Below are 54,267 nucleotides of genomic sequence, written 5' to 3'. Positions count from 1 at the left end.
CGCAAGAGCCCCCAGCGAGGTTACGACCAACTCGCCCGAGACATCGTCGCCCCGCCCTTTCATGCGCCCGACAAGCTGGTTGAACTGATCTTCGGTCGCCTGCGCCACCCGCAACAGGTCCTCGCCCGCGTCGGTCGGCGTATAACCCCGTGCATGCCGCTGGAACAGTTTGACACCAAGCCGGGCCTCGATTGCATCAATATGGCGAATAACCGTTGCATGGTGAACACCCAAAACGTCAGCCGCACCGCTGACCGTCCCCATACGTGCAACCTGATAGGCTGTTCTGACTTCGTCCCAATTGTCCATTGCATCCGTTCCAATGTGCAAATTCTAACAATACTTGTTGATCTATCAGAGTTTTGTTCGCACACGCAACTTTCATATTGGGTGACAAGCATATTCTTCATCCAAAAGGACACCCAGACATGACCCATACCATCCTGCATATCGACGCCTCAGCCCGGCGTGACGGTTCAGCCACGCGCGAGCTGTCGGCCCAGATCGTCAAGCATCTGAACGCCAGCCGCATCATTCGCCGTGATCTGGCATCTCCGCTGCCACTTCTGACTGAAGACTGGATCAACGCAAACTTCACCCCCGCCGATCAACGCGACGCGGTTCAGCGCGATCACCTCTCGCTGTCGGACGAACTGGTACAGGAACTGCAGCAGGCGGACACAATCGTCATCGGCCTGCCGATCTACAACTTCTCAGTCCCCGCCGCTTTCAAAGCCTGGATTGATCTCATCGCCCGGGCGGGCCTGACATTTGCCTATACCGAAAACGGTCCCAAGGGCCTGCTTGAAGGCAAGCGCGCCGTGCTGGCAATTGCCTCAGGCGGCGTACCTGTCGGGTCCGAGGTCGACTTTGCCACCAACTACGCCCGCCACGTTCTGGGCTTTGTCGGTATCACCGACATAGATGTGGTCGCAGCCGACCAGATGGCCATAAACGCCGACGCCGCTCTGGCTTCGGCCCGCAAGGCTGTTACTGAATTGGCGGCTTGATCCGCCTTGGTCATTTAAAACGGAAACGCCCAATATGAGCCCGTTTGGGAAGGCTCAGGTTGGGCGTTTCGCAAGAAAAAATCATCATTCTGGATGGTGTAAGCAGGGATGCCGCCCTTCGGGACGTCATACCCCCGATCTGAATCGCCCACATCTTCTTCTGTTCAAAAATACCTCCGCCGGAGGCACGCGCCGCCAGGCGCGTCTGATCAAGGCAGCCAGGCCACCTCACACCCGATCCGGTCGAAGAATTCCAACAGGTCCCCACGTGCCATGCTCACCGTGCGATCATTCACCAGCGGATGCATATAGATCACATCGGCCTTCTGGGCCGCCGCGTCCATAAAGAACGTCACATCGTTCTGCACTCCATTGATCATCGCCAGCGGGCTGACCGCACCCGGACGAATTCCAAGATTCTGCATCAATCGATCCGCTGAGCCAAAAGACAAACTTCCCACACCCAGCTCTGCGCCCAAGGCCTTGAGGTCAATCTCGCGACTCTGCTCTAACGTCACCAGATAGTTCCGCTTCTTCTTGTCGCGCAGGTACAGGTTTTTCAGCCGCAACGCGTTCTCGCCCGGCACCATGAACTGATCCTCGACCGCCTTGGACTCTTCAACCGTGCGCAACGGGACGTGGCTGTACAGACGATAAGCCAGCCCCCAATCATCCAGCTGCGCCAACAGCGCGTCTGAACTGAGCGGCAATGTGTCCTGAAAGGCGGATGATGCGTCCATGGGAACCTCCTCGTGTCAGGCGCTCATCGCGCAACCGGCTGGCAAATTCAAGTCACGACAGGCACGGTATTCAATGCTAGCATGCCGCCATGAAAGTCACGCGCAATACCCCGAACCAGCTGATCCTGTCAGACACTCCATGGTTCATCGGCATCATGCTGGTTTTCTTCATTCTGGCTTTTGTCGGTCCGGGTATATTACTGATGACCGAAGGCGGTGAGGCCATTCTGTTCGGCCTGATCTTCGCCCTTGGCGGCGGCGGGTTGGGGTTCGGAGCCTTTTGTGCCTTTGTCCGGCGTGTCCAGGTGATACTGGACCGCAACAAAGACAGCATCGTCATCCGCAGGCAATCGGTCTTTGGTTATGAGGCGGTTGAGCATAAGCTTTCAAACCTGTCCCATGCGGAAATTGAACGCACGACCTCGCGCAGCGACAAGGGGACGTCGACGCTCTATCGTCCTGTCCTTGTTCTCGACAAAGGCATGAGCGCGGGACGGCATCCCATCGTCGAGGCATTCTCGAACGGTCGCGGTGCGCACCGGCTGGTCGAAGCGGTCAACGACTGGCTTCCGGCACACAAGGTTGACTCTGTCAGCCAATCCGCCTAAATCGCCGCAAACATCCGGAAGCCTCTCGATCTTCCGGTCCCTTGAGTCGTTCAGGGATCGCCCCCCACCAGCGAGTTTCGCCCGTGGGGGCAATTGTGCATTTAACCGGTGCCTCCTAATTAGGTGGTACCACCAGATAACCGGCTAAGGAGGCCGAAGGCATGTTTGAAAATCTATCCGAACGCCTTTCCGGCGTCTTTGATCGGCTGACAAAACAAGGCGCTCTGTCCGAAGAAGACGTCAAAACCGCCCTGCGCGAAGTCCGCGTTGCCCTGCTTGAGGCCGACGTCTCGCTGCTGGTGGCCCGCGAATTCGTCAAAAAGGTACAAGATCAGGCCACCGGCCAGGCCGTCACTAAATCGATCACGCCCGGTCAACAGGTTGTCAAGATCGTGCATGACGCTCTGGTCGATACCCTGCGTGGCGAGGAAGACCCCGGCACGCTGAAAATCGACAACCCGCCCGCGCCGATCCTGATGGTTGGCCTGCAGGGTTCGGGTAAGACGACCACCACCGGTAAGCTGGCCAAGCGTCTGAAAGAGAAAGAGGGCAAAAAGGTCCTGATGGCCTCGCTCGACGTCTATCGTCCGGCGGCGATGGATCAGCTGGCGGTTTTGGGTACGCAGGTTGGTGTGGACACGCTGCCGATCGTGCCCGGTCAGAAACCGGTCGATATCGCCAAGCGCGCCAAACAGCAGGCGACGCTGGGTGGCTATGACGTCTACATGCTCGACACCGCGGGCCGTTTGCATATCGACGAAGTCCTGATGGACGAGGTCGAGCAAGTCCGCAACGCGGTTGACCCGCGCGAGACCCTGTTGGTGGTCGACGGCCTGACCGGTCAGGTCGCCGTTGAGGTGGCCGAGGAATTCGACGCCAAGGTCGGCATCTCGGGCGTGGTTTTGACCCGGATGGACGGTGACGGGCGCGGCGGTGCGGCGCTGTCGATGCGCGCGGTCACCGGTAAGCCGATCCGTTTTGTCGGTCTGGGCGAAAAGATGGACGCGCTCGAAACCTTCGAGCCGGACCGGATCGCCGGTCGTATTCTGGGCATGGGCGACATCGTGGCCTTGGTCGAAAAGGCCCAGGAAACGATGGAGATGGAACAGACCGAGCGCATGATGAAGCGCATGGTCAAGGGTCAGTTCAACATGAACGACCTGAAAATGCAGCTGGAACAGATGATCCAGATGGGCGGTATGCAGGGCATGATGGGCATGATGCCGGGCATGAACAAGATGGCCAAGCAGATGGATCAGGCCGGTCTGGACGATAAAATCCTGCGCCAGCAAATTGCGCTGATCCAGTCGATGACCAAACGCGAACGCGCCAATCCGCAGCTGTTGCAGGCCAGCCGTAAGAAACGGATTGCCGCAGGTTCGGGGATGGAGGTCAGCGACCTCAATAAGCTGCTCAAAATGCACCGGCAAATGTCGGACATGATGAAAAAGATGGGCAAGATGGGCAAAGGCAAGATGCTGAAACAAGCCATGAAAGGCATGTTCGGCAAAGGTGGCCCCTCGCCCGAGGAAATGGCAGCCGGCATGGACCCCAAGGCGCTGGAACAGGCGGCCAAGGCGATGGGCGGCAAGATGCCCGGCATGCCCGGTATGGGCGGCGGCATGGCTTTGCCTCCGGGTCTCAGCGGGTTTGGGAAGAAAAAATAACGTGGCTTTCACTCCCCGCATATATTTGCGTGCGCGCACCACACCGGAGGTCCACCAATGACCTTCCGGTTCGAAGCCGCGCCGAATTCTCAGGGGGCTGACCTGGCGGCTCGGGTGGCGGGTGCCATCCCGACGCTCGAAACTGAGCTTCTTGTTCTGCGCGCGCCGCAGCTTTCGGATTTCGACGCCTATGCCCAGATCGTGGCCAGCCCGCGCGCCCGGTATCTGGAAGTCATGTCGCGCGAGGATGCGTGGTATGATTTCGCTCAGATGGTCGCCATCTGGTCACTGCGCGGCCACGGCCTTTGGTCGGTCGTTGCGAAGGCGGACGGTCAACTGCTGGGCTTTGTCGTTCTAGGCTTCGAACCGGAAGACCCAGAGCCAGAGCTTGGCTTTATCTTCACCGAAAATGGCGAAGGCCACGGCTATGCGTTCGAAGCGGCCAGTGCTGCGCGCGAGTTTGCGTTCAACCAGCTTGGCTGGCACACACTCGCGAGTTTCGTCGCGAAAGGTAACACTCGGTCGCAACGGCTGGCTGAACGCCTCGGAGCAACCATCGAACGTGAGATTTCCGAGACTGACGGCACCACTCTGGTGTACCGCCACACACCGGCTGGCGCGGAGGTGTCCACATGATCAACCTCAACTTCCCCACCCTCGAAACCGAGCGCCTGATCCTGCGCGCTCCGTCCGAAGCTGATCTGGACGCGGATAGCGCGTTCTTCGCCAGCGATGCGGCGAAATACGTCGGCGGCCCCCTGCGACGGGATGAGGTATGGCGGATGGTTGCGTCGCTGCTGGGTCACTGGGTGATGCGCGGCTATGGGTATTGGAGTGTCGATGAAAAGGACACCGGCACCTATGTCGGTCGGATCGGGCTTTGGTGCCCCGAAGGCTGGCCCGAGCCCGAGGTCGGCTGGACGCTGCTGAACCATGCCACCGGCAAGGGTTATGCGACCGAGGCCGCTCTGGCCGCGCGGTCATATGCTTATGACGTACTGGGGTGGGAAACGGCGATATCTCTGATCGATCTGGACAATCATGCAAGCAAGGCCGTGGCCAAGCGCTTGGGTGCACAGTTCGAATATCACTATGAGCACCCCAAGTTCGGTAAATCCGAAATCTGGCGTCATCCAGCGCCTGCGGATCTGGTGAATGGCGGAGTGGAGGCCTACGCATGACCACGTTCACCATCCCCTCCGTCGAGACGGACCGCCTGATCCTGCGCGCGCCGCAACTGGATGACTTGCCCGCGATGACCGAGTTCTTCGCGACTGAGCGCAGCCATATGGTGGGTGGTCCCAAAGACCCGCTCGAGTGCTGGAGTTCATTGTCGAACCGCCTGGGCCACTGGGCACTGCGCGGCTACGGCTTGTGGCATCTGACCGAGAAAACCAGCGGCGCATTCGTCGGCTGGGCCGGCATGATCTACGTCCCCGGCTGGGCCGAACCCGAGCTGGGCTGGACACTGATGGCCGAGGCCGAGGGCAAAGGGCTGGGCTTTGAGGCCGCAGCGGCAGCGCGCGACTATGCCGCCCGCCATCAGGGCCTGAACGGTGTGATTTCATACATCGCTCATGCGAATGACCGCTCGCGCGCTTTGGCCGAACGCCTCGGCGCAACGCTTGAGATTGAGAGAGCCGAGCTTTTGGGCAAACACGCGCAGATCTGGCGCCATCCGCAAATTGACTTGACCACCGAAAGGACCGGCCAATGACCAACCCCGTGACACAGGCTGCCACGCTGTTGAAAGAGCATCGCGAAAGCATCGACCGGCTGGATGCGATCCTTGTCTATACGCTGGGCGAGCGGTTCAAGCACACGCAGGCCGTTGGCAAGCTCAAGGCCGCACACGACCTTCCCCCGTCCGATCCCTCGCGCGAGGCTGCGCAGATCGCACGGTTAGAAGACCTGGCGAAAGAGGCCGATCTGGACCCCGATTTCGCCAAGGCTTTTCTGAATTTCATCATTCAGGAAGTCATCCGACACCACAAGAAACACCAGAACTAAGCCGGTCTAGCACCGGATACGCCATTCAAAGGAGATACCACCATGGCAATGAAAATTCGTCTCGCCCGCGGCGGCTCGAAAAAGCGTCCCTTCTATCGCATCGTAGCGGCTGACAGCCGCATGCCGCGCGATGGCCGTTTCATCGAAAAGCTGGGCACCTACAACCCGCTGCTGCCGAAAGACAGCGAAGAGCGCGTGAAAATGAACCTGGAGCGCATCCAGTACTGGCTGGATCAGGGCGCACAGCCCACCGACCGTATCGCACGCATGCTAGAAGCTGCTGGCGCACGCGACAAGGCCGAGCGCAACAACCCCAACAAGGGTACTCCGGGCAAGAAAGCTCAGGAGCGCGCAGAAGAAAAAGCGGCCAAAGCTGCTGAGGCGGCTGAAGCCGCTGCTGCACCGGCTGAAGAAGCTGCGGCAGAAGAATAAGCAGGCGGACGCGTGCGGGATCAGGCTTTTACCGACGATTTTCGCACGCAGTTCGATCTGTTGATGCGGCTCCGGCGCGATGTGCGCCGGTTCCGCACCGACGCGATAGACGAGGCAGTGCTCGCGCGCTGCCTCGACGCGTTTCGACTGGCCCCTTCGGTGGGGCTGAGCGAACCCTGGCGTGTGATCCGCGTTGAAAGTCAAACCGCGCGGGCGGCGGCGCTGCGGAATTTTCAAGCCGCCAATGATACCGCGTTGGCTGGCTATTCCGGAGAAAAGGCGCAGCTGTACAGCCGTCTGAAACTGTCAGGCATGCAAGACGCCCCGGTGCAACTGGCGGTGTTCTGCGACGACAACACTGACAAAGGTTTGGGTCTGGGCGCAGGAACCATGCCCGAGATGCGGCGTTATTCCGTGGTCTCGGCCATTACTCTGTTCTGGCTTGCTTTACGGACCGAAGGTCTGGGATTGGGTTGGGTATCAATTCTGAACCCAGATCAAATGGCGCGTGATCTGGACGTGCCCGAGGGTTGGCGCCTGATCGGTTATTTTTGCGTCGGCTGGCCGGAAAAAACCTCGGAGACGCCCGAGCTTGAGCAGGTCGGCTGGGAAAACCGGGGCCCGGACCTGAATATCGAAACACGGTAGGGGTCTATGTTCGGATTGATACGACTTCCCATCTTGCTGGCAATCGCATTTATTGTGGGCGTGTTCTTTGAACGCAGCAACCAGCGCGAAGCCTGCGAGGGGCTTGGAGAATGGCGAAACGGAATTTGTTTGACGGCGGGGCAACCCGATGAATGATCTGATCTGCGTTGGCAGCGTTGCGGGCTCGTACGGTGTGCGGGGTGAGGTACGGATAAAAAGCTTCTGCGCCGTGCCGGAGGACATCGAGAACTACTCTCCGCTTACCAATGAAGATGGCACGGATCGGTTCCCGCTGGTGCTGACCCGTGCAATCAAAAACGGGTTCGCCGCCCGGTTGGGCGGAATCGAGACGAAGGAACAGGCAGACGCCATAAACGGTCTGCGCCTCTATGCGCGGCGCGATCAATTACCGTCGCTGCCCGACGACGAATTCTATCATACCGATCTGATCGGGCTTGAGGTCTATGACACCGGCGGCGCGCTGCTGGGAAGCGTGAAAGCTGTGCAAAATCACGGGGCTACCGACCTGTTGGAACTGCACGGGCCGGAGCTCAAATCAACTGTCTTGCTGCCATTTACGCTTGAAGTCGTGCCCACGGTCGATCTGGACAAAGGTCGCATCATCGCTGACCCGCCCGAGGGCCTGCTGTAATGCGCAAGGTTCTGCTGCATCTGGGTCTGCACAAGACCGGCACGACGGCAGCACAATCTTTCCTGTTCGAAAATCGCGAACTGATCTGGCCACGCCATGCGCTGGTCCTGCCCTACCGCACCCGAAAGTCCGGCCTTTCAGAAGCCGCCACCCGGTATTCGGTGTATGGCACCCCCGGCGCGCTGGGGGATTTCCGCACTGCGATGCAGGACTTTCTGTCCACGCTGGATTTTGGTCTGCGTCGCGGGCTGATCCTGAGCGAAGAAAACTTTTCGGGCCTGCGCCCCAGCCGTAACCTGGCCGTAGGGTATGAGGCCGCCCCCGAGCTGGCCGCGTGTCTGGTCGATCTGGTCCGGCAACGCTTTGCCGGCCAGGCGGTGGATATCATCGTTTACCTGTCGTTGCGGCAGCGCGGGGGCTGGTTGCGCAGCCTGTGGGCCCATGACCTGTATCGCACGCGGTTGGTGCAGGATTTCGACGCCTATCAGACCCGGCTTGAATCGGTGCCATCTCCGCATTCCACCGCCGAACAGATGCGCGACAGATTACCCGATGTCACGGTCCAGACCGAATGGCTGGAGGATTTGCAGACACGGACCTTCGGCCTTGGATCACCCTTTGCCGACTTTCTGGATCTGCCATCTGATCTGTCCGCAAAACTGGTTGGCCCAACCCGCGCCAACCCACGTCTGCCCGAACCGGTTCTGGCCGAATTGTTGACACTGAACCGTTCGGCACTGGACGAAACCGCGTTGATCCGACAAAAGGCGGATTTGGTTGAACGCGCGCAAAATAATCTGATCGGCACCTGATGACAGAAAACACAGGCAAGTCCCACGGCCGCAAAGCCATCCGCTCGACGCTGAAGCCGCGCGAACTGATGACGCCCACACCGGACCTGCACGGGGTCTGGAAGGCCAAGGTCATCACGCTGTTCCCTTCGGCCTTTCCAGGCGTTCTGGGCGAAAGCCTGACCGGCAAGGCATTGCAGGACGGTCTGTGGCAACTGGAAACTGTCGATTTGCGCCAGTTTGGTATCGGCAAGCACCGCAACGTCGACGACACGCCAGCCGGAGGGGGCGCCGGCATGGTCCTGCGTGCCGATGTGTTGGGCGACGCGATCGAACATACGATGGAGGGTGTGCAAGGCAACTGGCCGCTGATTTATCTCAGCCCGCGAGGCCGCCGGATGGACCAGCGTATGATGCAGAATCTGGCGCGGTGCGACGGGATGACCCTTCTGTGCGGGCGGTTTGAGGGTGTCGACGAAAGAGTGTTGGAGCATTACGGCATACAGGAAATCTCTTTAGGTGATTTCGTCATGACCGGTGGGGAGATTGCCGCGCAGGCGCTAATCGACGCAACGGTCCGCCTGATCCCCGGCGTGCTGGGCAATCAGGCATCGGCAGAAGAAGAAAGCTTTTCCTCAGGCCTATTGGAGCATCCGCAGTACACCCGCCCGGCCGAATGGAAGGGCCGCGCAATTCCCGATATCCTGATGTCGGGGCACCACGGGCATATCGCTGAATGGCGTCACCAGATGTCTGAGCAAATGACCCGCGAACGCAGACCCGATCTGTGGGCCAACTACAAGAAATCAGGCGACGAAAGCACGGACTAAGCCATCTGCTCTGTTGCCTGAACACCCCATACATTATTTTTGGAAAAATCTGTTTGAAGTTGTTTCATCTTCCCGATACTCGCCTTTTGGTGTCATCGATCAAACATCGAAAATCGTAATCAGGCGGTCTACATTGAAAAAACTTACATTGATTGCTTTGCTAGCCGTTTCGGCCTGCACAACGCAACCCATCGCATCCTCTGTGCCAACGAAGGCCGGTCATGATCTGAACTCGGCACGTTCGACGCTTCAGGGCTGTATTGCCGGGAAAAGTGAAGGTGAAAACGCAGCCGTAGCAGGCGCTTATATGACTAACGTTCTGTTGTTCGGCATCGTCATCGGGCCTCTCCTGACCGTTCCATTCGAAGATGACCTGCGCAATCAGGGCGCCATCGATCAGGTGAACCGCTGTATGGAGGAACATGGGTTTAAACGGCGCGCGCTATCGGATGGTGAGACCTTCTGGCTGAACAACTCGGCTGGCGAGGAGCGTAAACGTCGGCTCAGCCATCTGGTCGGTGGCGGCACTGTGGAAACATACGTGGCCAAAGCGCCAAAGTCCTGACGGTTTGGCCGTCAGGGCGTACCCTGTTTCCATTGCGCCCAAATGTCCGGCGATCCGTTGAACGTGTTGATATCGACTTTACCCTGCACACCGGGCACCAACCCGGTGCCTGTGTATTGCCAGAACCGCCAGATCGCCCGCGGATAGACATTGCGCGGATGCCCCGCGACCGAGCGCAACCAGAATTCGGTTTTCGGCAGCCGCCCAATATCGGTGTCTTCGTAGAAATCCACGGTCGTATACACGATGGGGCGTCGGCCATAGTGACGCTCCAGTATGTCCAGGAACTTTTTGGCTTCTGACCGCACTTTCTGTCCATCCGGGCGAAGGGTGCAGGTTTTGGAATGAGGCGTCCATTCCATGTCCAGCACATGCGGCAGGTCCGCACCCTTGGGCACGTTGCGGATGAACCACCGCGCCTGTTCGGCGGCAGGACGACAGAAGTAGTAATAGTGATACGCCCCCCAAGGCACTCCTGCTGCACGTGCGCCACGCCGGTGGTCTTCGAACATGGGGTCCGCGACATCGCCACCTTCAGTCGCTTTGATGAAAACAAAGCTAATGCCCGAAGCCTGCGCCGTGCGCCAATCGATCGGCCCCTGCCAGCGTGATACATCCAGCCCGTGCACAGGGTAGTGATCGGGGTGCCGCCCCTCCCAGTCATGAGGATCGGCATCGCCAAAATTCGGGAAAATCACCGCCGGAGGGGTATTGTCTGCAAAGGCCAGTGACTCGACCGCCTGCGGCGCCGGCCCGCGCCGACCGCACGACACCAGCGCAACGGCCACAATAGCCATCATCAAAGCCTTACGCATCACGCCATACCTGTTTCAAAATCTGCTCGTTTAATTGGGCCCAGAATGCCTGATCGGCTCGCCAAGGCAATGGAACATTTTCCAGACGGCGGAAACCCACCATTTCACCTGCATATTATAGCGATTTAGGCTTGATCCCTGCCCGCAAAGCCCTTAAACGATCGCAATCCGGTGCCGCGAACAGCGACTCCGGTGTTTTGGTTTGCATCCTGACGTGACGCCCGGCTTTCTTCGGCCACGGCGCGACAGGACGGACCAGACACAAGGAACATTCGATCTGAACTCTGGCGGGCTGTACGCAGGACCCGGTGAAGACCAAGAGCTCTCAGGCCGTGCCCAAACTTCGTGGACCAACCACGAGCAGATAGGAGTAACTGCGATGGACCTGATCGCACAGCTTGAGGCGGAACAGATTGCCGCCCTGGGGAAAGACATCCCCGATTTCAAAGCCGGTGACACCATCCGTGTCGGCTATAAGGTGACCGAAGGGTCGCGCACCCGTGTGCAGAACTACGAAGGTGTCTGCATCGCGCGCAAAGGCGGCGAAGGCATCGCCGGTTCGTTCACCGTCCGCAAAATTTCGTTCGGCGAAGGCGTGGAGCGTGTGTTCCCGCTGTATTCGACCAACATCGACAGCATCACCGTTGTCCGCCGTGGCCGCGTTCGTCGCGCCAAACTGTACTATCTGCGCACCCGTCGCGGTAAGTCCGCACGTATCGCAGAGGTCACCAACTACAAGCCCAAGGCTGGCGCCGAGGCGTAAGGAGCGGAAAGATGAAAAAAGACATCCATCCCGATTATCACGTCATCAACGTCAAAATGACCGATGGCACTGTGGTTCAGATGAAATCCACCTGGGGCGCCGAAGGCGACCAGCTGGCCCTGGAAATCGACCCCTCCTCGCACCCCGCGTGGACCGGTGGCGGCACCCGTCTGATGGACGCCGGTGGCCGTGTATCGAAGTTCAAAAAGAAATACGAAGGTCTGGGCTTCTAAGCCAGACCGGGTTGACATGCGAAAGGCCGCTCCACCGGGGCGGCCTTTTTTGTTGGTGTCGTTGTTCCGACAATAGGCAGCTTTGGGCTCAATATCGTTTGCGCTTCGTTTGATCGCGACTGTTCGCTTGCACCGATCAAACACAAGTGTACGCTGCGCCCATCAGCATTTTTATCTGTAATTTAGGGGATTCTGTTTTGAGGCAGTTACTTCACGCACTATCGCTTGCGGCGCTGGTTTCTTCCATTTCGGCAACATCACATGCGGATACCGGCTGCACACTGGTTCGTAAAATAGGCAAACAAGAACCCACCTATCATGCGGGCGAGCTGTGCGAGAGTGAATTCGCGCCGGCTTCGACCTTCAAGCTTCCTTTGGCATTGATGGGGTTTGAAATGGAAGTGCTGCAGTCCCCTGACGAGCCCAAAGTCGAATACGACCCAGCGGTAAAGGCTCCTTACAAGAATTGGCAACAAGCGACGACACCGCAAACTTGGTTGCGATACTCTGTAATCTGGTACTCTCAATGGCTGACGCAGCAATTGGGGGAGAACGAATTTCAGAGGCATGTGGACAAGTTGAACTACGGAAATCGCGACCTGATGGGAACGCCCGGCAAGAATGATGGCCTAACTCAAGCTTGGTTGAGTACATCTCTCAAAATCACCCCCAGACAGCAGTCTGAATTCCTGATGCGTTTGGTGTCTCGTGAACTTCCCTACTCGGCGAACTCAATGGATCAGACTGTTGCAACCACGCAAGAATTTGAGGCTGCCGGAGATCTTTTGATCAAAGGAAAGACGGGGAATGCCTGGGCGACTGATGCATCCTCGAACCGCTTGAAGGAACAACATGGCTGGTTTGTTGGTTGGCTCAGCCACAACGGCGCACAATATGTCTTCGTTCATCTGATCGTTGAAGACGGCAACGACCCGGGGTTTTCCAGCACCCGCGCTCGTAAGCAAGTGTTGGCCAATATTTCCAAGTGGATAGATGGGGATTGAACTCTGCCCACTGATTTTCTGACACCTGATTATTTAATCCTGGGCGCCGTTCTGACGGTGGCAACCGGGCAATTCACCGCCGCCCTTTTACCAAATCCACCGCGCTGTGAACCGGAGGCACCGGACCCCGCAACAGCAGGATCGCCAGCACCATCGCAACCAGCGCGGCCATCGCTGTCACGAACATGGCGCTGTCAAAGGCGTTATCCTGTAGATCACGTAAGGCAGAGGCCAAAGCGGTTCCGGTGGTGGGGTCCAATCCGGCAATCAACTCTTGTATCTGGCTGGGCGAACCGTGGGTCAGCGCATGTGCCAGGTCAGTGCGTTGAGCAGACCCTTGGGGCAACGCATTAATGACTTCGTTCAATCCCCAGCGCGTGGTCACGGCCTCGGCCAGCCCGCCCAAAACCGATCCCATGGTAGCACCGAAATGCAGAAAGGCGTTTACAACGCCAGAGCCCTGCCCCGCATGCTCGTCTGGCAGCAGGCGCAGTCCAAGACGAGGCAGCAGAGAAAACCCGACCCCCAAACCAATGCCAATGATCGCAAGCTTCCACCAGATATCACTGACATTGGATGTGCTCGTGGTCGCCGTCAAAAGCAGGAAACCGGCGGTTGTGAACCCCATGCCCAGAATAACGGGCCACTGGAAGCTATAGGGCGCAAGAAAACGCGGGGCGACTACGGACACCACAAACATGCAAAGGCTCAACGGCAGGATCGCAACGCCCGCCGCGATTGAGGAATAGCTGAACGTATCTGGAGATTGCACAAACACATTGAAATAGACAAAGAAGCCGAACAGCGTGAACCCCATGACGAACATTCCGGTCGCCGCCATGAAAAACCTGGGATGGCGGAAATAGCGTAGTTCGATCAGGGGATCATCGCTGCGCCGCGACGTGACAACCAGCATCACCACCGCGATGGCAGACAAGGCAAGCGCACCAAGGGTGCTTGCGCTGGTCCAGCCGCTGCTTTCCCCGTTACTCAGCGCGAACGACAACGGCCCCAGCAGCAATAACATCGCCAGCGCGCCAGGGTAGTCGAACTTTGCTCCGGCCAATCGCGTGTCGGGCACGTATTTCCGCCGGTGAACACGCAGCCCGATCAACAAAACAATTGCCAGTAGGACCAGATCGAGCGCAAAGACCACGCGCCAGTTGAGGTAATGGGCAAAGGCCCCCCCGACAATCGGACCGACGCCAATGGCAAGTCCGACGACGGCCCCCCAGGTACCGGTCACGCTGGCACGTTGTTCCTCAGGCGTGGCGGCGGTCAGAATGGAGAGCGATGTTCCGAACAACGCCGCAGCACCCGCGCCTTGTGCAGCACGGCCAGACAACAGCATGATGCCATCTTGTGAAAACAGAACCAACGATGAGCCGAGGGCAAAAACAATCATCCCTGCAAAGAACACGCCCATTTTGCCGGTAATATCCCCCAGGCGACTGACAATTGTGACAAGGCTGGCGCCAACGACCGTATAAATCGCCATTACCCATTGCAGGCTGGACGGGGTCAAATCGAACTCGGATTTCAGGTTCGGCAAAATAGTCGCCACGGCGGTCGTATTGAACCCAACGACCATCATACAAATCGCCGTCATGACCATGACCGTGCGAGGGCCCTGCATATCTGGTGTGCTACCTGTCTGTGCTGTCGTCATCGGTTTGCCTCCGATTTCCAAGCGGATCTTTCAATACAGCTTATGTGTCAACACGGCCGCATTCCAAGATAACCTGTTCGGAATTAAACAGTTTTTTCCGCCCACGTATAGGGGCTTGCCATTTGCCACGCAAATAGGAGCAAAGCGCGGGTCAAATCCAGTAGGTCAAGGCCACTGGCAGAACCAGTATGGTCGCGAGCGTCGAGACCAAGATAAAACCCGCCACGTCCGAGCCATATTCCGGGACATGCTGGTCAATAAACAAATATGTGGCCACCGACGATGGCATCAGGCAGCACAGAATCAGCGCACCGCGCTCGGTTCCGGTGAAGCCGAACACCCAGATCAAAGCGCTTGCGATTACAATCGCCATGCCCAGATGGAGTACGGTCAACAATATCGCCCGCGCCACGCTTTGAGCCTTTAGCGTCGCCAGAGTATGGCCCAGGGTCAGCAACATCAAAGGAATCGACAACCCGCCCAATATGTCAAACGACTTGGCCAAAGGCTGCGGCAAGGCCGTTCCTGTCGCCATCAGGATCAGCGAGGCAATCACGGCGTAGACGATAGGCGACGTGGCAATCTTTTTGGGCGAGAACTCTCCGGCCGGAATCCACATACCGACAGTGAAGATGCTGACCAGAACGACGACTACAAATGCCATCGTATAGGCCATTCCGGCGTCACCCAGCGCCAGAAACGTGATTGGCAGCCCGATATTGCCGACATTTCCATGCATCAGGGGCGTCAGAAACGCGCGTACCGGCAACCGCAACAATTTGAGGGCCACAAACCCCAACAGCCCAAACCCAGCTACCGCCAGTGCGGCGGCGGCCATCATATCCAGAAAGGCTCCGACAGCCAGATTTGTCGCTGACAGATGGGAAATGATCAGGGTCGGGTAGCCGACATTGGAAACGATACCCCCGATGACCTTGTTGTCGAACGGGGCCTTGAAAACGGCCAGACAATACCCGATTCCCGCACAAACCAGGACCGGCAAAACCACGTTCAAAACGTTCAGAAACAGATGATCCAACCGATGTCCTCATGGCCCGCGCGTTGATTGGGACATTGAAACAGGCAGCCGAATTTGGCAATGGCTGTCCCTAACCTGCCCGGGATGCGGGTTTTTCCCGATTAGAGCCTGTATTTCCCCTGCGCAGCGTCCGAGGTTCTTCCCTTCCCGGCTTACACAACATATAGTGGGCAACAACAACCTGTGGGTAAACACGGCGGGACTTGGGAATACAGGCATGGCACATATCATAGTGGTCGGGAACGAGAAGGGCGGCGCCGGCAAATCAACCGTCTCCATGCATGTGGCCACGGCATTGGCCCGATTGGGGCATGGTGTCAGCACGCTGGACCTAGACCTGCGGCAGCGCAGTCTGGGACGGTATTTCGAAAACCGGCGGAATTTCCTGAACGGATCAGGCCTGTCCCTGCCCACTCCGCGCCACCACGATCTGCCCGAGATCGATGCATCCCAACTGAAGCCGGGCGAAAATATCTACGATCACCGCCTTTCAGCAGCGGTGGCCGAGCTGGAAAGCGATAGCGAGTTTATCCTGATCGATTGCCCCGGTTCGCATACCCGCCTTAGCCAAGTGGCGCATTCGCTAGCTGATACGCTGATTACTCCGCTGAACGACAGTTTCATCGATTTCGACCTTTTGGCGCGGATCGACTCGAAAGGTGAAAAAATCCTCGGGCCGTCGGTTTATTCGGAAATGGTTTGGAACGCTCGGCAGCTGCGGGCACAGGCTGGGCTTAAGCCGATTGATTGGGTCGTGGTGCGCAACCGGGTTGGTACCCAGCGCATGGTCAACAAGGAAAAGATGCAGCGGGCGATCGAGATGCTGTCGCAACGCATCGGTTTCCGTGTAGCTGCGGGCTTTTCCGAGCGGGTGATCTTCCGCGAGCTGTTCCCCCGTGGCCTGACCTTGTTGGACCTCAAAGATATAGGCGTCAAACAGTTGAACATCTCGAACATCGCCGCACGGCAGGAACTGCGCGACATGATGAAAGAGTTGAATCTGCCGGGCGTCGAGATCGATTTTTAACCGGCAACAGATCGTTTAGCTGGATTCCGTTTAAATTTCCGATGATGCTGGCTCGAAGACAACCCCGGAGGAAGCCGCATGACTTGGGAAACCTGGACCCTTTACATCGTTACCGTCCTTGCGTTGATGAGCACACCCGGGCCCAGCCAGCTTTTGATGTTGTCAAACAGTGGCGCGCATGGGTTTCGCCGCGCGGTTTTTACGGCGGCGGGAGATTTAACCGCAAATGCCCTGCAAATGCTGGCCGCCGGGCTGGGGTTGGCTGCCCTGATCGCGGCGTCGGGCGCAGCGTTGGCAGTTATCAAATGGGCAGGTGTGGCCTATCTGATTTGGCTTGGCGTCCGCATGATACGGCGTGCCAAGCCAAATGACCCCGAACTGGACGTTGCAAGGGGTCAAGTTGCCCTGCCTGTCTTATGGATGCAGGGGTTCCTGACCTCAGCCGCCAATCCAAAGGCTGTTGTCTTCTTTGCCGCCCTTTTTCCCCAGTTCATTTCAGGGGACGCAGCGTTCTGGCCGCAATTCTTCATCCTGTCCGCCACCTACATCGTAGTGGACGGCCTTTTTCTGGCCGCCTACGGCGTCAGCGCAAGCTGGATCGCAGCCCGTTTCAAAGGAACCGCGAAGGCCTGGATCGAACGGATCGGCGGGGGCTTTATGATCGGGGCGGCTATCCTTCTGGGCCTGAAATCGATCACAGAGAAATAGGGGCGGAAGAGACTATGGTCCGGGATTATAGACCGTAAACAGCTCTTTCGGTTCCGCTACCCCACGCAACATGTAGCGGCCGACCGAAATCAGTTCATGCGCGCAGGGTTGCGCCGCGCGGGCCACGTCGTCCGAGATCAGGATACGCTGCCCCAGTGAACGGTGCATGCCCGCTATTCGCGCGGCCTGGTTCACGGCTGGCCCGATCACCGTGAAATCCAACCGGCTTTCGGCCCCGATATTTCCGTACAGGATCTCGCCGGAATGCAGGGCCAGCGTGTATTTGGCCACCGGCAGACCCTCGCTCTGACGATGTGCGTTCAGGTCGGCCATTCGATCCTGCAATACAGCCACGGCCCCCAAGGCCGCGCGGGCGTCCGCATCGATTTCACCGACATCGAACATGGCCATCAGCCCATCGCCCATGAATTTCAGAATACTGCCATCGCATTCGTGAACAACGTCCACCGCAACGGCCAGATACTCGTTCAGCATTTCAATGATCTCATCACCCGGCAGTTCTTCGGACAGGCTGGTGAACCCTTCCAGATCAAAGTTCCAGATCACCGCGTCGATCTGCTGCAAAGACCCGCGACGGATTTCGCCGGACAACACGCGCTGGCCGGCGTCACGCCCCAGATAGACCCGCATCAAATCATGCGCAACGCGAGCGCTTGAAGCCGCCTTCAGAGCCAGACCCAGATGCGGCAGCGCTGTGTTGATCAGGTTCAGATCGCGTTCCTGAAAACCGTCCGGCGCATTACTGGTCCAGGACATCAGCACACCATCCACCGGTTTTTTGGCCCCTCCCGGCGTGCCTTGCGTCGGAATATCAAAGGAAACGCCTGTCGCGTAATACTCGGTCGCTCCATTCTCACGCAGATCGTTCAACAGGGGAAAACGACTGGGCTCATTCCGGTCGATCAGACGTTCATGGACGATATCGATATCTTCATTCAGCAGCGCATATAGGGGGCTCTGCTGCCACATCTCGCTGGCTTCCTCGGAATATGCGAAGGTCTCGAACTCTCCGCCACGTTCCTGATACCAGCTATAGCCGGTGCCGCCATAAACCGGATGCAGTGCCGATTGTGCTGCGTGAAAACGCATCAACGGGACGCCAAGCTCGATAAGCCGCGCGCAATACCCCTCAAGCAGTTCCTGCTTGTCCGCCCCTTCCAGACCGCGATTTACCAGCCAGCCGATAAGATCTGCCGTTGTTGCCGAGTTTACGTCCGAGGCGGTCATGTCGAGTCCCTGTTTTTGTTGTGATACCCATCTGGGAACGCCAAAGACAGATTACCAGTGTTTATTCCATCCCGGCCAGCCTGCGCAGCATCATCCGCAGCAACACCACCTCACCCGTAGTGAAATGTGCCGCCAGCTTGGCGTCGTATTCCTGCGCAATACCGCGCAGCTCACGATAGACCGCTTCGCCGGAATGTGTCAGCGACAGCCGCTCGGACCGGCGGTCGTTTTCGTCGCGCACCCGCCTGAGAAACCGCCGCTGTTCAAGCTTGCACACCGCCCGGCTGATCTTGGTTTTATGGATCATAGCCTGCAGTCCGATTTCCTTGGCCGTCATCTCTCCGGTATTGCCCAGATGAAACAGAACGCGCCACTCTGTCCGCAGCATGCCATAGCGGTTCTTGTAAACCCTTTGAAACTCAAGCGAACTTTCCTCGGCGGCCTGGTTCAACAGGAACGGTAGGAAATCACGCAAATTAAAATCGTCATTTTTGTCAGATTCTGTACGTGTCATGCTTGTTAGTTACAAAATCAACTATTATTCGACAAGTACAACGGGGCGTTTTAACCAGAAACTGCTCGCGACATGTGACCCGGGCCGAATTTGATCCAGATCGTTTTGGCCCGAACCAAACGGTGAAAGGATGGTTCCGTCCCTCTGACACGGCTGTGGCAGAGCACAGACGAGGTGCGCCCGACGCGCAAAACCTGGGAGAGAGATTGTGAACAAGATTTTCGAAACACCGCTCTACGCCTTTGAATCCAGCCCGGACCAGTCCGCGCCCACGCCGGTGCGTCATAAGGTGATTGTTGTCGGCGCCGGTCCGATCGGTCTGGCAGCAGCAATCGATCTGGCACAACAGGGGGTCGAGGTTGTTGTTCTGGACGAAAACGACAAGGTCAGCTTTGGCAGCCGTGCCATATGCTTTGCCAAGCGCCCGCTGGAAATTCTGGACCGGTTGGGATGTGGCCAACCCATGGTCGACAAAGGGGTAGTTTGGAACCAGGGCAAGGTCTTTTTCGATGACCGCAAGATCTATGAGTTCAACCTGCTGCCGGAGGACGGGCACAAACGCCCAGCTTTCATAAACCTGCAGCAATACTACTTTGAACAGTTTCTGGTCGAACGCGTCCGTGAGTTACAAGCGCAAGGCGCGCCCATCGAGATTCGTGGCCGCAACAAGGTTGAAGCTGTTGGCACGCATCCCGACCATGTGAAGCTTGAGGTGGAAACGCCCGAAGGCTCGTACACGGTCGAAGCCGATTGGGTCATCGCCTGCGACGGGGCTGGGTCGCCAATGCGGGCGATGCTGGGCAAGGATTTCGTCGGCCGCGTGTTCGAAGACAACTTCCTGATTGCCGACGTGGTAATGGACGCCGATTTCCCGACCGAGCGCTGGTTCTGGTTTGACCCGCCGTTCAACAAAGGCCAGTCGGCATTGCTGCACAAACAGCCGGACGGCGTCTGGCGCATCGACCTGCAACTGGGTTGGGACATTGACAAGGAACGCGAAAAACGTCCGGAAAACGTCATCCCGCGCCTAAAGGCCATGCTGGGCGACGATGTTGAGTTCGAGCTGGAATGGGTCAGCATCTATACTTTCCAATGCCGCCGGATGGAGCAATTTCGCTACGGTCGGGTGATCTTTGCCGGGGACAGCGCCCATCAGGTCAGCCCGTTCGGAGCACGAGGGGCCAATTCGGGTCTTCAGGATACAGACAACCTGTGCTGGAAGCTGAAAATGGTCATGGACGGTACCGCACCGGAATCCTTGCTGGACAGCTATGATGTGGAACGCATTCAGGGGGCGGATGAAAACATTCTGAACTCCAGCCGGTCGACCGATTTCATCACACCAAAATCGCAGATGTCCCGTCTGCTACGAGACGCGGTTCTGGATCTGAGTGAGCACTATGAATTCGCGCGCCCGCTGGTCAATTCGGGTCGGCTGAGCCTGCCTTGCACTTATGACGGCTCACCTCTGAACTCGGCGGACGCGCTGAACGGTCCGGCCCGAACGCGACCTGGTTCACCCTGCCCGGACGCGCCTTTGGGGGATGAGTTCCTGCTGTCGAAACTCGGCGATGGCTTTGTCCTGCTGACCATAGATGCCGATGCGCCTGACGAGATTGAGCTTGATGGTGTCACCGTCAAACGGCTGGCAGTTTCGGTCAAAGACGATCCAACGATGGAATTGAAACGCCGATATCTGGGTGACGCGACCAGTGCCGTCTATCTGATCCGCCCAGATCAGCACGTGGCCGCCCGCCGCGACAGTTACGAAGAAAACGCAATCCGGCACGCGGTTCTGCGCGCCACAGGTAAGGAGTAATCGATATGGCCGACCTGATCCTTTCTCCGAATCTCGATCACGCCGACGACTTCTATGCCGATTTACTGACCGCACATGAGGGCTTGGAACAAGCTGACAGCGAAGCGCTGAACGCCCGCCTGATACTGGTTCTGGCCAATCACATCGGAGACAACGGCGTGCTGAAACAAGCACTGGACGCCGCTGCCCTAAAACAGGAGTAACCGCTATGAAAATCGAACAGATTCATCACGTTGCCTATCGCTGCAAGGACGCGAAAGAGACGGTGGAATGGTATGGTAAAATGCTGAACATGGATTTTGTTCTTGCCATCGCCGAAGATCACGTACCTTCGACCCACGAACCCGACCCGTACATGCATCTGTTTCTGGATGCCGGGAACGGCAATGTGCTGGCATTCTTCGAATTGCCAACCAAACCGGAAATGGGCCGTGACCCGAACACGCCGGAATGGGTTCAGCATATCGCCTTCAAAGTGAAAGACCGTGACGAGCTGATTGAGTTCAAGAACCACCTTGAAGCCAATGGGGTCGAAGTTCTGGGCGTGACCGACCACTCGATCTTCCACTCGATCTATTTCTTTGACCCGAACGGTCACCGCATCGAGCTGGCCTGCCCCGACCCAAAGGAAGAGGCGATGCTGGACCGGCTCAACGATGTCAAATGGGACATGCTCGAGGAATGGTCGCGCACAAAGAAAGCGCCGCAACACGCCGACTGGCTGCATGCGAAGGAATTGAGCAAGGCCTGATAACGCACAGAATCTGTGTGGGGATGCGACTGTTTAGCCGGGCCTCATCTGCTTAGACTGATCTAAACAGATAAAAGGGAACTATGATGCCCGAGATCACCGGCTATCACGCACATGTATATTTCAACGCGGAAACGCAGGACACCGCCCGGCAAATCTGCGAAGAGGCCGCGCACCTGTTCCCTGTTCAGATGGGCCGCATGCACGCACGCAATGTCGGGCCGCATCCCAGATGGAGTTGTCAGCTGGGTTTTGACCCTAAGGCGTTTGATCAGGTCATTCCCTGGCTGATGCTGAACCGGCAGGGGCTGACCATCTTCACCCATCCCGAAACCGGTGACCACCTGGCAGATCATCGGGATCGCGCCATCTGGATGGGCGAGATGCTGGAGCTTGATCTATCGATCTTCGACTAACCCAGGGCGCGCGCCTGATCGCGCAATAAGAACTTCTGGATTTTGCCAGTCGAGGTTTTTGGCAACGCCCCAAAAACAACCGTTTTCGGCGCTTTGAAATGGGCCATGTTATCGCGGCAAAACGCGATAATATCGGCCTCGCTCGCTTCGGCCCCGGGTTTCAGTTCAACAAAAGCACAGGGCGTTTCGCCCCATTTCTCATGCGGGCGGGCCACGACCGCAGCCTCCATCACAGCCGGATGCTTGTACAGAATATCCTCAACCTCAACGGAAGAAATATTCTCACCCCCTGAAATAATAATATCCTTGGACCGGTCTTTCAGGGCGATATAGCCATCGGGGTGCATGACACCCAAATCGCCTGATGCAAACCAGCCGCCCATGAAGGCCTTGTCGGTCGCATCGGGGTTTTTCAAATACCCCTTCATCACGATATTGCCCTGCATGAAAATCTCACCCATGGTTTCGCCGTCAGAGGGCACCGGCTCCATCGTCTCGGGGTCCGCCACCATGAGCCCGGACAAGGCCACGTATTTTACCCCCTGCCGGACCTTCAGCACAGCACGGTCGTCTGCCGGTTTGTCGTTCCATTCGTCCTTCCACGCGCAAACGACGGCCGGACCATAGGTTTCGGTCAAGCCATAGACGTGGGTAACCTCAACACCCATACCCTCCATTGCCTCAATCACTTTGGCCGGAGGTGGTGCACCTGCGGTCATCACCTTGATCTGCTGGCTGAAATCCTTGAGGTGATCCGGTGCGTTGGCCAGCATGTTCAGAACGATGGGCGCCCCACAGAAATGGGTCACGCCTTGATCACGAAAGGCATCGTAAATCGGCTCATCCCGGACAGCCCGCAGACATACTGACGTGCCCGCATTGGCAGCCATGGTCCAGGGGAAACACCAACCGTTGCAATGAAACATGGGCAGCGTCCAAAGATACACCGAATGCTGCGGCATCCCCCATGTCAGGATGTTCGACGTCGCATTCAGCGCCGCGCCGCGATGATGATAGACGACACCTTTGGGGTTTCCCGTTGTACCTGACGTGTAATTCAGCGTAATCGCATCCCACTCATCATCCGGCAAAGACCAGTCGAATTCAGGATCGCCCTCGGCCAGCAAGGCATCGTAGGTCAAATCCCCCAACCGCTCCCCACCGTCAAAGCTGGGGTCAATGATGTCGATGATCTGCACGTCATGATCCACCTGCTCCAGCGCTGTTTTGACAACGCCCGAGAATTCCGGATCAACCAGCAGAACCTTGGCCTCGGCATGATTCAGTATGAAAGCGACGATTGGCGCATCCAGTCGCGTGTTAATGGAATTCAGAACGGCCCCAGCCATGGGCACTCCAAAATGCGCCTCGTAATGTTCCGGGATATTGGCCGCGATGATCGACACGGTGTCCCCGACACCAACACCGCGCCGGGTCAAGGCGCTGGCCAGACGGCGGCAGCGTTCATATGTCTCGGCCCACGAATACCGGCGGTCCCCATAAACAACCGAAACATAATCCGGATACACGGCCGCCGTTCTTTCGATGTAGCTGAGCGGCGACAACGGCGTGAAATTCGCAGATGTCTTGTCCAGATGCTGCTGATAAATGGGTGCGACTGTCATCCGGCGTTCCTCCCAAAACTCGTCAGATTAGCGTATTGAGCACATAGCTTACGCCAAAACAAATTCGTAGAAATACTTGAACACGCTACACTGGAGTTATTCTATGGGCTAATCTGGCCCTACTTAACGCGCGCCATTCGCGCTGATCTGGATCATCACGTCACAGCGCGACAGCGGGGGTATTGTGATTCCCGCGCGCCCTACCCTGAAAGGACATGTCATGGACGGCACGTTCAACGAAAACGATCTTTCCCGTGTGGTCGAAGCCGACCGCGCCCATATCTGGCACCACTTGATCCAGCATAAGCCCTTTGAAACCAACGATCCCCGTATCATCGTCGAAGGCAAAGGCATGCGCGTCTGGGACCAAAAGGGCAAAGAGCATCTGGACGCGGTTTCAGGCGGGGTCTGGACCGTCAACGTGGGCTATGGGCGCGAGTCCATCTGTAAGGCAGTCTACGACCAGTTGATGAAGCTGTGCTATTTCGCGAACTCGGCGGGCTCGATCCCCGGTTCTCTTTTTGCCGAAAAGCTGATCAGCAAGATGCCAGGCATGAGCCGCGTCTACTACACAAACTCGGGATCTGAGGCGAACGAGAAAGCGTTCAAGATGGTTCGCCAGATCGCGCATAAGCGCTATGGTGGGAAGAAAACCAAAATTCTGTACCGCGACCGCGACTATCACGGCTCGACCCTTGCCGCGATGTCGGCGGGCGGTCAGGACGAGCGTAACGCGCAATACGGCCCCTTCGCCCCCGATTTTGTCCGCGTGCCGCATTGCATGGAATATCGCAAACACGAGCTGGATGGCGCCCCCGAGGAAAACTTCGGCGAATGGGCGGCGGATCAGATCGAAGAGGTGATCCTGCGCGAAGGCCCCGAAACGGTCGGCGCGCTGTGTCTTGAGCCGGTGACCGCCGGTGGCGGTGTCATCGAGGCGCCCGAAGGGTATTGGCAGCGCGTGCAGGAGATCTGCAAGAAATACGATATCCTGCTACATATCGACGAAGTCGTCTGCGGCGTGGGCCGTACGGGAACCTGGTTCGGATATCAGCAGTACGGCGTGAAGCCGGACTTTGTGACGATGGCCAAGGGTGTCGCGTCGGGCTACGCGGCCATTGCCTGCATGGTGACCACCGAAGAGGTGTTCGACATGTTCAAAGACGACGCCGAAGATCCGCTAAACTATTTCCGCGACATCTCAACCTTTGGCGGCTGCACCGCCGGTCCGGCGGCGGCGATTGAAAACATGCGGATCATCGAGGATGAGAACCTGCTGCAAAACTGTACCGACATGGGTGCCCGCATGACGGGCAACCTGCAGGCGCTGATGGAAAAGCACAAGGTCATCGGCAACGTGCGGGGCAAAGGGCTGTTCCTTGGGGCCGAACTGGTCGCGGATCGTTCAACCAAAGAACCGGTGGATGAGAAACTGGCTCAGGCGGTTGTGGCCGACTGTATGGCGCAGGGGGTAATCATCGGCGTCACCAACCGCTCGGTCCCCGGCAAGAACAACACGCTGTGTTTCTCACCCGCGCTGATTGCAACAGCGGATGACATCGACCAGATCACTGATGCGGTCGATGGCGCGCTGGGACGTGTGTTTGGGTAAGCTGATTAGTAACTGAAGATCTTTAACCGGCGCGTCAAGCGCCGGTTTTACTTAACCGCTTTCAGTTTGCTCGGGTAATTTCAACCTGATCAAAACGAAAAATGCCAAGTCCGAACGCCGCCAGCCCTATGCCCGTACCGCCCCCGTCATTGCGGCTGTTTGTTGACCGTTTGGAGTAGGGAACTTGAATAACCTTCACGCCATTTACAAAGAATAGAACATGCGCGCCGCGCACCTGAAAGCTCACCTCGTTAGCCTCCCCGACATTGATCACATCGTGCTTGGCACTATGTACTGCACGCAGTTGACGCCCATCCTTCTTGAGAACGTGAAAGCGCCCTTGCCCATCGACGGCCAACGCCAGATATTTGCCGGATTTACCGCTCCCGACAAGAACACCCGCCCCGCCCTGCGCTTCGTTTCCACTTTCGACTACCGCCGAAATAACCATGTTTTCAGTCGACTCTATGGAGTCGGTTTCCGGGAACTTTACCCAAGCAACGTCATTAAAATGCAGGCTCTGGGGGCTCTTGCGGTTTTCCATAACCAGATCGCCGTCTGACACGTAAATCACCCAATCCGACTTTGAAGGATTGAAAAATATCTGCCCGCCCAGCATGAGCGACTGATCTTCACCTTCAAAGGTTTCTATGATGATTTCAGTTTGGCCGCCCTCGGCGCTTTGTTCCTGCGCCAGGACGGAAAGAGGAGCACAGATTGAAAGCGTCAAACTGGCAAAAGCCGCAGTCGAACAGCGTTTTATGAAGCTCATAATAAATCCCACATACAATCAAACGGTGTTTTTTAAACACATCTGCACTTAGAAAGTGTTTAAAAAGTGGCAAAGCTCTGCGCCGCCAGCCAGTTACTGATGCACAGACCTTATCCGTTTACGAAAAAAAGGCCGCTCCTTTCGGAACGACCCTTCATTCACTGTCTCTTTTCAGAGGATCAGGCGGTCAAAGCGGCCTGAGCTTTGGCGACGATCGCACCGAACGCTTCCGGTTCGTGTACGGCCAGATCTGCCAGAACTTTGCGGTCCACTTCGATACCGGCCAGATTCAGGCCGTTGATGAAGCGGGAATATGTCAGTGCTTCGTCATGTGAACGGACAGCAGCGTTGATGCGCTGGATCCACAGCGCGCGGAAGTTGCGCTTGCGGTTCTTGCGGTCGCGGGTTGCGTACTGGTTGGCCTTGTCGACGGCCTGACGGGCAACCTTGAAGGTGCTCTTGCGGCGACCATAGTAACCTTTGGCGGCCTTGATGACCTTCTTGTGACGGGCGTGAGTTACGGTTCCACCTTTAACGCGGGACATCTTCTAATCTCCTCTCAGCGGTCGTAGGGCATGTAGCCCTTGACGATCTTGGCGTCGGGGGCGGACAGGGTGGTGGTGCCACGGGCGTCGCGGATGAACTTTTTGGTCCGCTTGATCATGCCGTGCCGTTTACCGGCCTGGCCTGCCATGACCTTACCGGTCGCAGTCACCTTAAAGCGCTTTTTGGCGCTCGACTTTGTCTTCATCTTAGGCATTTCCGTCTCCTTTTCCGGGTTCGGTTTCAGACGCGACTCGGCATGCCATCTCGGCCGGTCACGCGATCAGAAGCGCCGTTTACGCAAGTTTGGTTATACTGGCAAGGGGGTTTGCACCAGAATCTGCGCTTTTCGCAGACTGGTTAGGCACCGGGGCAGCACGGGGCCGCCCCGGCGAAAAGGTTTAGTGGCCGAACTTGCGAATCTCTCCGGTTTTCAGCCGCTCGGCATAGCTGGCCAGCTCCTGCCGTACCACTTTCATCAGGAAGTAGAGCGCAAAGACGTTCACAACCGCCATGGCAAAGATCGCTGCATCCGAGAAGTCGATGACCGGGCCGAGGTTGGCCGCCGCACCGATGACAACGAAGACGCAGAAGATGATCTTGAAAACCAGCTCTTTGGTGTGGCCCTCGCCGAACAGATAGGTCCAGGCCTTCAGGCCATAATAAGACCAACTGATCATGGTCGAGAAGGCAAACAGCACCACCGCAACAGCTAGTACGTAGGGGAACCAGCCAAACGCGCTGCCAAAGGCTGCCGAGGTCAGGCTGACACCCGAGTTACCATCAACCGTCGCGATACCGGAACCGTCTTCGGTCAGCATGTAAAGGCCGGTTGCCGGATCAACGATCAGCTGCTGGGTTATGATGATCACCAGCGCGGTCATGGTACAGATCACGACAGTATCAATGAACGGCTCCAACAGCGACACAAAGCCCTCGGTGATCGGCTCTTTCGTCCGAACCGCCGAGTGTGCAATCGCCGCTGATCCCACGCCCGCTTCGTTCGAGAACGCCGCACGGCGGAAGCCCTGAATCAGCGCACCGACCATGCCGCCGGCAACGCCGAGACCTGTAAACGCACCTGCGAAGATTTGCCCAAAGGCCCAACCGATCTGGTCCGCATGCATGATAATGATGACCAACGCGGCCAGCACATACATCACACCCATGAACGGCACGACTTTTTCGGTCACGCGCGCGATGGATTTCAGGCCACCCACGATCACCAAAAACACGATGGCTGCAAAGACCAGACCGGTGATCCAGCCCGGATAATCGCCAGTAATGCCGGCAATCTGTTGGTGCGCCTGATTGGCCTGGAACATGTTGCCCCCACCCAGCGCGCCGAGGATACAGAAGACCGAGAACAGAACCGCCAGTATCTTACCACCCGGCAAGCCCAGTTCAGCAAACCCTTTGGACATGTAATACATCGGACCACCCGAGACGGTGCCGTCCTCGTATTCGTTGCGATATTTCACGCCCAGAGTACATTCGGTGAATTTTGACGCCATGCCCAGAAGGCCTGCGACGATCATCCAAAACGTGGCCCCCGGCCCGCCGATGCCAACGGCCACCGCAACACCCGCGATGTTCCCAAGGCCGACAGTGCCCGACAACGCTGTTGCCAAAGCCTGAAAGTGGCTGACCTCGCCCGCATCGTTGGGATCGGAATAATCCCCTTTGACCAGGCTGATTGAATGGCCAAAGAAGCGGAACTGCACAAAAGCGAAATATAAGGTAAAGACCGTCGCGGCGATGACCAGCCACATCACGATCCACGGCACACTCGTGCCCGGGAAAGGGGCAAAGATGAAGCTGACGAAAGGTCCTGTCACATCCGCGAAGGCCTGATTGATCTTGTCATCCAGACCCATTTCCTCTTGCGCAATGACCGGAGAAGCCAGCAGGGCCATCGCCCCGGTCAGGCCGATATGTTTGAGCGTTTTCATTCCCATCCCTCCTTACTTCACCACGGTGACCGGTACGTCGGCATGCATGACAAGGTTCTGGGTCGAACTGCCAAAGATGCGCTTTTTCAGCCCATCTGCCGACGCTCGGCCGACCACGATCTGAGAACCGCCATTTTCAACCGTTATAGCGTTCAGCGTCTCGGCCACGTCGCCATGACGGACAATGCCCTGAGCCTCAAACCCTGCGGCTTTCAGCCCGTCAACCGCCGGTGTAACCACCCGGGTTGTGGCCAGTTCGACCTCTTCCTCACGACGCTTATGCCGTAAGGCGTTTTCTTCCGGTGTCTGGAAAGTAAAGGGGGACCATTCGATCACGTAAACCACCAGCAGCTCGCATGCTCCGATGCGGCCTGCCAGGTCTTTGGCAAACGCCAGTGCGCGCTCTCCGGTGTCTGTCCCGTCCAGTCCAATGACAATTTTCGTTGTCATGTCGTTCCTCCATTATTGTTGATTTGACCGAGGCCCGCGCCCCCGGTCGGGCAGCCGGAACCTGGAACTTTCTGAGTAGACTGCCCGCGGCGCCAGTATCCGGGAAAAACACCAAAAAACAGAGGATTTATTGCCGGACTCAACCTGAAATCCAGTTCATCATTGTTTTTAAAGAATATTTTCTGTCTAAAAAACAGGCAAATCGCAAAGTGTCATAGTGAAACTTGGTGATTACCCGACAGATTTAACCCGGATCCGTGTTGTAGATCAGGCGCTCGTCGCAGGGGGCAATCCGCAGGATATTTGTCGTGCCCGGCACGTTGAACGGCACACCCGCGGTTACCACAATCTGATCCGTTTCTGACGCAAACCCATCGGATCGCGCAGCCCGTGCGGCGGCGACAACGGCACCTTTAAAACGCTCAAGCTCGGGCGTCATGACGCAATGACAGCCCCAGCTCAGGCAAAGTCTCCGCGCTGTACCCTTGGCCGGAGTCATCGCGATAATCGGAACGCCGGGACGTTCGCGGGCGGTCAGCAAGGCGGTTGTGCCGCTTTGCGTAAAACAGCAGATCGCCTTGATGTCGGTTTTTTCTGCAATCTCACGGGCAGCGGCAACAATACCGTCCGCAATGGTCGTACCCTGCGCCGATCGGGACGCGGCAACAATCTGGGTATAGGTCGGATCGGCTTCGACTTCGATTGCGACCTTATTCATGGTTTGCACCGCTTCAATCGGATAAGAACCTGCCGCAGATTCCGCGCTGAGCATGATGGCATCGGTGCCCTCATAAATGGCGGTTGCCACATCGGACACTTCGGCCCGGGTCGGCATCGGGCTTTCGATCATGCTTTCCAACATTTGTGTGGCCACAATCACCGGCTTGGCATCCGCCCGACATTTGCGCACAAGCCGCTTCTGGATTGGAGGGACCGCCGATACCGGCAGCTCAACCCCAAGGTCACCGCGCGCGACCATGATCCCATCCGAGGCGTCCAGAATATCCTCAAACGCCTCAACAGCCGCAGGTTTTTCAATTTTGGACAGAATCGACGCGCGACCATCGGCCAAGGCGCGCGCTTCAAACACGTCTTTGGCGCGCTGAACAAAGCTCAGCGCCAGCCAATCCACGCCCAACTGGCACACAAACTCCAGATCGTCCCGATCCTTGGCCGACAGCGCGGCCAAAGGCAGCACCACATCGGGAACATTCACACCCTTGCGGTTCGAGATCGTTCCACCAACCTCAACCGTGCAATTGGCGAAATCCTGACCACAGTCCTGAACGATCAATCGGATTTTACCGTCATTCACCAACAGACGCGCACCGGGTTCCAGCGCGGCAAAAATCTCGGGGTGTGGCAGACACACCCGGTTGCCATCACCGGGTTCGGGATCAAGATCCAGACGGAACGCCGCGCCTTCTTCCAACTCTTCCGCGTCGTCAGCGAACACACCTACACGCAGTTTCGGACCCTGAAGGTCGGCCAGAATGGCAATAGGGCTATCCAGATCCTTTTCCACCTGCCGGATAATTCTGTGCCGTTCGCGGATTTCATCGTGGCTGCCATGACTCATGTTCAGCCGGAAGACATCCGCTCCAGCCTCGTGCAGCGCGCGGATAGTGTCATAGTCATTGGACGCCGGTCCCAGCGTCGCCACGATTTTTACTTTTCTCAGGCGCCGCATTGGTGTTGCTCTCCCCAAATCACAAATGTTACCGCAAACAGTGCTCGGAGCGCTTATTGCGCAATTCCCTTTCCAAAGCAACTGCCATACACCTGCGACAAACTAGATGACAGGCTCATGACATACACCCCGTTTTTCGTTCATGGCGCGGATCGCCCCTCGCGCTGGCTGATTACCTGCGATCACGCAACCAACATGGTGCCGCCCGAGATTAACGGTGGCGACCTGGGGTTGCCGCGCGAGGATATGGAGCGTCACATTGCCTATGATGTCGGAGCTTATGAGGTTTCGAAACATCTGGGTGAGATTCTGAACGCGCCGATCATTGCCGCCAACTTCTCGCGTCTGGTCATCGACCCAAACCGAGGCGAGGATGATCCGACACTTCTGATGAAGCTGTATGACGGATCGATCATCCCCGGCAATCGCCGCGCAGACACAAACGAGCGTGAACGACGATTGAACATGTGCTATCGCCCCTATCACGATGCGCTGGCAAAGATGGCGGCGCTGCCCCACGCGGTAATCATATCCATGCACTCGTTCACCCGACAACTGCGCGGGCGCGACCCGCGCCCGTGGCATATCGGCATTCTGCACACTCCGGACGAACGTTTCTCGCGCCCGCTGATAAACCGGCTAGAGGCCGAAGGTGATCTGCGTGTCGGCGTCAACGAGCCTTACACCGGCGTTCTGCCCGGCGATGCGATTGACAGGCACTGCACAAGCTTTGGACGCCCAAACGCCCTGATCGAGCTGCGCAATGATCTGATCGCAGATCACACCGGGCAACGTGAATGGGCGGAACGTCTGGCTCCCATTCTCCAGAACGCCCTTGGCGACAGCGGCCTGTGACGTCTGGTCAATTCAAATCTCCTCCGAACCTCACGTTATTGTGAGCCTTTCTTCCAATCCCCATATATTGAAGGAAAGGAGACGACCATGACGCAGGAATTCCTGACAACCGTCTTCGGTTGGATGACGGTCCCTAACATTGCCGTATTGCTGTTCAGCACCCTGATGATCGTAACTATGCAGGACTGGATCGTGGGCATGCATGGCAGAATGTTCCATATGGAACGCGCTGAAGTGCAGCGCGCCCATTTCCAATATCTTGCGAATTACAAGATCCTGACACTCACGTTCTGCCTGATGCCCTGGCTGGCGCTGAAACTCGCGTCGTAATTCCCGGCGACATCGACCTGTTCATTGTAACGGCGCCTGTGGATTGTTAGGTCTGGCCTAGAACGCAAGACAATCATTCGGAGCCCGACAATGGACCAGCAAACCGAACTCGAACTTCAGGCCGCCGCCTTCCGCCGCTTGCAGAAACACCTGATGGAAGACCGCACCGATGTGCAGAATATCGACATGATGAATCTGGCCGGATTCTGCCGGAACTGCCTGTCCCACTGGTATCAGGAAGCCGCCAATGAAAAAGGGATCGAAATGGGCAAGGACGAAGCCCGCCAGATCTTTTACGGCATGACCATGGATGAATGGAAAGCCAATTATCAGACCGAAGCCAGCGCCGAGAAACAGGCCGCCTTCAAGGTCGCCTTCGACGAAAATGTCGGCAAAAAGGATTAAAAAAGGCCCGTCCTTGCGGCGGGCCTTTTTTGTTACTCAAACAGCGGCCTTAAGGCTTTCTTCCAGATAAATCTCGCGCAACCGCTTCGCGATAGGTCCCGGAGCACCGTCACCCAGTTGCGCGCCGTCAATCTCGACCACGGGCATGACAAATGTCGAAGCCGAAGTCACAAAGGCCTCATCCGCCTCTTTTGCCTCATCGATGGTGAACAGACGTTCTTCGACCACCATCTGCGCCTCAGCCGCCATGCGCAGAACCGCCTTGCGGGTGATGCCGTGCAGAATGTCGTTTGACAGCGGGCGGGTCACGATCTTACCGTTCTTCACGAAATAGGCGTTGTTGGATGTCCCTTCGGTGACATAGCCGTCCTCGGTCATCCACGCATCATCGGCACCCGCCTTTTTGGCCATCATCTTCCCCAGCGACGGATACAGCAGCTGAGTCGTCTTGATGTCACGCCGCCCCCATCGGATATCGTCGATCGATATCACCCGGATACCCTTCTGCGCCGCAGGGCTGTTCGCCAGACCGGGCTTGTTCTGCGTGAACAACACGAGGGTCGGTTTGGTGTCATCCGACGGGAACACGAAGTCCCGGTCACCATCACTACCGCGTGTGACCTGCAGATACACCATCCCTTCCTCGATACCGTTCAGTTCCACCAGCTTACGGTGAATCTCCAACAACTCGTCCTTGGTGCAAGGCTCCGCCATGTCCAACTCATCCAGCGACCGCTTCAGGCGCACCGCATGGCCGTCAAAATCGATCAGCTTGCCCCCCAAAACGCTGGTCACTTCGTAAACGGCGTCGGCCATCAGGAAGCCACGGTCAAAGATCGAAACTGTGGCTTCGGTCTCGGGCAGGTATTCGCCGTTCACGTAAACGGTGCGGGTCATATCGTATCCTTTTCGTCTCCGGGCTTCGCCCGTTCCTCACTGAAAACGATCCGGCGGATCGTTTTCCAGGCGTTCGTCACCCCCAGAGAGCCGCCGCAGGCGGGTGCACTCCGGCGCCGTCAAAAACCAGCGGTGTGTCGCGGTCTTCGGCCAATAAAAGCGGGCCGTCAAGGTCTGTTACCATCGCACCCTGCGCCAACAGTGTTGCCGGTGCCATGGCCAAAGAGCTTCCGACCATGCACCCCACCATGATCCGATATCCTTCCGCGATTGCGGCCTTGCGCAGTTCCAGCGCCTCGGTCAGGCCGCCGGTCTTGTCCAGCTTGATGTTGACCACATCATATTTGCCCTTCAACGCAGGCAGGCTGGCACGATCATGGCAGGATTCGTCGGCACAAACCGGCACAGGCCGCTCCATCCCGATCAAGGCGTCATCCTCTCCGGCAGGCAGAGGTTGTTCGACCAGCGCCACCCCCAACCGCACCAGATGCGGTGCAAGGTCAGCATAAACATCCGCCGACCAGCCTTCATTGGCGTCCACGATGATTTTCGCATCAGGCGCACCTGCACGGACGGCTTCAAGCCGGGGCATATCGTCAGGCGTACCCAACTTGATTTTCAACAAAGGACGATGCGCATGTGCAGCAGCCTGCACCTGCATCGCCTCAGGTGTGTCAAGGGATAAGGTATACGCAGTGACCTCGGGACCGGGGGTGGGTAAACCGGCCAAATCCCATACAAGTTTGCCAGCCCGTTTGGCCTCAAGGTCCCACAGCGCGCAATCCATCGCGTTCCGAGCAGCTCCGGCCGGTAGCAAATCCGGCAACATGGCGCGCGTAACATCTGACGGCAGCCCGGCAATCTCGGCCTCTACCGACTCCAGCGTCTCGCCATATCGCGCATAGGGCACGCATTCCCCCCAGCCCTGGTGCGTACCATCGGAAACCCGAACCGTTAACACCTTCGCCTCGGTCCGCGACCCGCGCGAGATGGTAAACACCTGCGCCAGTCGAAACACATCGCGAGAGACTTCAATCCGCACGTGCCCGCTCCTTCATCTTTTCAAAAATACTCCCGCCGGAGGCGGACAACCCCGCCACCAGCGTGCCCGTTAGATCAGACCGCAGCCAACGCGTCGACCAGTTTGCCAGACCCAAAGCGGAACGGATCGGTCGCAGGCAGGCCCAACTCGGCCTCCAGTGCCGACAGATACGCGCTCGCGTCGTCTTCGCTCATATGCTGAGTGTTGACGGAAATTCCGACCACCTGACAATCTGGGTTGGCGACCCGCGCGAGATGCAGCGCAGTGTCCCGCAAGGCTTCGAGAGAGGGTAACTCATACGTCGGCAATCCACGCATATGGGCGCGTGTTGGTTCGTGACACAGGATCAAAGCGTCCGGTTGGCCACCATGGATCAAAGCCATGGTCACTCCTGAATACGAGACGTGAAACAATGATCCCTGCCCTTCGATCAGATCCCAGTGATCTGCATCGTTGTCCGGCGTCAGCCACTCGACCGCACCGGCCATGAAATCGGCAATCACCGCGTCCAGCGGGACCCCGTCACCAGTGATCAGAATGCCGGTCTGACCTGTGGCCCGGAAGGTTGCCTTCATGCCGCGCTTGCGCATTTCAGCGTCCATCGCCATCGCGGTATACATCTTGCCGACCGAGCAATCGGTGCCCACAGCAAGACAGCGCTTGCCGGTCCGCTTGATCCCGTTCGCGATGGGATAGTCGACCTCGGGGATACGCACATCATGCAGCTTGCGCCCGGTTGCTTCGGCCACGGCCACCAGATCGGGCTCATCCTGCAAAAGATTGTGCAGGCCCGAGGCCAGATCGAACCCTTCTTCCAGCGCAGTCACCAGAACCTTTTTCCATTCCTGGCTGATGACACCACCCCGGTTGGCAACGCCGATAACAAGGGTCTTGGCCCCGGCTTCCCGCGCCTCGGCCAGATCCATGTCCCTCAGGCCCAGATCCGCCTTGCAGCCATCCATGCGGTATTGACCGACGGCATTTTCGGGGCGCCAGTCTTTGATGCCAATTGCGACCTTGGCGGCCAGTTGATCGGGCGCATCGCCCAGAAATAGCAGATAAGGTGTTTCGATCATCGCGCTGAACTCCTGTGATTCCGCGCAATGCTAGAGAGATTGCATCACGAGGGTTTCGCGTTTTTACTCTGTAAAATGCCATGGTTTAGAAGAACCTTGCATGATCTATTAAAATTTTCGAAGAAACTCCGCCAAACGCACCACCCCAAAGCAAAGAATAACCCTTCATGACGACCGTCAGCGGATGCTGCGCAAGCATTGCCGCACGTGCATAATGCGCCTTGCATAAGATTGCGCAATTTAATACCCAATGAACACCCAAAAACGTAACTTCATTACTCAACGAGGTTCCGATGAGCTTTCGCATCCAGCCTGCCGCCCCGGCTCGCCCCAATCGCTGCCAGCTGTTTGGCCCCGGGTCGAACACCAAGCTGTTCCCCAAAATGGCGGCCTCGGCGGCGGACGTCATCAACCTCGACCTTGAAGACTCCGTCGCTCCCTCGGACAAAGAGGTTGCCCGCGCAAATGTGATCGAGGCGCTGAACTCCGTAGACTGGGGCAAAAAATACATGTCCGTGCGCATCAATGGGCTGGATACGCCCTATTGGTATCGGGATGTTGTGGACGTGCTGGAGCAAACCGGCGACCGGCTGGATCAAATCATGATCCCCAAAGTCGGCTGCGCCGCCGATGTCTACGCGGTTGATGCGCTGGTCACAGCCATCGAACGCGCCAAGGGCCGCACCAAGCCGATTTCCTTCGAGGTAATCATCGAGTCCGCCGCAGGCATCGCCCATGTCGAGGAAATTGCCGCTTCGTCTCCGCGTCTACAGGCAATGAGCTTGGGTGCCGCAGATTTTGCGGCCTCGATGGGCATGCAGACCACCGGCATCGGCGGAACGCAGGAAAACTACTATATGCTGCGCGAGGGCAAGAAACACTGGTCCGATCCGTGGCATTGGGCACAAGCCTCCATTGTGGCCGCTTGCCGTACCCATGGTGTGCTGCCGGTGGACGGCCCGTTCGGCGATTTCTCGGATGATGACGGCTATATCGCGCAAGCCAAACGCTCGGCCACGTTGGGCATGGTTGGCAAATGGGCGATCCACCCGAAACAGATCACGCTGGCCAATCAGGTTTTCACCCCGTCAGATGAGGCCGTCTCGGAAGCGCGCGAGATTCTCGCCGCGATGGAACAGGCCAAAGCAAATGGCGAAGGAGCAACGGTTTACAAAGGCCGCCTTGTCGACATTGCGTCGATCAAACAGGCTGAGGTGATTGTCGCGCAGGCCGAGTTGATCGCAGCCAGCTGACAAAAGGCGCTTTACCGAGCGCCTTTTCACATCCTCTCTAGCCGGTCAGCGACCAAACACCTCATTGGGTGTCCACGTAAATCGCTCGCCCTGCTTGCCGGATTTCATCATCAGGCAAGACGTGCCGTATTTCTGGAAGTAGTTGATCTTGAGCGGATACCACCCGGCCTGAGGGACCTCGACCTCGGTCCGCTGGTTGGCCTCGCACCCCTGACGACCGTTGAAATACCCGATCTGCTGGCCGCCAACCCACGCGTCGATACCATCATTCGACCAGGTTTCCAGCTCATAAATTCCCGGCGCATCAAACCGGATATATCCAGTCACCTCTGCCGCCACATTGAAAGCTTCATTGAACGTCAGGACAGGATCGCCCTCGTCCGTATCCCGATAATCCAACCCGCGCAGTGGCTGCCCCGGTTGGGCCTTGCTCATCATCTGCTTGGCTTTTGCAACGGTCTGGATCTTGCGCGGCGGGTTACCTTCCCAGGCGTATTTCACATCCAATCCAGCCTTGGGGCTCGACGGTTGCGGGTTGGCCGGTTGCAACTTCAATGGCGCAGCAAATACGGCACCCGCGACCAAAGCTGTAACAGCAGCCAACGCTCCGGTACGAAAAACTTTCATTATCATCTCCCCTGAGTGGCGCCATTTGGCCACCTTGATCCCTTTGGCGTCTTTGAAATGACAGTAGGGCGTGAAATTTTGGCCTGCAAGATGGTTGAACTTCACAATTTGGGCGTCAGGCACGCATATCTTTGGGGGACCCCATCACCACATAGGACGTAATCGATGTCACATGCGGCAAGGTTCCAAGTACCTCGGTATGGAACGTCTTGTAGGCGGGAAGGTCGGCGCATTCCACACGCAACAGATATTCGATCGTGCCGGTGATGTTGTGGCATTCCACCACCTCCGGCGCATGCTGCACGGCGCGCTCGAACCCTTCTTGGGCAACTTTAGTGTGTTCTCCTAGACCTACGCCGATATACGCCACAAACCCAACGCCCATAGCCGAAGGGTTCAGAACAGCGCGATAGCCCGAAATCACACCCGAACGCTCCAGTTCCTGCACGCGGCGCAAACAAGCGGACGGAGACAACCCTACCCTGTCCGCCAAGTCCAGATTGCTAATACGCCCGTCCCGAAGGAGTTCATGCAATATCTGACGGTTTATTTCATCATCTTTCGCCATAAATTGCTAAGTTACACAATCTACGCACAGATTTGCAATTTCATTCGCTCAGTTTTCGGTGATTATCGCGCCATGACCTACGAGCTCCTTTTGGCCCTGATTGCCTTTGCCTTTGTGTCCTCAATCACTCCGGGACCGAACAACCTGATGCTGATGGCGTCGGGGGCCAATTTCGGGTTTCGCCGCACCATTCCGCATATGCTGGGAATCGGTCTGGGGTTCACGTTCATGGTCGTGCTGGTGGGGGCGGGGCTGGTACAGGTGTTCGATGCCTACCCGACAAGCTACACGTTGCTCAAAATCGCGTCGGTGGCCTATCTTCTCTATCTGGCGTGGAAAATAGCCCACGCAGCCCCGGCCAAAAGCGCCGAGGCCGCGGGGACGCCGATGACCTTTCTACAAGCCGCCGCGTTCCAATGGGTGAACCCCAAAGCCTGGGCCATGGCGCTGACCGCGATCACCGCCTACGCGCCTACTCAAACCTTCAGCACGATCCTTGTGATCGCGGTCGTGTTCGGCGCGATCAACCTGCCCTCGGTCAGTACATGGACCATTCTTGGTCAGCAAATGGCGCGGGTCCTGACAAACCCGCGCCGGTTGCTGGTGTTCAACTGGACCATGGCAGGGCTGCTGATCGCCTCTCTCTACCCGGTCCTGTGGCCAAACTGAGTTACTTGAGAGGCAGGCAAATCTCGGTCAGCAACTCCTCGGGCGGGGTTTCGCGAGGATCGTTCAGGTAGATTTCATAGCAGGGCTGATCGGCGGGCTCCACGCCGGATTCGGGTAGCCAGTTTCCGAACAGGCTGTGATAAGCGGCTTCAAGCCCGGCATACGGTCCTTTGTAGGTTAGCACCGCAGTCTTACCGCCGGGAATGTGCAGTTCTTCCAAACCATCCGGGGTCTCGCCACCCCTGAATTCTGCACCCGCATAACTGCGCAGCTGATCTTCGGGCACGTCATCCGGGCTGTCGAAATAAAGCGCGAGGACCGGTCCGACCTGTGGCCAAAGCTGACGGGATTCGCACAAGGCACCAAAAGCCTCGAAGCTTTTGCCGATTTCGGAATAGGCGCCTTTGTGCGGTAGGGCGACAACGCGACGGGCGGGTTCAGTACGGGTTTCAACGGGATGCATCGGGTATACTCCGGTTTTGAAGTTAGGATGAGCTGGCAGAAACTGACCGGCCTTGCGGAAGGCTGCGGGCGTGCTGCCGTAGGCCTCGGAAAAGGCCCGCGCAAAAGAGTTAGGGTTGGGATACCCGACATCCGACGCAATCTGCGCCACGGGCTTTTCGGACCGCACCAATGAGGTTGCTGCACGGTGCAAGCGCAGGCGACGTACCGCTTGCGCACAGGTCTCACCGGTCAGGGCGCGAAACACCCGATGCCAGTGAAACCGCGACATGGCAGCGACATCCGCCAGCGCATCCAAGGACAGATCCCCGGCGGGGTTGTCGTGGATATAAGCCAATACGCGCAGAACGCGGTCTTCATAGCTGGTTGCCATTGGCATCCTTCCTTCTCTTACTGCTTTACCGGAGTCGCATATTCCCGGCCCACAAATCTTGCTGAGTTGCATCCGCGGCAACCTCAGGTCATATAGCAGGGAACTTCCGCGTTGAGAGGCGTCATGACCCAGTATCTGGATTTCGAAAAACCGCTGGCCGAGATCGAAGGCAAAGCCGAGGAGCTACGCGCTCTGGCCCGCGCCAACGAAGAGATGGACGTGGCCGAAGAAGCAGCCGCGCTGGATGCCAAAGCCGCCAAGCTGCTGGACGAGCTTTACGGCGACCTAACCCCGTGGCGGAAATGTCAGGTTGCGCGTCACCCGGAACGCCCTCATTGCAACGATTACGTGGACGCGCTGTTTACCGAGTTTACGCCTTTGGCTGGTGACCGGAACTTTGCAGACGATCTGGCCGTCATCGGCGGTCTGGCGCGGTTCAACGATCAACCGGTCATGGTGATCGGGCATGAAAAAGGATCGGACACCAAATCGCGCATCGAACGCAATTTTGGCATGGCCCGGCCCGAAGGCTATCGCAAAGCCGTACGTCTGATGGAGATGGCAGGCCGTTTTGGTCTGCCCGTGATCACCCTGATTGATACGGCGGGCGCTTATCCCGGCAAGGGTGCCGAGGAACGCGGCCAGTCCGAGGCCATCGCGCGATCAACCGAGATGTGCCTGAAGATCGGTGTGCCGTTGGTCTCGGTCATCATCGGCGAAGGCGGGTCTGGCGGGGCTGTGGCCTTTGCCACCGCAAACCGCGTCGCGATGTTGGAGCATTCGGTTTACTCGGTGATCTCGCCCGAAGGCTGCGCGTCAATCCTGTGGAAGGATTCAGAAAAGATGCGCGAAGCAGCCGAGGCACTGCGTCTGACCGCACAGGACCTGCACAAGCTGGGCGTTTGCGATCGCATCATTGCCGAACCCAAGGGTGGTGCACATCGCGACTGCGCAGCAACCGTTGAATCGGTTCGCACTGCAATTGCCGACATGTTGAAAGAGCTGGACGGCAAAGATGCGGCGGCCCTGATCAAGGACCGCCGTCAGAAATTCCTGGATATCGGCTCAAAAGGGCTGGCGGCGTAAACCGTTAGCCGCCCAAGCGCCGCAGCAACGCAACCGAGGGCTCACCCGTCACGGCCAGACCATTGGCGCGCTGATAAGCGCTGATGGCGGACTTGGTGTTGTTGCCGATCACCCCATCCGCACCCTGCGTATCGTAACCTGCTGCGGTCAGGCGGCGCTGTAACTCTTTCCGATCCTCCAGTGTCAGACCTGTTTCATCCGGCCCGAATGAGGCCTGAAACGGTGCGCCACCCGCAATCCGGTCGGACAGGTGCCCAACACCAATCGCGTAGCTGTCCGAATTGTTGTAGCGCTTGATCACCTGAAAATTGCGGAACACGGCGATACGCGGCCCAGGCACCTGCGGCTGCAAGACCGCAACCGGGGAACCGGATACCGTTCCGGCCTCGCCACCCCAAGGCTGTCCACGCACCCATCCCGCCCGCGACAGATAAGCCGCGGTGGAGGCCAGTGAATCCGTAGGATCCTCAGACCAGATATCCCGCCGCCCGTCACCAGTGAAGTCCACCGCATAGGCCAGATACGAGGTCGGGATGAACTGTGTATGCCCCATGGCTCCGGCCCAGGACCCGGTCATGTTGGCCGGCGTCGTGTCCCCCTCTTGGATGATCTTCAAGGCTGCCACCAGTTGCTTTTCAAAAAACTCACCGCGTCGCCCATCATAGGCCAGTGTGGACGTTGCCGAGATCACCGGCACATCCCCACGACGTGCGCCGTAACGGCTCTCCAGCCCCCAGACGGCCACGACAACCTCTCTGTTGACACCGTACTGTGCCTCGATCTGCGACAGGGTGCCTGCGTGGCGCACAAGCATCTGCTTGCCGGTTTCGATCCGTTCGTCCGAGGCGGCAATGGCCAGATAATCCTCTAGCGAGCGTTTGAACTCGACCTGATTGCGGTCACGCTCAATGACACCGGGCAAATAGCCCGCCCCCTGAAAGGCGCGATTGATCGTCGTCTGAGAAATTCCCTGAGATGTGGCGCGCCCTTTGAAATTTGCAACCCATGCGTCCCACCCGGCGTTGGGCACAGACTGCATCCGCGAAGCCGGTGCGCTGGACGGCGCACTACCGCCCGAACAGGCGGCCAGGAGGGTTGACCCAAGCCCAATAGAAAAGGTCCGTCGATTGATCATGTCTGAAATCTGCTCTTGTTTGTGATTTGCCCCAGGATAGCGCAAGGGCATCATTCAAACCAGATCGGCAACACACCCAACGCGGCGTTTTAGGGGTTCGGCGATAAGCCGCTCAACTCACCAACAGGCGCAGCCCCTGCGTCACGTCAGACCGCACCGCCAGACGCAGCCCCGGCTCATCTCCGGCCTTGAGCGCGGCGATGATCAGCTTGTGGTAATGCGGCGGCTCAGTGCGCCGCAAACGCCCGTAAAGCGCGCGCATCGTCGGCCCGAGTTGCAGCCAGACCGTCTCGGCCATCGCCAGCATCGCCGGAGCCTGAGCCCGCAGATACAATGTACGGTGAAATTCCAGATTTGACCGGATGTAACCGACGGCATCACGTTTCGTCACCATCTCGGCCACGGTCATGTTGATGCTCTGCAACCGGTCGATCAGGGCCATATGAGCACGTGGCAAAGCGCGACTGGCCAGTTCGACCTCTAGCAGCGCCCGCAAGGCGGCCAGTTCCTCGATCCTGTCGTTGGTGAGTTCCGGTGTAGACACCCGCCCAGAGGTGGATAGGAACAAAGCGCCTTCAGCCGCCAGCCGACGCACGGTCTCACGCGCAGGCGTCATCGAGACACCGAATTCCTTGCCGATTCCCCGCAGGGTCAAGGCCTGACCCGGCGCAATCTCGCCATGCATGATCCGGGACCGAAGCGCGCGATAGACACGGTCATGCGTAGCTGTCTGCGAGTCGGTGGGGCGTGTGGTCAACATTGCCCCATGTGATCACAAAATGCGCCCGGGTCAACTCGCAGGGTCAAATCGATACCGATGTAGATCGGCACCATGATCGCGCAACCACCGTCTGGGGGCTTGGTACGGTCCAAAGATGCGTTCGACCTGCGCCCAAAAGGCCGGGGAATGATTCATCTCGGCCAGGTGGGCCACTTCGTGGGCCGCCACGTAGTGTAACACGTCAGGCGGCGCCAAAATCAGACGCCAGGAAAACATCAGGGCTCCGGTGGAACTGCACGACCCCCAACGGGATCGCGTATCGCGCATTGTCAGGCCGGAGTACGGCCGCCCCAAAATCGCAGCATAATCATCACAGGCTTCAGTCAGGCGATCCCGAGCCAGCTCTTTGAGGAACCTCGCCAGCCTGCGCGCCTCTGCCCCCTTGGGAACAGCGATTTCTGATGTGCCCAACTGAACCCTTCGACCACTCGCCAAAACGATTCGCCGCTCCACACCTTCAACAGGAATGCTCTGGCCATATTGGACTGTTGCCGGATCCGGGCGGTCTTGCAGATGCTGGCGAATCCAATCTTCCTTCTGCTGTGCAAAATCCAAAGCCTCGGTTTCGGCAACACCCCGGGGATAAGTCAGTGTAACCCGCCCATCCAATTGAGAAATCCTTAAAGATATCCGCCGCGCCCGCGCCGATTTGCGCAATGTCAGCGGCACCGGCGGCGATCCGGGCAGTGCGTGTCGCCCCATGGGCCGTTCTCCTTCGCGCAAAGGCTTTGACAGTGCCTGCCGCTTGTGGCAGGTGACCTGAATCATTGATGAGATTCACCTGATATCAAGGGGATTTGATATGCCCAAGGAAGAATGGGGCGTAAAGCGTGTTTGCCCGACAACCGGCAAACGTTTTTACGACCTGAACAAGGACCCGATCGTCAGCCCCTACACCGGCGAGATCGTGGAACTGGAAACCGGCAAAAGCCGAATGATCGCCGCAGACGCCGAGGATGCCGCATCGGTCAAAGCCCGCGAGTCATCTTCGGATGAAGATCTGGTTCTGGACGATGACGACAACGTCGATGTCGAACTGGATGATGACCTGCTGGAAGATGACGACGACAACGACAACGTGCCGTTGGATGACATCAAGGACATGTCCTCAGAAGAGGAGTCCTGACCCTTACCCGAGGCGGCCCCGGCCGCCTCGCTTAGCCGCATGCTGGCCGCAATTCTTTTATCCTGAATTCGTTTTTAGTCTTGCGCTCGGCAGCAGCGTCTCATAAACGTCCGTGCACCGCTGCGGCGGTACCTACATGGGGCCTTAGCTCAGTTGGGAGAGCGCTTGCATGGCATGCAAGAGGTCAGGGGTTCGACTCCCCTAGGCTCCACCAAAACCTAACAATACAACTAGACAGCAAGCATTAGAGCGGTGTGACACACAGGTGTGACACAAAATGAAGCTGCATGCGTATCTCTCACTGTCCCGACATGGCATCTACTACTTCCGTTGGCCACTGCCCGACACAAGACCAAAACCCCCGGAGAGTTTCGAACGGAGAAAGGTGACGATTAATGCTGATTTCAATTCAAATTAAAAGGGAACGCCCTACAGTTGTGGATTTAATCCAATTTTGATTGAAAATTGATGCTTGCGGCACCATCGGTCATTTGGGGCTGAAATCAGCCAACGGGTCAGCGAAACGTGAATGCCTCCAATGGGTCACAAACTTAGTTTTTCAAAGTCTGCTTTCTACGTGTTGCCGTCGTTGGCGCGGACTGCAGCATCCGGTAACCTGGGCTCTAAGCTGCCATTGGAGCGGACGCAGCACCTTGGACCGTGTTGGCCCACCTTGGGTGAGGAGCGGCCCACAGCCGATGTTGAGCGCGCCGTTTCGTTTCTGCAATCACAACCCGATTCCCGGGCATTCGCTGCGATTGCAGGTACAGGACCGGTCCAAACCGGCACTTTCCGCCCGCTCCAAATGTTCACCCGGCATTCACCATGCTAAGACAGACTGGCAACCGCGCCGACAAATTCGGCCCACCGTTCGCGATCCACAAACCCATAATGCCCTGCGCCTAACCACTCGTGCGCTGTGCAATTGGGAAGTTCAGAACAAAGGTGTCTAGGCATTTCCGGAGAGATGATATCGTCCGCAGTGCCATAAAACATCTCCACCGGTTGCCGGATCGCCTTTGGCGAAAATCCCCAGTCCCAAAGAGCCATCGTCATTTCGAAAACACCTTCCTCGTGTTGTTGGTAACCAAGACGAAAGTTCTCTTCGAACAAGGCCTGCTGCTCTGGATTGCGGAGTATTGTTTTGGCTTCGTTGGGCATTTGGTCAGCGACAGACTCCACGTATGAAGGGATGTCTTTCAGAGCACTTTTGGCGCCCACACGCTCTGCCCAGCGGATCAGCAGGGTCAGATGGTGCAATTTCGCGACGGTCTTCAGGTCCTTCAGCACCAGCATTTTGGTGACGCCGGGCTCATCGAATGGCGCCACGGGAGAAGCAAGTGCGACCTTACGCACTCGTTCCGGCATGTGGAATGCCACCGCTAAAGCGTGGGGTCCGCCGCCGGAATGGCCCGCGACGTTGAAGGTATCCAGGCCAAGATGGTCAGCCAGGTCCTCCATGTCAGCGCCCCAATCAACCATTTTCCGATCCTTCTTCGGACTCGATCCTCCTACACCGGGCTGGTCTGCTGCAATCCATCGCACTCCAAGAGAAGCGGTTAGGTCGTCGTCAGGTTGACGAATGACGTGAGAGTCGGAAAACCCATGGCTAAAAATCACAGGTGTTCCTTTCGGGTCGCCGTAAGTGCTGAATGCGAGCGTTCTACCATCTCTGAGATTCATTTGTTTGGTCAAGTTATTCTCCTAAACCAAGTAATCTTTAGTCTCTGGTGAAGATTTAACCCAAGGGCACGAGCCCAAGCTCTGTTAGACACCATAGATTTAGTTCGCGTTGAGAAACGCTGACGATCGTTTGGGCTCAATACGGACCCCTCCATCTGATCGGAAACAACCAGATCAAGCGCTGTGAAAAGCTCCAACTTCTCGGAGCTTTCGCCGGTACGTTTGCATCCATACCTAATCGGTGAATGTATATTCACCCAGATCACACAGGTTCAGTGCGTAATCTTCGGCTTCGGACCCATCGGCAAAGACGCCACGGACATCGTAGACACAGGTCGTCAGACCATCTGCGATATCCACGCCAATTTCATATCCGGGGGCGAGGTACCCACCCGCCAAAAGATTATCCTCCCAATCGTCGGATGACGCGGGGGAGATGTTGAATTCTACTAGGTCCTCACTGCTGTCGTTATACAGCAGGAATTCCAGATCTTCCGCTTGAGCAGGCGATTGAACGGCGAATGCCGCCAACACCAGTGCTGCGGAGATTAGAGATTTCGTCATGTTGGTCCTTTTGTTTGATCGATAAACTGGTTGTGGCCCACGTTTGGGTGCGAGTGGTGATGTGAGCGCGGTGCGATAACCAGACGTATCGCAGCCGCGCTCACCTTGGTTTCACAGAGGTCTCGGCATGTGGTGGGCAAGAATTGCGGGTGATTTCACCGTTTATTCCAACAGTCCTTTTTCCTGATAGTACTTCAGCGCACCCGGATGAATTGGCGCTGAGAGACCTGCCGTCACCATTTCCTCTTTGGTCAGGTTGGCGAAGGCCGGGTGGAAGGTGCGGAAATCGTCGAAATTCTCAAAGATGGACGACACCAACGCATAGACCGCTTCGTCAGAAACATTCGCCGATGTGACCAGTGTTGCACCAACCCCAAAGGTCTCGACGTCGTTATCGGTGCCGCGATACATGCCGCCGGGAATTGTGGCCGAGCGGTAATAGGCGTTGTTGTCGATCAAACCCGTTACGGCCTCGCCGGTCACAGGAACCAGCTTGGCGTCGCACGTGGTAGCAGCCTCGGTCAGGTTGCCCGAGGGATGGCCGGCCGTGATGATGAACGCGTCGATCTGGTTGTCGCACAATGCACTGGATTGCTCGGCTGACTTCAACTCGGCGGCAAGGGCGAACGTATCCTTGGACCAGCCTTTGGCGTCCATCAGCACCTCCATAGTGCCGCGCTGGCCAGAACCCGGGTTGCCGATGTTGACCCGCTTACCCGCCAGATCGTCAAAATGCTCGATCCCCGAGTCTGCGCGCACCATCACGTTGAACGGCTCCGCGTGGACGGAAAACACTGCACGCAGGTCTTCGAAAGGTCCGGCTTCTTCAAATTTCGAGGTGCCATTGAGCGCGTGGAACTGCCAGTCGGATTGGGCCACGCCAAATTCCAGCTCACCTTCGCGGATCGTGTTGATGTTATAGACAGAACCGCCGGTGGATTCGACCGTGCAGCGCACGCCGGTTTCCTTGCGGTTCTTGTTCATCAGGCGACAGATTGATCCGCCGGTGGGATAATAAACCCCGGTCACACCACCGGTGCCGATCGTGACAAACTCTTCTGCCTGTGCCGCCACACCTCCGAACGCCAGTGCCATCGCCGAAGCCAGGATAAGGTTCTTTTTCATCGTTTACTCCCTTTCTCTTTTCTCATTTCGTTTTCTAATAAATGCGGCGTCAGAGCACCGCGTTCTTTCAGATCGATTCAAGTACTTCCTGATATCCAAACAATGCCGGAAGCCCTCCGGTATGCAGCATGACGACCTTTTGTCCCTTGCTGATCACACCCTCGTCCAGCAGCCCCATCAGCCCGGCAAATGTCTTTGCCGAGTAGACCGGGTCCAAAAAGATGCCTTCGGTACGTGCCATGAGGGTCAGGGCATCACGGGTTCCCTGCCCGACTTGCCCATATCCGGGGGCCAGCGCGCCATCCCAGACATTGATGCTGTTCAGGACAATCGCCGGGTCGAACCCCATCAAGGTTGCCAATTTACCCAGGACTTTTTCCATGCGTGCGTGCTGCTGAGCCTGATCGCGGCGCACGCAGATGCCATAGACGGGCGCTTGCGCGCCGGACAGTCGTAGCCCTGTCAAAAAACCGCCGTGGGTCGAGCCACTGCCCGACGGCACGACCGCAGCATCAAAATCGCTGATCTGCGCGCCCAGTTCCGCACCACCTTGCACATAGCCCAATGCCCCCAAAGGCGGGTGATCGATACCAAGGTGGATGACATAGGGCCGATGGCCGGCGGCCACCAGCTGAGCTGCCCTGTCGTGCAGCGCATTGTCTGCGCCAACCTCATCTTCACCCACCGGAAAGTGCATATGTTCTGCGCCCAGTATTTTGGCGAGCAGCACATTGCCCGAGCGGTAATACTGTTCTCCCATCCCCGGCACCCGCTCTTCCAGTTGTAGAACGGATTTCATCCCCAGACGGGCGGCGGCGGCGGCTGCCGTGCGTACAAAATTCGACTGCACGGCTCCGGTTATCAGAACGGTATCAGCCTGCTGTTGCAGCGCTTCACCAAAATAGAATTCCAACTGACGGGTCTTGTTACCGCCAAAGCTAAGCCCGGTCAGGTCGTCCCGCTTAAGCCAGAGGTCAATGCCAAGCTGGTCCGACAGGCGATCCAGCCTTTCGACCGGTGTGATTTCGGTCATCAGGCGGGCGCGAGGGAACTCGGACAGCTTTTGGTCGATATTCATCTCTATAGTCATCACGTTTCATCCAACCAGGTAGGCACGGCGGAACAGGGCTGCGCAGGCGAGGATTGAAATTAACCGAATGGCATGGGTAATGGCCTGCTGTGGCAGCAGCGGGCCAATCAGGTGTCCTAACAGACTGCCCACAATAGTGGCGGCGACAAACGGCCAAAGCCATGGAGCGCTTGCAAAGGCTGCCCAGTCCGACAGGCAGTGCAACGCAAAGGCAGAACCATATGCGATCAGTGCCACAGGCTGTACCAACCTGCGCGCTTCGTGTGGGGTTCGACCCGATGCCAGAAAGCCCAGAATCATCAAGGGGCCGGGGGTCGCCGCCCAGACTGTGGCAAGGCCAGACAGGCCCGAGATTGCCTGAAATCCCTTTGGGCCAACCCTGTTTTCCTGCGGCAACAACGAGGTGGCAACTCCGACAAGTAAAAGAACGCCCGTCAGGACCAACACCAGGCGTTCCGAAAGATAAGGGTAAATCAAAAGACCCAGAGCGATGCCCGCAATGCACCCAAAGACTGCATTTCGGATCAATGCTTTGTTCTTCAACCACACCCGCCTGTCCGACGCGACAAGCGATACGAGCGTATTCAACATGAGCAAAACCGGAACAGCCGTGGTCGTCCCCAGCAACACCATCATCACGGGCGCTGCGACGATACTGAACCCAATCCCGACCCCAACCTGAATCGCGGCACCTGTCACAATGGCAAGCAGCAAGATCAGTAGGTCAGTGGGCACGTTTCGATCCATCGTTACGCAGTTCATACTTGGAACGGTAACGCCAATCGACCTTAATGAAAAATCATCTTATTGTATTTATTGATACATCAATGTTATCAGTACCTATGCGTATAACTGCCCGACAGATTGAGCTTTTCCAGATGGCCTACCGCCATCGGTCCACACGAAAGGCGGCAGATGCCCTGTACATATCTCAGCCCGCCATAAGCCGTGTCGTCGCTGAGCTTGAGGCAGAAATGGGCGTGCCATTGTTCGATAGATCAGGACGCAAGTTCGAACCAACCTCTGCAGCACATAGCCTGCAGCAAGCAGTTCAAAAACACTATCAGGGTTTGGAACGGATCCATGAGGCCGCAATCCAGATCGCCTCTGGCACCGGTGGGCATTTGCGTGTGGCCACGGTTCCGGCGGTGGCCGACACCCGCGTGGCAGTTGCGGCGGGCAAGCTCATGGCTGAACTCTCCGCCCTTAGGGTGGATGTCGATGTCCTCGACGAGAAAGCCGGGATGGCCGCGTTGCGCGAAGGACGAGTGGATTGCGCAATTGTATCCTCTGACCCCGGTGACCCAAATCTAGCTTGCACCCGTCTGGCCGACCTGCAACCTGTTGTGATTGTACCTCGCGATGATCCACTGGCCGACGCAAGCAAAGTCTCGGCTGCCAAACTCGCGGAGGCCCCTCAAATCATGCTGACGCCTCATAGCCCGTTCCGACGTGCTGTGGAGATAATGTTCGACAGCTGTGAGGTTTCGTTTCAGGTCAGAGCCGAAGTCCAGACGCAATCCGCTATGGTAAGCATGGTCGCCCAAGGCGCAGGCCGCGCAATTGTCGACAAAGATATTCTGGGCGCGTCGAATGCAAATGGTGTATCTGCTGTGCCTTTGACCCCTGTACACGACAGTAGGTATGGTTGAGGGCGCTGATCTGTGATTTTGGTTGGGATTCTTCAGTTTGCGATGGAGCATCCCATGATCCGAAAAGCGATCGACACCCTCTCGGCAAAGCTATCCGAGTGTTTGTCGCTGAGCAATAGCCGCCTTGAAACGCTCTGCCTTTTGGTGATCGGCATTGCCAGCGTTCGAACGGTCAATTTGAGCCACATCAGCGGCGAGATGCCAACACAGGCCAAGGTTGAAAGCACCTACCGCCGCTTGCAGCGTTTTTTCCAGTATGTTGATCTGAGGGAAGATTGGTCTGCACGCCTTGTGGTCCGGATGCTCGGGCTCTCCGGAAGCTGGAACCTGTGCCTTGATCGCACCAATTGGAAGATCGGGCGCAAAGAGATCAACCTGCTGGTTCTTGCCATTGCCACGCGCCGGTATCGGGTGCCATTGATGTGGACGGTTCTGGGCAAGGCGGGCAACAGCAACACCAAACAACGCATTGCACTGATGAAACGTTATCTGGGCCTGTTCGGAGCCAAAAGCATCAAGTGTCTCTTGGCGGACCGTGAGTTCATCGGCCTTGATTGGCTGACTTTCCTGCATGAGCAGGATGTTCCTTTCATCATTCGCGTAAAGTCGAACCAGTATGTCACTTGCGAAGATGGCACCCGGCAAAGCTTGCGAAATCTGTTGCGCACCTGCCGTGGAAAGCGGACCTTTACCGCCCACTTCGGAGCAGCAGGGGACACCGATCCGATGTGGTTGAACTTTGCTGCCAAGCGTCTCAAGGGCAAGGAATTGCTGATCGTGGCCACGAACCGTCCAGCCCACCATGCCTTAACCACTTACAGCCAACGTTGGGCCATCGAATGCCTGTTCGCGGAAGCAAAAACCAAAGGCTTCAACCTGGAGGACACCCGGCTCTCAATCGCGAAAAAGTTGAGCTTGCTCATCGGGATTGTCGCCCTCGCCATGGCATGGGCGGCGAAGATGGCATCCAAGAAACTTGGCACCCAAAAGCGCCCCAGAAAATCACATGGCAGGTACGCCAAGTCCATCTTCCGCATCGGCCTCGACGAAATCAGAAGGCTCTTGCGAACCCATCCAGAACAAGCCTTCCGACATTGGCCCAAACTCAGACATAAAATCGCATGAGTCGTGCACAGGGGCCTTTGACATCAAACCTCAGCTGGCCAGTCCGAATGATCACCTTCTCCGCATCAAATGACATTCCCGGCTTGCAAAGATTTACGGATGAGCTGAAAGAGCACCGGGGTCGGGGCTACATGCAACGCTTACCTTCCAGTGGGTTTGGCGGAATGCAAAAAAGCCCCGCGTGATGCGAGGCTAAGTGTTTGATATCTGACTGAGAAGATTGTTTGCGGGAGTAGGATTTGAACCTACGACCTTTGGGTTATGAGCCTGACGAGGTGAAGACGTTAAGCAATTGATCCAGTGGATCAATTGTAGTCTGAACGGGCTGTACTGAGATTTTCTGACGCTGGTTGCGGGAGCAGGATTTGAACCTGCGACCTTCAGGTTATGAGCCTGACGAGCTACCGGGCTGCTCCATCCCGCGTCAGAGTCAGATTTGTTTCATCGTATTAGAGAGATTTGGGCTTTTTCTAGGTTTGGCGGTGACCTACTCTCCCGGGGCTTAAGCCCAAGTACCATTGGCGCGGCAGTGCTTAACTTCCGGGTTCGGTATGGGACCGGGTGTTTCACTTGCGCTATGACCACCAAACCGAGGAAAAGCCCACGTCGCGTCTTTGCCTTTGGCAAAGCGCGACGTGCAGGAGGCAGCGTATTCGCGAAGCGGATGCGCGTTCCTGCACGGTTGTTATGTCAATCAACATCGCGGCTTGGCGCTGCGACGCTATCCCTAGTCAAGGTCGGTGTATGCTTTGGTCTTGTCTTTCCATTACTGGATCAAATCAAGCCTATCGGGCGATTAGTACCGGTCAACTGAACGCATTACTGCGCTTACATCTCCGGCCTATTGACGTGGTGGTCTTCCACGGCCCTCAGGGAGACCTTGTTTTGAGGGGGGCTTCCCGCTTAGATGCCTTCAGCGGTTATCCTGTCCGATCATAGCTACCCAGCACTGCCGTTGGCACGACAACTGGTCCACCAGTGGATCGTTCACCCCGGTCCTCTCGTACTAGGGGCAACTCCTCTCAAGTCTCCTACACCCACGGCAGATAGGGACCGAACTGTCTCACGACGTTCTAAACCCAGCTCACGTACCTCTTTAAACGGCGAACAGCCGTACCCTTGGGACCTGCTCCAGCCCCAGGATGAGATGAGCCGACATCGAGGTGCCAAACACTGCCGTCGATATGGACTCTTGGGCAGTATCAGCCTGTTATCCCCGGCGTACCTTTTATCCGTTGAGCGATGGCCCTTCCACTCGGGACCACCGGATCACTATGGCCGTCTTTCGACTCTGCTCGACTTGTCAGTCTCGCAGTCAGGCTGGCTTCTGCCATTGCACTCAACGAGCGATTTCCGACCGCTCTGAGCCAACCTTCGCGCGCCTCCGTTACGCTTTAGGAGGCGACCGCCCCAGTCAAACTACCCGCCACGCAGGGTCCCGGATCCGGATAACGGACCGCGGTTAGACATCAAGAGTGCGAAGGGTGGTATCTCAAGGGAGGCTCCACAGGGACTTGCGTTCCTGCTTCAAAGCCTACCACCTATCCTGCACATCACAATCCTGATGCCAGTGCGAAGCTGTAGTAAAGGTGCACGGGGTCTTTCCGTCTAACCGCGGGAAGCCTGCATCTTGACAGGCAATTCAATTTCGCTGAGTCGATGTTGGAGACAGCGGGGAAGTCGTTACGCCATTCGTGCAGGTCGGAACTTACCCGACAAGGAATTTCGCTACCTTAGGACCGTTATAGTTACGGCCGCCGTTTACCTGGGCTTCAATTCAAGGCTCTCACCTCTCCTTTTAACCTTCAGGCACCGGGCAGGCGTCAGACCCTATACGTCGTCTTGCGACTTCGCAGAGCCCTGTGTTTTTAATAAACAGTCGCCACCCCCTGGTTTGTGCCCCCAGCCCCTAGTTGCCTAGGAACCGGGCCTCCTTCTCGCGAACTTACGGAGGTATTTTGCCGAGTTCCTTCAACATCGTTCTCTCAAGCGCCTTGGTATGCTCTACCAGTCCACCTGTGTCGGTTTAGGGTACGGTCTGATGGAGGGCTATTTCCAGGAACCACTCAGCAGCCCAATCAATCCGATAAGATTGAACTACACCTGTGATCCGTCACATCCTCCTGGCCTAGGAATATTAACCTAGTTCCCATCGCCTACGCCTTTCGGCCTCGGCTTAGGGGCCGGCTTACCCTGCTCAGATTAGCTTTAAGCAGGAACCCTTGGACTTTCGGCGAGAGTGTCTCTCACACTCTTTGTCGCTACTCATGTCATCATTCTCACTAGTGATCTCTCCACCGGATGGCTCACGCCCCGGCTTCATCGAAAGAACCTATGTCTGCGCTACCGCCTATTCGGCTACTTGAGCGCGGTTGCCCGCGCCGCATAACCGGCGGCAATATAGACAAGGTTCTATGTCACACTACGCTCTGCTACCGATGCTTACGCATCCCTAGACTTCGGCTCATGGCTTGAGCCCCGTTACATCTTCGCCGCAGGACAACTTATTTAGACCAGTGAGCTGTTACGCTATCTTTAAAGGATGGCTGCTTCTAAGCCAACCTCCTGGTTGTTTTGGTCGTCCCACCTGCTTTCCCACTTAGCCATGAATTGGGGGCCTTAGTCGTAGGTCAGGGTTGTTTCCCTCTCCACTACGGACGTTAGCATCCGCAGTGTGTCTGCCATCTAGTACTCCCGGGTATTCGGAGTTTGGTTAGGATCAGTAAGCCTGTGGGGCCCCATTACCCATCCAGTGCTCTACCCCCCGGGGTATTCGGATGACGCTCTACCTAAATAGATTTCGCAGAGAACCAGCTATCTCCGAGTTTGATTGGCCTTTCACCCCTAGGCACAGCTCATCCCGATCCTTTTCAACGGATGTGGGTTCGGTCCTCCAGTAAGTGTTACCTTACCTTCAACCTGGCCATGCCTAGATCACTCGGTTTCGGGTCTGATCCCACGAACTCATGCGCCCTATTAAGACTCGCTTTCGCTACGCCTACACCTAACGGCTTAAGCTTGCTCGTGAGACCAAGTCGATGACCCATTATACAAAAGGTACGCCGTCAGCTCGCAAGGAGCCTCCGACTGATTGTAGGCGTTCGGTTTCAGGTACTGTTTCACTCCCCTCGTCGGGGTGCTTTTCACCTTTCCCTCACGGTACTGGTTCGCTATCGGTCAGCAAGGAGTACTTAGCCTTCGAAGGTGGTCCTCCGATCTTCAGACAGAATTTCACGTGTTCCGCCCTACTTAATACGTCCATCAAAGCTTCCTATACGGGGCTGTCACCCGCTATGGCCACGCTTCCCAACGTGTTCTAGTCACTTATCTGGCTCGGCTGGTCCCCGTTCGCTCGCCGCTACTAGGGGAGTATCAATTGATTTCCTTTCCTCCGGGTACTTAGATGTTTCAGTTCCCCGGGTTTGCTCTTAAAACCCTATGTATTCAGGTCTTAAGTACTTGGTTAAGCGACATATTGATTAGCAAAACTAACAATATGAAGCTTTCAAGTGGGTTGCCCCATTCAGAGATCCATGGATCAAAGCTTATTCTCAGCTCCCCATGGCTTATCGCAGAGTATCACGTCTTTCATCGCCTCTTGCTGCCAAGGCATTCACCAAACGCCCTTCTCGCGCTTGATTTGATCCAGAAAAAGAAAGACTGGATTTGCGAAGCAAATCCATGGGTCGGAAGCTGGAACAACCAACCCCTTTTTCTGAACCAAAAGCATACTTTCCCGC

At 57.1% G+C, this 54,267-nt stretch carries 60 protein-coding genes, 2 tRNA genes and 2 rRNA genes (1 of these 64 running past the window's edge); 33 read left to right on the top strand and 31 right to left on the bottom strand.

Annotation, left to right across the window (positions count from 1 at the left end; translation table 11 throughout):
* Window positions 1-309: the start of a LysR family transcriptional regulator gene (locus ACP0GE_RS14400; protein ID WP_424832607.1), read on the bottom strand. It extends 570 nt beyond the left edge of the window; 309 of the gene's 879 nt are visible here — the first part of the coding sequence; its start codon is at window positions 307-309; its stop codon lies off the left edge, out of view.
* A 119-nt stretch (window positions 310-428) separates the two neighbouring features.
* Between ACP0GE_RS14400 and ACP0GE_RS14395 the strand changes: the two genes are divergently transcribed.
* The gene (locus tag ACP0GE_RS14395) at window positions 429-1,010 is read left to right on the top strand and encodes an FMN-dependent NADH-azoreductase (protein WP_424832606.1); all 582 of its coding nucleotides are present in this window, start codon (window positions 429-431) and stop codon (window positions 1,008-1,010) included.
* A gap of 209 nt (window positions 1,011-1,219) precedes the next feature.
* On the opposite strand, the gene ACP0GE_RS14390 is transcribed toward ACP0GE_RS14395, so the two are convergent.
* Window positions 1,220-1,750: a prolyl-tRNA synthetase associated domain-containing protein gene (locus tag ACP0GE_RS14390; RefSeq protein ID WP_424832605.1), complete on the bottom strand. Its 531-nt coding sequence runs from the start codon at window positions 1,748-1,750 to the stop codon at window positions 1,220-1,222.
* A gap of 89 nt (window positions 1,751-1,839) precedes the next feature.
* Between ACP0GE_RS14390 and ACP0GE_RS14385 the strand changes: the two genes are divergently transcribed.
* The 12 genes from ACP0GE_RS14385 (at window position 1,840) to ACP0GE_RS14330 (ending at window position 9,953) form a co-directional block, all read left to right on the top strand.
* Complete coding sequence (locus ACP0GE_RS14385; RefSeq protein ID WP_424832604.1) at window positions 1,840-2,358, top strand: hypothetical protein; 519 nt, start codon at window positions 1,840-1,842, stop codon at window positions 2,356-2,358.
* A 161-nt stretch (window positions 2,359-2,519) separates the two neighbouring features.
* Window positions 2,520-4,025 (top strand): signal recognition particle protein, encoded by a 1,506-nt coding sequence (gene ffh / locus ACP0GE_RS14380; RefSeq protein ID WP_424832603.1) that lies wholly within the window; start codon window positions 2,520-2,522, stop codon window positions 4,023-4,025.
* Between the two features lie 57 nt (window positions 4,026-4,082).
* Window positions 4,083-4,661: a GNAT family N-acetyltransferase gene (locus ACP0GE_RS14375; RefSeq protein WP_424832602.1), complete on the top strand. Its 579-nt coding sequence runs from the start codon at window positions 4,083-4,085 to the stop codon at window positions 4,659-4,661.
* Window positions 4,658-5,206 carry a GNAT family N-acetyltransferase gene (locus ACP0GE_RS14370; RefSeq protein ID WP_424832601.1) on the top strand — a complete coding sequence of 183 codons (549 nt, stop codon included), beginning with the start codon at window positions 4,658-4,660 and terminating at the stop codon, window positions 5,204-5,206. Before ACP0GE_RS14375 ends, ACP0GE_RS14370 begins: the two co-directional genes overlap by 4 nt.
* Window positions 5,203-5,742: a GNAT family N-acetyltransferase gene (locus ACP0GE_RS14365; RefSeq protein ID WP_424832600.1), complete on the top strand. Its 540-nt coding sequence runs from the start codon at window positions 5,203-5,205 to the stop codon at window positions 5,740-5,742. The genes ACP0GE_RS14370 and ACP0GE_RS14365 overlap by 4 nt, the downstream gene beginning before the upstream one ends.
* Complete coding sequence (locus ACP0GE_RS14360) at window positions 5,739-6,035, top strand: chorismate mutase (RefSeq protein WP_074737903.1); 297 nt, start codon at window positions 5,739-5,741, stop codon at window positions 6,033-6,035. Before ACP0GE_RS14365 ends, ACP0GE_RS14360 begins: the two co-directional genes overlap by 4 nt.
* Window positions 6,036-6,077: 42 nt before the next feature.
* Window positions 6,078-6,467 carry a 30S ribosomal protein S16 gene (gene rpsP / locus ACP0GE_RS14355; protein ID WP_170356106.1) on the top strand — a complete coding sequence of 130 codons (390 nt, stop codon included), beginning with the start codon at window positions 6,078-6,080 and terminating at the stop codon, window positions 6,465-6,467.
* A 12-nt stretch (window positions 6,468-6,479) separates the two neighbouring features.
* Window positions 6,480-7,115 carry a 5,6-dimethylbenzimidazole synthase gene (gene bluB, locus ACP0GE_RS14350; protein ID WP_424832599.1) on the top strand — a complete coding sequence of 212 codons (636 nt, stop codon included), beginning with the start codon at window positions 6,480-6,482 and terminating at the stop codon, window positions 7,113-7,115.
* 148 nt (window positions 7,116-7,263) lie between these two features.
* Complete coding sequence (gene rimM / locus ACP0GE_RS14345; protein ID WP_424832598.1) at window positions 7,264-7,767, top strand: ribosome maturation factor RimM; 504 nt, start codon at window positions 7,264-7,266, stop codon at window positions 7,765-7,767.
* Window positions 7,767-8,579: a hypothetical protein gene (locus tag ACP0GE_RS14340; RefSeq protein ID WP_424832597.1), complete on the top strand. Its 813-nt coding sequence runs from the start codon at window positions 7,767-7,769 to the stop codon at window positions 8,577-8,579. The genes rimM and ACP0GE_RS14340 overlap by 1 nt, the downstream gene beginning before the upstream one ends.
* Window positions 8,579-9,388 carry a tRNA (guanosine(37)-N1)-methyltransferase TrmD gene (gene trmD, locus ACP0GE_RS14335; RefSeq protein ID WP_424832596.1) on the top strand — a complete coding sequence of 270 codons (810 nt, stop codon included), beginning with the start codon at window positions 8,579-8,581 and terminating at the stop codon, window positions 9,386-9,388. Before ACP0GE_RS14340 ends, trmD begins: the two co-directional genes overlap by 1 nt.
* A 133-nt stretch (window positions 9,389-9,521) precedes the next feature.
* Entirely contained in the window at window positions 9,522-9,953 is a 432-nt protein-coding gene (locus ACP0GE_RS14330) for a hypothetical protein (RefSeq protein WP_424832595.1), read from the top strand.
* A gap of 11 nt (window positions 9,954-9,964) precedes the next feature.
* Here ACP0GE_RS14330 and ACP0GE_RS14325 read toward each other — a convergent pair whose 3' ends face one another.
* Window positions 9,965-10,768 carry a GH25 family lysozyme gene (locus tag ACP0GE_RS14325; RefSeq protein WP_424832594.1) on the bottom strand — a complete coding sequence of 268 codons (804 nt, stop codon included), beginning with the start codon at window positions 10,766-10,768 and terminating at the stop codon, window positions 9,965-9,967.
* Window positions 10,769-11,147: 379 nt separating this feature from the next.
* On the opposite strand from ACP0GE_RS14325, the gene rplS reads away from it, so the two are divergent.
* The 3 genes from rplS (at window position 11,148) to ACP0GE_RS14310 (ending at window position 12,768) form a co-directional block, all read left to right on the top strand.
* Window positions 11,148-11,531, top strand: coding sequence for a 50S ribosomal protein L19 (gene rplS / locus ACP0GE_RS14320; RefSeq protein ID WP_424832593.1), 384 nt, complete (start codon window positions 11,148-11,150; stop codon window positions 11,529-11,531).
* 11 nt (window positions 11,532-11,542) lie between these two features.
* Window positions 11,543-11,764 carry a 50S ribosomal protein L31 gene (rpmE, locus tag ACP0GE_RS14315; protein WP_008757924.1) on the top strand — a complete coding sequence of 74 codons (222 nt, stop codon included), beginning with the start codon at window positions 11,543-11,545 and terminating at the stop codon, window positions 11,762-11,764.
* Between the two features lie 197 nt (window positions 11,765-11,961).
* Window positions 11,962-12,768 (top strand): penicillin-binding transpeptidase domain-containing protein, encoded by an 807-nt coding sequence (locus ACP0GE_RS14310; protein ID WP_424832592.1) that lies wholly within the window; start codon window positions 11,962-11,964, stop codon window positions 12,766-12,768.
* A 73-nt stretch (window positions 12,769-12,841) separates the two neighbouring features.
* Here the strand turns inward: ACP0GE_RS14310 and ACP0GE_RS14305 are convergent, their stop codons facing one another.
* Complete coding sequence (locus ACP0GE_RS14305) at window positions 12,842-14,437, bottom strand: MFS transporter (protein WP_424832591.1); 1,596 nt, start codon at window positions 14,435-14,437, stop codon at window positions 12,842-12,844.
* A gap of 151 nt (window positions 14,438-14,588) precedes the next feature.
* On the bottom strand, window positions 14,589-15,476 hold the full coding sequence (locus ACP0GE_RS14300) for an AEC family transporter (RefSeq protein WP_424832590.1): 888 nt from the start codon (window positions 15,474-15,476) through the stop codon (window positions 14,589-14,591).
* A 217-nt stretch (window positions 15,477-15,693) separates the two neighbouring features.
* Here ACP0GE_RS14300 and ACP0GE_RS14295 point away from each other — a divergent pair, with 217 nt between their 5' ends.
* The gene (locus tag ACP0GE_RS14295; RefSeq protein ID WP_424832589.1) at window positions 15,694-16,503 is read left to right on the top strand and encodes a division plane positioning ATPase MipZ; all 810 of its coding nucleotides are present in this window, start codon (window positions 15,694-15,696) and stop codon (window positions 16,501-16,503) included.
* 78 nt (window positions 16,504-16,581) lie between these two features.
* On the top strand, window positions 16,582-17,211 hold the full coding sequence (locus ACP0GE_RS14290; protein ID WP_424832588.1) for a LysE family translocator: 630 nt from the start codon (window positions 16,582-16,584) through the stop codon (window positions 17,209-17,211).
* Between the two features lie 12 nt (window positions 17,212-17,223).
* Here ACP0GE_RS14290 and ACP0GE_RS14285 read toward each other — a convergent pair whose 3' ends face one another.
* Both ACP0GE_RS14285 and ACP0GE_RS14280 read right to left on the bottom strand, forming a co-directional pair.
* Window positions 17,224-18,459, bottom strand: coding sequence for an adenylate/guanylate cyclase domain-containing protein (locus tag ACP0GE_RS14285; protein ID WP_424832587.1), 1,236 nt, complete (start codon window positions 18,457-18,459; stop codon window positions 17,224-17,226).
* 61 nt (window positions 18,460-18,520) lie between these two features.
* Window positions 18,521-18,973, bottom strand: a complete 453-nt coding sequence (locus ACP0GE_RS14280; RefSeq protein ID WP_424832586.1) for a MarR family winged helix-turn-helix transcriptional regulator — start codon at window positions 18,971-18,973, stop codon at window positions 18,521-18,523.
* Window positions 18,974-19,181: 208 nt separating this feature from the next.
* On the opposite strand from ACP0GE_RS14280, the gene ACP0GE_RS14275 reads away from it, so the two are divergent.
* The 4 genes from ACP0GE_RS14275 to ACP0GE_RS14260 all read left to right on the top strand — a co-directional run bounded on the left by ACP0GE_RS14275 (window position 19,182) and on the right by ACP0GE_RS14260 (window position 21,959).
* On the top strand, window positions 19,182-20,792 hold the full coding sequence (locus tag ACP0GE_RS14275) for an FAD-dependent oxidoreductase (RefSeq protein WP_424832585.1): 1,611 nt from the start codon (window positions 19,182-19,184) through the stop codon (window positions 20,790-20,792).
* A 5-nt stretch (window positions 20,793-20,797) separates the two neighbouring features.
* Window positions 20,798-20,995 carry a DUF2783 domain-containing protein gene (locus ACP0GE_RS14270; RefSeq protein WP_424832584.1) on the top strand — a complete coding sequence of 66 codons (198 nt, stop codon included), beginning with the start codon at window positions 20,798-20,800 and terminating at the stop codon, window positions 20,993-20,995.
* Window positions 20,996-21,000: 5 nt separating this feature from the next.
* Window positions 21,001-21,543 (top strand): VOC family protein, encoded by a 543-nt coding sequence (locus ACP0GE_RS14265; protein ID WP_424832583.1) that lies wholly within the window; start codon window positions 21,001-21,003, stop codon window positions 21,541-21,543.
* A gap of 86 nt (window positions 21,544-21,629) precedes the next feature.
* A complete protein-coding gene (locus ACP0GE_RS14260) occupies window positions 21,630-21,959 on the top strand; it encodes a DOPA 4,5-dioxygenase family protein (protein ID WP_424832582.1) in 330 nt (109 codons plus the stop codon).
* Here ACP0GE_RS14260 and ACP0GE_RS14255 read toward each other — a convergent pair.
* A complete protein-coding gene (locus tag ACP0GE_RS14255; protein ID WP_424832581.1) occupies window positions 21,956-23,584 on the bottom strand; it encodes an acyl-CoA synthetase in 1,629 nt (542 codons plus the stop codon). The genes ACP0GE_RS14260 and ACP0GE_RS14255 overlap by 4 nt on opposite strands.
* A gap of 220 nt (window positions 23,585-23,804) precedes the next feature.
* On the opposite strand from ACP0GE_RS14255, the gene ACP0GE_RS14250 reads away from it, so the two are divergent.
* Window positions 23,805-25,196, top strand: a complete 1,392-nt coding sequence (locus ACP0GE_RS14250; protein ID WP_424832580.1) for an aspartate aminotransferase family protein — start codon at window positions 23,805-23,807, stop codon at window positions 25,194-25,196.
* A 61-nt stretch (window positions 25,197-25,257) separates the two neighbouring features.
* On the opposite strand, the gene ACP0GE_RS14245 is transcribed toward ACP0GE_RS14250, so the two are convergent.
* The 6 genes from ACP0GE_RS14245 to pyk all read right to left on the bottom strand — a co-directional run bounded on the left by ACP0GE_RS14245 (window position 25,258) and on the right by pyk (window position 30,603).
* On the bottom strand, window positions 25,258-25,968 hold the full coding sequence (locus ACP0GE_RS14245; RefSeq protein WP_424832579.1) for a hypothetical protein: 711 nt from the start codon (window positions 25,966-25,968) through the stop codon (window positions 25,258-25,260).
* Window positions 25,969-26,147: 179 nt separating this feature from the next.
* Window positions 26,148-26,513 carry a 50S ribosomal protein L20 gene (gene rplT / locus ACP0GE_RS14240; RefSeq protein ID WP_152457001.1) on the bottom strand — a complete coding sequence of 122 codons (366 nt, stop codon included), beginning with the start codon at window positions 26,511-26,513 and terminating at the stop codon, window positions 26,148-26,150.
* Window positions 26,514-26,527: 14 nt separating this feature from the next.
* Window positions 26,528-26,728: a 50S ribosomal protein L35 gene (gene rpmI, locus ACP0GE_RS14235; RefSeq protein ID WP_005981143.1), complete on the bottom strand. Its 201-nt coding sequence runs from the start codon at window positions 26,726-26,728 to the stop codon at window positions 26,528-26,530.
* 184 nt (window positions 26,729-26,912) lie between these two features.
* A complete protein-coding gene (locus ACP0GE_RS14230; protein ID WP_424832578.1) occupies window positions 26,913-28,463 on the bottom strand; it encodes an alanine/glycine:cation symporter family protein in 1,551 nt (516 codons plus the stop codon).
* Window positions 28,464-28,475: 12 nt separating this feature from the next.
* On the bottom strand, window positions 28,476-28,913 hold the full coding sequence (locus ACP0GE_RS14225; RefSeq protein WP_424832577.1) for a universal stress protein: 438 nt from the start codon (window positions 28,911-28,913) through the stop codon (window positions 28,476-28,478).
* A gap of 244 nt (window positions 28,914-29,157) precedes the next feature.
* Window positions 29,158-30,603 (bottom strand): pyruvate kinase, encoded by a 1,446-nt coding sequence (pyk, locus tag ACP0GE_RS14220; protein ID WP_424832576.1) that lies wholly within the window; start codon window positions 30,601-30,603, stop codon window positions 29,158-29,160.
* A 117-nt stretch (window positions 30,604-30,720) separates the two neighbouring features.
* Between pyk and ACP0GE_RS14215 the strand changes: the two genes are divergently transcribed.
* From ACP0GE_RS14215 to ACP0GE_RS14205, 3 genes are all read left to right on the top strand, one after another.
* The gene (locus tag ACP0GE_RS14215) at window positions 30,721-31,458 is read left to right on the top strand and encodes an N-formylglutamate amidohydrolase (RefSeq protein WP_424832575.1); all 738 of its coding nucleotides are present in this window, start codon (window positions 30,721-30,723) and stop codon (window positions 31,456-31,458) included.
* Between the two features lie 87 nt (window positions 31,459-31,545).
* On the top strand, window positions 31,546-31,788 hold the full coding sequence (locus ACP0GE_RS14210; RefSeq protein ID WP_424832574.1) for a DUF6868 family protein: 243 nt from the start codon (window positions 31,546-31,548) through the stop codon (window positions 31,786-31,788).
* A gap of 90 nt (window positions 31,789-31,878) precedes the next feature.
* Window positions 31,879-32,193: a DUF1244 domain-containing protein gene (locus ACP0GE_RS14205; RefSeq protein WP_424832573.1), complete on the top strand. Its 315-nt coding sequence runs from the start codon at window positions 31,879-31,881 to the stop codon at window positions 32,191-32,193.
* A 36-nt stretch (window positions 32,194-32,229) separates the two neighbouring features.
* On the opposite strand, the gene ACP0GE_RS14200 is transcribed toward ACP0GE_RS14205, so the two are convergent.
* The 3 genes from ACP0GE_RS14200 to dgcN all read right to left on the bottom strand — a co-directional run bounded on the left by ACP0GE_RS14200 (window position 32,230) and on the right by dgcN (window position 35,208).
* Window positions 32,230-33,090 (bottom strand): D-amino-acid transaminase, encoded by an 861-nt coding sequence (locus tag ACP0GE_RS14200; protein ID WP_424832572.1) that lies wholly within the window; start codon window positions 33,088-33,090, stop codon window positions 32,230-32,232.
* Window positions 33,091-33,166: 76 nt separating this feature from the next.
* Window positions 33,167-34,132, bottom strand: coding sequence for an N-acetyl-D-Glu racemase DgcA (gene dgcA, locus ACP0GE_RS14195; RefSeq protein ID WP_424832571.1), 966 nt, complete (start codon window positions 34,130-34,132; stop codon window positions 33,167-33,169).
* 74 nt (window positions 34,133-34,206) lie between these two features.
* Window positions 34,207-35,208, bottom strand: coding sequence for an N-acetyltransferase DgcN (gene dgcN, locus ACP0GE_RS14190; RefSeq protein ID WP_424832570.1), 1,002 nt, complete (start codon window positions 35,206-35,208; stop codon window positions 34,207-34,209).
* Window positions 35,209-35,501: 293 nt separating this feature from the next.
* Here dgcN and ACP0GE_RS14185 point away from each other — a divergent pair, with 293 nt between their 5' ends.
* Window positions 35,502-36,461, top strand: a complete 960-nt coding sequence (locus ACP0GE_RS14185; protein WP_424832569.1) for an L-malyl-CoA/beta-methylmalyl-CoA lyase — start codon at window positions 35,502-35,504, stop codon at window positions 36,459-36,461.
* Between the two features lie 45 nt (window positions 36,462-36,506).
* Here ACP0GE_RS14185 and ACP0GE_RS14180 read toward each other — a convergent pair whose 3' ends face one another.
* Window positions 36,507-37,088, bottom strand: coding sequence for a PA14 domain-containing protein (locus ACP0GE_RS14180; RefSeq protein WP_424832568.1), 582 nt, complete (start codon window positions 37,086-37,088; stop codon window positions 36,507-36,509).
* A 115-nt stretch (window positions 37,089-37,203) separates the two neighbouring features.
* Window positions 37,204-37,656: an Lrp/AsnC family transcriptional regulator gene (locus ACP0GE_RS14175; protein ID WP_424832567.1), complete on the bottom strand. Its 453-nt coding sequence runs from the start codon at window positions 37,654-37,656 to the stop codon at window positions 37,204-37,206.
* A gap of 72 nt (window positions 37,657-37,728) precedes the next feature.
* Between ACP0GE_RS14175 and ACP0GE_RS14170 the strand changes: the two genes are divergently transcribed.
* Window positions 37,729-38,325: a LysE family translocator gene (locus tag ACP0GE_RS14170; RefSeq protein ID WP_424832566.1), complete on the top strand. Its 597-nt coding sequence runs from the start codon at window positions 37,729-37,731 to the stop codon at window positions 38,323-38,325.
* Window position 38,326: 1 nt separating this feature from the next.
* On the opposite strand, the gene ACP0GE_RS14165 is transcribed toward ACP0GE_RS14170, so the two are convergent.
* Window positions 38,327-39,160, bottom strand: coding sequence for an AraC family transcriptional regulator (locus ACP0GE_RS14165; protein WP_424832565.1), 834 nt, complete (start codon window positions 39,158-39,160; stop codon window positions 38,327-38,329).
* A gap of 123 nt (window positions 39,161-39,283) precedes the next feature.
* Here ACP0GE_RS14165 and ACP0GE_RS14160 point away from each other — a divergent pair, with 123 nt between their 5' ends.
* Window positions 39,284-40,246, top strand: a complete 963-nt coding sequence (locus tag ACP0GE_RS14160; RefSeq protein ID WP_424832564.1) for an acetyl-CoA carboxylase carboxyltransferase subunit alpha — start codon at window positions 39,284-39,286, stop codon at window positions 40,244-40,246.
* A gap of 4 nt (window positions 40,247-40,250) precedes the next feature.
* On the opposite strand, the gene ACP0GE_RS14155 is transcribed toward ACP0GE_RS14160, so the two are convergent.
* From ACP0GE_RS14155 to ACP0GE_RS14145, 3 genes are all read right to left on the bottom strand, one after another.
* Window positions 40,251-41,381 carry a lytic murein transglycosylase gene (locus tag ACP0GE_RS14155; RefSeq protein WP_424832563.1) on the bottom strand — a complete coding sequence of 377 codons (1,131 nt, stop codon included), beginning with the start codon at window positions 41,379-41,381 and terminating at the stop codon, window positions 40,251-40,253.
* Between the two features lie 112 nt (window positions 41,382-41,493).
* Window positions 41,494-42,141 (bottom strand): GntR family transcriptional regulator, encoded by a 648-nt coding sequence (locus ACP0GE_RS14150; RefSeq protein WP_424832562.1) that lies wholly within the window; start codon window positions 42,139-42,141, stop codon window positions 41,494-41,496.
* 30 nt (window positions 42,142-42,171) lie between these two features.
* The gene (locus ACP0GE_RS14145; protein WP_424832561.1) at window positions 42,172-42,864 is read right to left on the bottom strand and encodes a M48 family metallopeptidase; all 693 of its coding nucleotides are present in this window, start codon (window positions 42,862-42,864) and stop codon (window positions 42,172-42,174) included.
* A gap of 100 nt (window positions 42,865-42,964) precedes the next feature.
* Here ACP0GE_RS14145 and ACP0GE_RS14140 point away from each other — a divergent pair, with 100 nt between their 5' ends.
* Both ACP0GE_RS14140 and ACP0GE_RS14135 read left to right on the top strand, forming a co-directional pair.
* Window positions 42,965-43,288, top strand: coding sequence for a TIGR02300 family protein (locus ACP0GE_RS14140; protein WP_424832560.1), 324 nt, complete (start codon window positions 42,965-42,967; stop codon window positions 43,286-43,288).
* A gap of 138 nt (window positions 43,289-43,426) precedes the next feature.
* A tRNA-Ala gene (locus ACP0GE_RS14135) sits at window positions 43,427-43,502 on the top strand.
* 614 nt (window positions 43,503-44,116) lie between these two features.
* Here the strand turns inward: ACP0GE_RS14135 and ACP0GE_RS14130 are convergent.
* The 5 genes from ACP0GE_RS14130 to ACP0GE_RS14110 all read right to left on the bottom strand — a co-directional run bounded on the left by ACP0GE_RS14130 (window position 44,117) and on the right by ACP0GE_RS14110 (window position 48,485).
* The gene (locus tag ACP0GE_RS14130; RefSeq protein WP_424832559.1) at window positions 44,117-44,983 is read right to left on the bottom strand and encodes an alpha/beta fold hydrolase; all 867 of its coding nucleotides are present in this window, start codon (window positions 44,981-44,983) and stop codon (window positions 44,117-44,119) included.
* A 222-nt stretch (window positions 44,984-45,205) separates the two neighbouring features.
* Complete coding sequence (locus tag ACP0GE_RS14125) at window positions 45,206-45,535, bottom strand: hypothetical protein (protein WP_424832558.1); 330 nt, start codon at window positions 45,533-45,535, stop codon at window positions 45,206-45,208.
* 162 nt (window positions 45,536-45,697) lie between these two features.
* Window positions 45,698-46,660 carry a TAXI family TRAP transporter solute-binding subunit gene (locus ACP0GE_RS14120; protein ID WP_424832557.1) on the bottom strand — a complete coding sequence of 321 codons (963 nt, stop codon included), beginning with the start codon at window positions 46,658-46,660 and terminating at the stop codon, window positions 45,698-45,700.
* Between the two features lie 67 nt (window positions 46,661-46,727).
* Complete coding sequence (locus tag ACP0GE_RS14115; RefSeq protein WP_424832556.1) at window positions 46,728-47,750, bottom strand: D-cysteine desulfhydrase family protein; 1,023 nt, start codon at window positions 47,748-47,750, stop codon at window positions 46,728-46,730.
* A 6-nt stretch (window positions 47,751-47,756) separates the two neighbouring features.
* Window positions 47,757-48,485 (bottom strand): TSUP family transporter, encoded by a 729-nt coding sequence (locus ACP0GE_RS14110; protein WP_424832555.1) that lies wholly within the window; start codon window positions 48,483-48,485, stop codon window positions 47,757-47,759.
* Window positions 48,486-48,577: 92 nt separating this feature from the next.
* On the opposite strand from ACP0GE_RS14110, the gene ACP0GE_RS14105 reads away from it, so the two are divergent.
* Both ACP0GE_RS14105 and ACP0GE_RS14100 read left to right on the top strand, forming a co-directional pair.
* Window positions 48,578-49,402 (top strand): LysR family transcriptional regulator, encoded by an 825-nt coding sequence (locus tag ACP0GE_RS14105; RefSeq protein ID WP_424832554.1) that lies wholly within the window; start codon window positions 48,578-48,580, stop codon window positions 49,400-49,402.
* Window positions 49,403-49,456: 54 nt separating this feature from the next.
* Entirely contained in the window at window positions 49,457-50,527 is a 1,071-nt protein-coding gene (locus tag ACP0GE_RS14100) for an IS4 family transposase (RefSeq protein WP_424832553.1), read from the top strand.
* Between the two features lie 347 nt (window positions 50,528-50,874).
* Here ACP0GE_RS14100 and ACP0GE_RS14095 read toward each other — a convergent pair.
* The 3 genes from ACP0GE_RS14095 to ACP0GE_RS14085 form a co-directional block, all read right to left on the bottom strand.
* Window positions 50,875-50,951: transfer RNA gene (locus ACP0GE_RS14095), tRNA-Met, on the bottom strand.
* Window positions 50,952-51,001: 50 nt separating this feature from the next.
* Window positions 51,002-51,116: ribosomal RNA gene (gene rrf, locus ACP0GE_RS14090) — 5S ribosomal RNA — on the bottom strand.
* Between the two features lie 186 nt (window positions 51,117-51,302).
* Window positions 51,303-54,168: ribosomal RNA gene (locus tag ACP0GE_RS14085) — 23S ribosomal RNA — on the bottom strand.
* Window positions 54,169-54,267: the final 99 nt, after the last annotated feature.

This window comes from Ruegeria sp. (genome assembly GCF_965243365.1).
Taxonomy (GTDB): domain Bacteria; phylum Pseudomonadota; class Alphaproteobacteria; order Rhodobacterales; family Rhodobacteraceae; genus Ruegeria.
This window is presented reverse-complemented; position numbering and strand designations above follow the sequence as displayed.

What these genes read in the sequence shown, in the direction of transcription:
- ACP0GE_RS14395 (WP_424832606.1), top strand. Translation starts at nt 429, where the DNA reads ATGACCCATACCATCCTGCATATCGACGCCTCAGCCCGGCGTGACGGT.
- ACP0GE_RS14390 (WP_424832605.1), bottom strand. Translation starts at nt 1,750, where the DNA reads ATGGACGCATCATCCGCCTTTCAGGACACATTGCCGCTCAGTTCAGAC.
- ACP0GE_RS14385 (WP_424832604.1), top strand. Translation starts at nt 1,840, where the DNA reads ATGAAAGTCACGCGCAATACCCCGAACCAGCTGATCCTGTCAGACACT.
- ffh (WP_424832603.1), top strand. Translation starts at nt 2,520, where the DNA reads ATGTTTGAAAATCTATCCGAACGCCTTTCCGGCGTCTTTGATCGGCTG.
- ACP0GE_RS14375 (WP_424832602.1), top strand. Translation starts at nt 4,083, where the DNA reads ATGACCTTCCGGTTCGAAGCCGCGCCGAATTCTCAGGGGGCTGACCTG.
- ACP0GE_RS14370 (WP_424832601.1), top strand. Translation starts at nt 4,658, where the DNA reads ATGATCAACCTCAACTTCCCCACCCTCGAAACCGAGCGCCTGATCCTG.
- ACP0GE_RS14365 (WP_424832600.1), top strand. Translation starts at nt 5,203, where the DNA reads ATGACCACGTTCACCATCCCCTCCGTCGAGACGGACCGCCTGATCCTG.
- ACP0GE_RS14360 (WP_074737903.1), top strand. Translation starts at nt 5,739, where the DNA reads ATGACCAACCCCGTGACACAGGCTGCCACGCTGTTGAAAGAGCATCGC.
- rpsP (WP_170356106.1), top strand. Translation starts at nt 6,078, where the DNA reads ATGGCAATGAAAATTCGTCTCGCCCGCGGCGGCTCGAAAAAGCGTCCC.
- rimM (WP_424832598.1), top strand. Translation starts at nt 7,264, where the DNA reads ATGAATGATCTGATCTGCGTTGGCAGCGTTGCGGGCTCGTACGGTGTG.
- ACP0GE_RS14340 (WP_424832597.1), top strand. Translation starts at nt 7,767, where the DNA reads ATGCGCAAGGTTCTGCTGCATCTGGGTCTGCACAAGACCGGCACGACG.
- trmD (WP_424832596.1), top strand. Translation starts at nt 8,579, where the DNA reads ATGACAGAAAACACAGGCAAGTCCCACGGCCGCAAAGCCATCCGCTCG.
- ACP0GE_RS14325 (WP_424832594.1), bottom strand. Translation starts at nt 10,768, where the DNA reads ATGCGTAAGGCTTTGATGATGGCTATTGTGGCCGTTGCGCTGGTGTCG.
- rplS (WP_424832593.1), top strand. Translation starts at nt 11,148, where the DNA reads ATGGACCTGATCGCACAGCTTGAGGCGGAACAGATTGCCGCCCTGGGG.
- rpmE (WP_008757924.1), top strand. Translation starts at nt 11,543, where the DNA reads ATGAAAAAAGACATCCATCCCGATTATCACGTCATCAACGTCAAAATG.
- ACP0GE_RS14305 (WP_424832591.1), bottom strand. Translation starts at nt 14,437, where the DNA reads ATGACGACAGCACAGACAGGTAGCACACCAGATATGCAGGGCCCTCGC.
- ACP0GE_RS14295 (WP_424832589.1), top strand. Translation starts at nt 15,694, where the DNA reads ATGGCACATATCATAGTGGTCGGGAACGAGAAGGGCGGCGCCGGCAAA.
- ACP0GE_RS14290 (WP_424832588.1), top strand. Translation starts at nt 16,582, where the DNA reads ATGACTTGGGAAACCTGGACCCTTTACATCGTTACCGTCCTTGCGTTG.
- ACP0GE_RS14285 (WP_424832587.1), bottom strand. Translation starts at nt 18,459, where the DNA reads ATGACCGCCTCGGACGTAAACTCGGCAACAACGGCAGATCTTATCGGC.
- ACP0GE_RS14280 (WP_424832586.1), bottom strand. Translation starts at nt 18,973, where the DNA reads ATGACACGTACAGAATCTGACAAAAATGACGATTTTAATTTGCGTGAT.
- ACP0GE_RS14270 (WP_424832584.1), top strand. Translation starts at nt 20,798, where the DNA reads ATGGCCGACCTGATCCTTTCTCCGAATCTCGATCACGCCGACGACTTC.
- ACP0GE_RS14265 (WP_424832583.1), top strand. Translation starts at nt 21,001, where the DNA reads ATGAAAATCGAACAGATTCATCACGTTGCCTATCGCTGCAAGGACGCG.
- ACP0GE_RS14260 (WP_424832582.1), top strand. Translation starts at nt 21,630, where the DNA reads ATGCCCGAGATCACCGGCTATCACGCACATGTATATTTCAACGCGGAA.
- ACP0GE_RS14255 (WP_424832581.1), bottom strand. Translation starts at nt 23,584, where the DNA reads ATGACAGTCGCACCCATTTATCAGCAGCATCTGGACAAGACATCTGCG.
- ACP0GE_RS14250 (WP_424832580.1), top strand. Translation starts at nt 23,805, where the DNA reads ATGGACGGCACGTTCAACGAAAACGATCTTTCCCGTGTGGTCGAAGCC.
- ACP0GE_RS14245 (WP_424832579.1), bottom strand. Translation starts at nt 25,968, where the DNA reads ATGAGCTTCATAAAACGCTGTTCGACTGCGGCTTTTGCCAGTTTGACG.
- rplT (WP_152457001.1), bottom strand. Translation starts at nt 26,513, where the DNA reads ATGTCCCGCGTTAAAGGTGGAACCGTAACTCACGCCCGTCACAAGAAG.
- rpmI (WP_005981143.1), bottom strand. Translation starts at nt 26,728, where the DNA reads ATGCCTAAGATGAAGACAAAGTCGAGCGCCAAAAAGCGCTTTAAGGTG.
- ACP0GE_RS14230 (WP_424832578.1), bottom strand. Translation starts at nt 28,463, where the DNA reads ATGAAAACGCTCAAACATATCGGCCTGACCGGGGCGATGGCCCTGCTG.
- ACP0GE_RS14225 (WP_424832577.1), bottom strand. Translation starts at nt 28,913, where the DNA reads ATGACAACGAAAATTGTCATTGGACTGGACGGGACAGACACCGGAGAG.
- pyk (WP_424832576.1), bottom strand. Translation starts at nt 30,603, where the DNA reads ATGCGGCGCCTGAGAAAAGTAAAAATCGTGGCGACGCTGGGACCGGCG.
- ACP0GE_RS14215 (WP_424832575.1), top strand. Translation starts at nt 30,721, where the DNA reads ATGACATACACCCCGTTTTTCGTTCATGGCGCGGATCGCCCCTCGCGC.
- ACP0GE_RS14210 (WP_424832574.1), top strand. Translation starts at nt 31,546, where the DNA reads ATGACGCAGGAATTCCTGACAACCGTCTTCGGTTGGATGACGGTCCCT.
- ACP0GE_RS14205 (WP_424832573.1), top strand. Translation starts at nt 31,879, where the DNA reads ATGGACCAGCAAACCGAACTCGAACTTCAGGCCGCCGCCTTCCGCCGC.
- ACP0GE_RS14200 (WP_424832572.1), bottom strand. Translation starts at nt 33,090, where the DNA reads ATGACCCGCACCGTTTACGTGAACGGCGAATACCTGCCCGAGACCGAA.
- dgcN (WP_424832570.1), bottom strand. Translation starts at nt 35,208, where the DNA reads ATGATCGAAACACCTTATCTGCTATTTCTGGGCGATGCGCCCGATCAA.
- ACP0GE_RS14185 (WP_424832569.1), top strand. Translation starts at nt 35,502, where the DNA reads ATGAGCTTTCGCATCCAGCCTGCCGCCCCGGCTCGCCCCAATCGCTGC.
- ACP0GE_RS14180 (WP_424832568.1), bottom strand. Translation starts at nt 37,088, where the DNA reads ATGAAAGTTTTTCGTACCGGAGCGTTGGCTGCTGTTACAGCTTTGGTC.
- ACP0GE_RS14175 (WP_424832567.1), bottom strand. Translation starts at nt 37,656, where the DNA reads ATGGCGAAAGATGATGAAATAAACCGTCAGATATTGCATGAACTCCTT.
- ACP0GE_RS14170 (WP_424832566.1), top strand. Translation starts at nt 37,729, where the DNA reads ATGACCTACGAGCTCCTTTTGGCCCTGATTGCCTTTGCCTTTGTGTCC.
- ACP0GE_RS14165 (WP_424832565.1), bottom strand. Translation starts at nt 39,160, where the DNA reads ATGGCAACCAGCTATGAAGACCGCGTTCTGCGCGTATTGGCTTATATC.
- ACP0GE_RS14160 (WP_424832564.1), top strand. Translation starts at nt 39,284, where the DNA reads ATGACCCAGTATCTGGATTTCGAAAAACCGCTGGCCGAGATCGAAGGC.
- ACP0GE_RS14155 (WP_424832563.1), bottom strand. Translation starts at nt 41,381, where the DNA reads ATGATCAATCGACGGACCTTTTCTATTGGGCTTGGGTCAACCCTCCTG.
- ACP0GE_RS14150 (WP_424832562.1), bottom strand. Translation starts at nt 42,141, where the DNA reads ATGTTGACCACACGCCCCACCGACTCGCAGACAGCTACGCATGACCGT.
- ACP0GE_RS14145 (WP_424832561.1), bottom strand. Translation starts at nt 42,864, where the DNA reads ATGGGGCGACACGCACTGCCCGGATCGCCGCCGGTGCCGCTGACATTG.
- ACP0GE_RS14140 (WP_424832560.1), top strand. Translation starts at nt 42,965, where the DNA reads ATGCCCAAGGAAGAATGGGGCGTAAAGCGTGTTTGCCCGACAACCGGC.
- ACP0GE_RS14125 (WP_424832558.1), bottom strand. Translation starts at nt 45,535, where the DNA reads ATGACGAAATCTCTAATCTCCGCAGCACTGGTGTTGGCGGCATTCGCC.
- ACP0GE_RS14120 (WP_424832557.1), bottom strand. Translation starts at nt 46,660, where the DNA reads ATGAAAAAGAACCTTATCCTGGCTTCGGCGATGGCACTGGCGTTCGGA.
- ACP0GE_RS14115 (WP_424832556.1), bottom strand. Translation starts at nt 47,750, where the DNA reads ATGACTATAGAGATGAATATCGACCAAAAGCTGTCCGAGTTCCCTCGC.
- ACP0GE_RS14105 (WP_424832554.1), top strand. Translation starts at nt 48,578, where the DNA reads ATGTTATCAGTACCTATGCGTATAACTGCCCGACAGATTGAGCTTTTC.
- ACP0GE_RS14100 (WP_424832553.1), top strand. Translation starts at nt 49,457, where the DNA reads ATGATCCGAAAAGCGATCGACACCCTCTCGGCAAAGCTATCCGAGTGT.